Here is a 55,435-nt window from a genome sequence, read left to right as displayed (position 1 = left end):
TTCGGTCGCGGCATGCGCCAGCGCATCGATGAAACGAAACAGAAAGGCCGGGCCAGATCCCGACAAGGCCGTCGCGATATGCATCTGGCTTTCGTGCGCCAGCCATTCCGGCGGCCCAAGCGGGGCGAACAAACCATTCATGGCGCTGACCAGGTCCGGCTCGGCAGACTCTCCGATCAGGATCATCGGTGATTTCGCCACCGATACCGCCATATTGGGCATCAGCCTGACGATCGGACCCGCCCCGGGCAGGGCGCTTCGCAAGTCGGCCAATTCGGTTCCGGCGAGAACCGAGACCACAGTGCTGCGCCTATCGAGCAGCGGCGCCAGTTGCGTGGCAACGGCGGCCAGCTGATAGGGTTTCATCGCCAGCATCACCAGATCGGGCGCGGGCGCCACGGGATATTCGCTTTGCGACGGCAGACCGCCGGGCAATTCGGATCGATGGGGCTTGATGATCGTGATCTTGCTGGCGTCGATCCCCTGGTTGAGCCAACCCTGCAAGATCGCGCCGCCCATATTGCCACAACCGATCATCCAGATCGACGACAAGTGGGCCGCGATCATGCTTCCCCCTGGGTATCGATCATCGCATGTTCGATCGCATCCTTGGGGCTTTTGTCGCTCCACAGAACGAATTGGAAAACCGGATAGAAGCGCTCCCATTCGTCAATCGCCATATCGACAATCGCTTGCGCCTGGTCGAGGCCCAGCATCCCGCTACCCCCAAGCATGATCGCATGCCGGAACAACAGGATGTTATTATTCGACCAGAGATCGAAATGGCCGAGCCACAATTGCTCGTTGATCAGCCCCAGGGCTTCATAGATGGTGATTGTCTTGTCTTCAGGAACGCGAATATCCGGCAACAGCAGCAATTGCAGGACATGATCCTCGCTACGCCAGATCGCGCGCAACTGGTAGCTTGTCCAATTGCCCTTTATTTCAACCGAGATTTCTTCTTCGCTGACATGATCAACCGACCAGCCCCGCGCCTCGAAAAAAGCGGACAGCATGTCGACAGGCGGTGCCTCTTCCTGATCCAGATCAGACCATTGATCGTCAAGCATTGCGGTTCCAAATCCCTTGCATGACCCGTGTAGTGGCCCAGCCCATCGGGCAGAGCAAGGCGCGGGGATCACCGGGATCACATTGTTTGTGGGAAGACTGTGGATAATACAGCGGCCCAAACAGGCTGCGTTCCGCAAGGAAACACCGGCGGGATTTTACTCGGCCGGCTTGCTTGGTGGCGCTTTTTTGGCTGCGGGTTTGCGCGCGGCGGGTTTCCGTCTGGCGGCAGGCTTCTTTGCGGGTGCCGCTTTTTCCAGCGCGTCGAGACGCTTTTTCAGGTCATCGGCTTCGGCCCGCGCCGTGGCTGCCATTTCCTTGACCGCGTCAAATTCTTCACGCGAAACGAAATCCATTCCGGCAACCCATTCCTTGGCCCGCTCCCGCGCACCGGCTTCGGCTTCGCGGCCGACACCGGCAACCGTGCCGGCAATGCCGTTTAGCATTTTGGAAAGATCATCAAAAAATCGGTTTTGGCTCTGCATGTCATTCACTCCATCAGGGGATCAGGTCACCACTGACCTTTCACTATATCTGGGTGCTCGCTGCCGGAACGACAAGGGTTTCGGCACCCGGATTCAAATCATCAATCTGTTTGTTGAGAATGGCCGCGAAGCACAGCCAGGCGAGATAGGGCACCATCAACCAGGCAGCGGCCTTGCGAATACGGCCAAAGGCCAGGGTGGTCAAAAAGGCCGTGACGAGAATGATGATCAGCAACCAGAAAGCCGCCGAGATCTGATGCATGCCGAAAAACAGCGGTGACCAGAACAGGTTCAACGCAAATTGCAGCAGGAACAGTATAATCGCCACACCGCGCAAAGGCGCGCCGCGGGCGTGAAGAACCATCGACAGCGCAATCCCCATAAATGCATAAAGAATCGCCCATGCGACTGGAAATGCCCAGCCCGGTGGCTGCGCATCGGGCTTGGTCAAGGCCTGGAACCAGCGGTTTTCTTCTCCGGAACCGGCAATCTGACTGGCCAGGAAACCCAGCAGGATAATCGCCGGTACGACGAACAATATCCATCGCAGCAACGACATCCGCAACTGGCCCTTTGAAGCAATCTGATTCACAGCCCTGTTTCCCTTAGCCCGATAATCCCGTTCCGGCGCAGCGAATCATCTGTCGACCGCTGCGGTAATATTCTGGTTTATTAGGCAATATTGCAGCGCTTTGCGAGTCGCTTGGACGCCGCCGGGTGCCGGCCACTTATTCCGCTGTTTTGTGACCATAAAGCTTGGTCTTTGCGATTTCATCCCTATCTTGGTGCGGTGCCCTGTTTTCCTAATTCTTCCTGCTCCTCTGGCCCGATCACCAACATGATTGTGACCCACAGATCAGACTGCTAGAGGCTGTGTCATGACCGAACCGACGACCACTATACTGGCTGAAAAGAGTCAGCCCGAAGACGAGAAACTCTCCCGGCGCAGCATCGGCAATTTGCGCATGATCTGGAGCCGCGCGCTGCGCTATCCCAAACAGATTGCACTCGCGGGTATTTCCCTGTTTGTGGCGGCCATGGCGACGCTGGCGATACCGGCCGGATTCAAGACGATTATCGACAATGGCTTCGTCGCCGAGGGTGCCGACGTCGCGCCCTATTTCCAGGGTTTGCTGGGAATTGTCGCCGTGCTCGCCATCGCCACGGCGTTTCGATTCTATTTTGTAAGCTGGCTCGGTGAGCGGGTGGTTGCTGATATCCGGCTGGCGGTGCAGCGCAATCTGCTCGGCCTCGCGCCCGGTTTTTTTGAAGAGAACCGACCGTCCGAAATCGCCTCGCGAATGACATCCGACACCGCGATCATCGAACAGATTGTCGGGACCACAGTTTCCGTAGCGCTGCGCAATGTCGTGATTGGCATTGGCGGAATCATCTATCTGTTCACGCTCGCGCCGGTGCTGACCGGCGGCCTGCTGATCGGTATTCCGGTTGTCATCCTGCCGATCGTCTTCATCGGCCGCAAGCTGACCAATGTTTCGCGCTTCAGCCAGGACCGCGTGGCTGATGTCGGCGCCATGGTCTCCGAAACCCTGGGCGCGATGAAGATCGTCCAGGCCTTTGGACAGGAAGACCGCGAACATTCGCGCTTTTCCGGCGCGGTCGAATCAACCTTTGACACCGCCAAGCGGCGCATCCGTCTGCGCGCCGCCTTGACCGCCGTCGTGATCGCATTGGTGTTCACCGGCATCACCATGCTGATGTGGCGCGGCGCGATTGGCGTGTCGGAAGGAACCATATCACCCGGAGCCATCGCCGCCTTCGTGCTGACCGGTGGCCTTGTCGCTGGCGCCTTTGGCGCACTCACCGAGGTCTATGGCGACCTGCTGAGGGGCGCCGGTGCCGCTGGCCGCCTGGCCGAATTGCTCGCCGAAGTCCCTGAGATTTCGGCGCCGGCATCGCCGATCGCCCTGCCCCAGCCGCCGCGCGGTCAGATTTCCTTCGACAATGTTACCTTTGCCTATCCGACGCGACCGGAGACCAATGCGCTGACCAATTTCTCGCTCAAGGTTTCACCCGGCGAAACGGTGGCCGTGGTCGGACCTTCCGGGGCTGGCAAATCGACCCTGTTCCAGCTTGCTCAGCGGTTTTATGACCCTCAGGCCGGCAGCGTGCGCATCGACGGCGTGGCCCTGCCCTCTGCCGATCCAGCGGACATCCGCAACCGCATGGCATTGGTGCCACAGGATACCGTGCTGTTCGCGGCCTCTGCGCGCGACAACCTCCGCTATGGCCAATGGGAAGCCAGTGACGACGAAATCTGGGCCGCCGCGCGGGCTGCCAATGCCGAGAAATTTATCAGCGAGCTGCCCGACGGCCTCGACAGCTATATGGGGGAAGCCGGTGCCCGACTTTCCGGTGGCCAGCGGCAACGGGTCGCCATTGCTCGTGCCTTGCTCCGGCAGTCGCCAATCCTGCTGCTCGACGAAGCGACGTCGGCGCTGGATGCCGAGAGCGAGAAACTCGTTCAGGACGCGCTGGACCGGTTGATGGCAGATCGCACGACCATTGTCATCGCCCATCGCCTGGCAACAGTGCGCTCGGCGGATCGCATCATCGTCATGGATGACGGCAGGATTGTCGAACAGGGCGATCATGACAGCCTGATCGCTGCCGACGGGCTCTATGCCAAGCTGGCTGATCTGCAGTTTAATGACGGAGAACTGGCCAAGGCGCGCCTCGCCGTCGGCTAGGTCAGCAGCGCCGTCGGCGCACGGGAACCGAAGAATAATCTCACCGATGACCGCCTGCGCTGCTTAGCCGCGCCGCAGAGCTTTGCCCTGGTGCACTGGAGGCTCCCTCATGCGCCTGCTTGTGTCGGGCGGTTCGGCATAACGATCCTGACATATCGTCCGCCCCTCTTGGCCTGGCCTGGCTGCTCACAATAGCGACACCGGCCCGCCGCCAGCTTGCGAGCAAACCACCCGATATGCCCACCCAATCGCAGAGCACACACAAAAAAGGGCGATGGATCGCTCCACCGCCCTTTTGAAAATTACTGTGCCCCGATCAGTTGGGGTTGATGGCTGCTTTCCCGAAGGAACCATATTGCTCGTTACCAACAAATCCGAATTTGGTAACGCCGCTGTCCTTGATCACCGCCAGCGTCTGGTCAACGATCAGATAGCGACTGACCGGATCCGGCTGGAACTGAAGCTCAGGCTCCGGCACCATCGACTTGGTCTGGGCCAGATATTGCTTGACCTGGTTCAGTGTCACCGGCGTATCGTTCCACAAAATTTCGTTCAGCGCGGTGATGCCCAAACGGTTTTTGACCGGGTCAATTATCGGCTGATCAGGTGGATTTGGATCATCCACGGGAAGATCCAATTTCACCGCGTGGGTTTGCACTGGAATCGTAATGATGAACATGATGAGCAGAACGAGCAGGACGTCGATCAACGGCGTCGTGTTCATTTCCATCATCGGCGATCCATCATCTTTACCGCCGCTCATTGCCATTATAGCATCTCCTTAAAACTCAAAAACGTCTTGTCCGGGTGGAAAAAATCCCGCCCGACTATTCAACGGCAATCGGTGTCGACAAGAAACCGACTTTTGCAAAACCAGCACGTTGCATCGTGTAGATCGCGCCACCAATGCATCTGTACGGCGTGTTGATGTCACCGCGGATATGCACTTCAGGCATATCTTCCGGCGTCATATTTTCCACACCACCAAAGGATTCAATCTGATCCTCCAGCTGTTTCACAGCGCGTTGCACCAGTTCGGTCAGAATCGATCGGCGTCACATTCCAGTAGACCCGACAGTTTCCGCCCGGATTGGCGCCTGCATATTCCGGATCTCCAGGATCACGGCCAGCCGCGTCGGTCGTCGTTATGGCGAGCAAAACATTTTCCCGTTTGGTCGTCGTAACTTCAAATGGCAGAACCGGCAATTCCAGATCAACCGTCTGAATAACCACCGGAACGGCGATCAAAAAGATGATCAGCAGAACCAGCATCACATCCACCAAAGGCGTTGTATTGATGTCTGATAGCGGCGGCGTTTCTGCTCCGCCTTCTGCTCCAACACTCATTGCCATAGGATATTATCCTCTCAAAAACTAATATGCGAGATCGAACAAATGTTCGTCTCAGGCTGCGATGGCCGGACCTTTGGCATCACGAGGACGCAGCCGGTCCGGCCTTCAGCTTATTTCTTTGCGGCTGGCTTTGCAGCAGCGGCTGGTTTAGCCGGCGCAGCTTTTGCAGCGGAAGCAGCAGGCTTCACGCTGCCGTCCGATGCCATGTAGCCAAGCACGTCATTCGAAAATGCACTGAGGTCTTCAGCGATTTTCTTGTTGCGGCCCTGCAGCCAGTTATAGGCCAAAACAGCAGGAACAGCCACAGCCAGACCAAGTGCGGTCATGATCAGTGCTTCACCAACCGGACCAGCAACCGCGTCAATCGACGCTTGGCCGGCGATGCCGATTTTGATCAGCGCGCGATAGATGCCGACAACCGTACCGAACAGGCCGATAAATGGTGACGTTGCACCAACCGTTGCGAGCCATGGCAGGCCGCTAGCCAGTTTCGAGTTGATCTGGGCTTCGGACCGCGCCAGCGAACCGTGGAGCCAGTCATGCGCTTCAACCGGATCGGTCAATTTGGCATGGTCATCGTCAGCACGGATGCCGTCGTCAACAATCTGGCGATAAGCGCTGTTCTTGTCGAGCTTCGAAGCGCCTTCACGCAGGCTGCCGGCACGCCAGAATGTTGCGCGCATGGCCTGGCCCTGTTTCATCACCTTGTTCTGCTCGAACAATTTGGAGAACAGGATGTAGAAAGACGAGATCGACATTGCGACGAGGATGAAGAAGGTCGCGTACGCAATGGCGCCACCCTGCTCAAGCGCTTCGAGCAAACCGAACTGGTTTGCCGGTGGTGCTGCAGCAGCAAGAATTTCAATTAACATTTTAACATTCCCCTCAGGATAAGTTTAATCTAAAAATCTGTGATGCAGTGGGCCGACGGAATTGCCGCCCCACTGCGCTATTTCATTATTTCGGTATCTGCCAACGGACCCGGCTCGACCAGGAGGCCGCAACCGCTTGACCCGTACTATCCAGCGCCGGACGGAACCGTGCACGCCGTTGGATATTCTTGCAGGTCGCCGCATCGAGATCGGCATGGCCGCTTGATCCGGTGATCTGGCAATCAGATACTCGTCCATTCGCTCCAACGGTTACGCGGAAGCTGGTAGTGCCTTCGCGCTCTTCCCGCAACGCACGCGACGGATAATCGTTTGCGTTGGCCCAACGGCCTGGGTTGCCGCGCGGTTCCGGATTCGCCCTTTGTGGAGGCGGAGGCGGAGGTGGCGGTGGAGGCGGTGCAGCCACGACGGGCGGCGGTGGAGGCGACACGATCGGGGTCTGCTGAATCACCGGTCGCGGTGCCGATGGCGGCGTCACGATAGGTGGAGGCGTAACCACGGGTGGCGGCTCGATTGGTTGGTCTGGCGGCGGTGGAGGCGGTTCTTCCGGCTCTTCCGGCGGTTCTTCTTCTTGAATATCGATCATATCGAGCTCTGAAGCCACTTTCTTGACCGCATTATAGGCCAGTCCAGTTACCAGAGCATATCCAAGCAACACGTGAATCAGAACGACAAGGATGATGGATACGACCTTACTCGAACTCATCTGTTGGTCAGCATAAGCCATTCAGAAATGTAACTCCTTTTATTCCCCAGGGATCAAAACCCTCATGAAAGGTCCTTGCAAAGGACATCATGACCTTAGGCCATTTTAATCCCTAGATTCCCCACAACGGCTTTTCGTTTGGATGAAAGCCATCTTAAAAATGTTTTAACGCGGTCGATCCTGACAGGCAATCGCTTTGTTAGTTCAGCCCTGATTAAGCTGTCCAAAACGCAGAATAGCGGGTATAAAAATGTTCTCTTCAAGTGATTTTTACGGGAAAATAATGCTTCATATTCGCACTCTGCCCATATTCCTTATCTGCGCTTTATTGGGCAATTTCCCAGCTTTTTCACAATCCAACCCACCGATTGATCGATTGCAATATGCCGATATTGTCGACCTCAGCATCGCTGCGCCGATCATCGCGCAGGTAACCATAAAAAAAGCGATCAAGGTCGATGAAGAGAGGGTAACAAATGCCCCTCCGAACACCCGGCGCTACTATATTATCGCCACCACCAACGCTTTGATTCGCGGTCAGAGCGGGATTCCGGAGACGATTCGCTACGTCATCGACCTGCCGCTCGATGATCGTGGAAAAGCCCCGAAAATCAAGAAAAAATCGTTCATCGTCTTTGCCCGCAACATCGCCAGCACGAGCGGAGACATACAATTGACCGCACCCGACGCCCAAATCGCCTGGACCCCGGCACGGGTTGAACGGATTCGGGCTGTCGTGCGGGAAATTGTCGCCCGCGATGCGCCACCGAAAATTACCGGCATCGGTAGCGCTTTCCATGTCCCAGGAACGATTATCGGCGAAGGCGAGACCCAGATTTTCATGAACACCAATACCGGCGATCCGGTATCGATCACCGTCCTCAGTCGCGAAGGACAGAAGAAAATCTGGGCCGTTTCGTTGAGCGAAATTGTTGACGAGGCTGCCCGCGCGCCGGTGCGCAACAGCCTGCTCTGGTACCGACTTGCCTGTTTCCTGCCCAAGAGCCTGCCCGAAGAAGCACTGACGGGTGATTCCGCCGCCAACGCGAATCAGGCGCGTCGCGACTATCAGATGGTCATTCAGGATCTTGGAAATTGTCCGCGCGCACGGCCGGCGACATTGCGATCATCCTGATTTGGCTGGCCGACAGGTCTGAGACTCCACAAAGTCAGGCTGGCATTATTATATCGTCACGCTATGACGCCTTCGCGGGGCCGGCCGGCAACAGCGTCCGACATTTCTGACGGCGTTTGTTGACCGGAATCCATGTCCCCGAGAATTCCGGAATCCGTCGCACACAAGGTTTTATCATGACAAAAGCTCTCAACATCGCACTCGCTGGCCTCGGTACTGTAGGCAGCGGCGTCATCCGCTTGATCAATCAAAATGGTGCGATGATTGCCCAGCGCGCAGGCCGGCCGATAAATATTGTTGCCGTCTCCGCCCGGGATCGCAATCTGGATCGCGGTATTGACCTGTCTCCTTATGAATGGGTGGATGATCTGGACCAGCTGTCGAATCATCCGGATATCGACACGGTGGTCGAAATGATGGGTGGATCGGACGGCCCCGCGCTCAGTCTGACGCGCAAGAGCCTCGACAGCGGCAAGTCGGTGGTCACCGCAAACAAGGCGATGATCGCACATCATGGCATGGAACTCGCCGCTTTGGCCGAAACCAACCAGGCGGCGCTGAAATATGAAGCGGCAGTGGCGGGCGGGATCCCGGTGATCAAGGGCCTGCGCGATGGCGCTTCGGCCAATCAGATTGAACGCGTCTACGGAATCCTCAACGGCACATGCAACTACATCCTGACGACCATGGAGAAACATGGCAGCGACTTTGACAGCGTGCTGCAGGAAGCGCAGAATCTCGGCTATGCCGAAGCCGATCCGAGTTTTGATATTGATGGCGTCGATGCCGCACACAAGCTCGCCATATTGGCGGCCTTGTCCTTTGGCACGGCGGTTGATTTCATGGGTGTAGAGACGGCCGGCATCCGCGATATCATGGCCGCCGATATCGGACAGGCGAAGGCCCTTGGCTATCGCATCCGTTTGCTCGGCATGGCGCGGGTTGATGATGGCAAACTGTTTCAACGGGTGAACCCGTATCTGGTGCCGGAAAATCACCCGCTCGCCCATATTGACGGGTCAACCAACGCCGTCGTTGCGGAAGGCAATTTTTCCGGCCGGCTGATGTTCCAGGGTGCGGGTGCCGGCGACGGTCCGACCGCGTCAGCCGTGGTTGCCGATCTGATCGACATTGCCCGCGGCGACAATGGTACCGTATTCGCCATGCCGGCGGCCGAAATGGAGCCGGTTGCCCGAGCGGAAAGCGGCAATCGCAGCGGCAAGAGCTACATCCGCTTCGTGGTGGCGGACAAGCCCGGCGTGCTGGCTGAGATCACCGCAGCGATGCGCGATGCCAATGTATCGATTGAAAGCCTGATCCAGACTGAGAAAACCCCGGAAGGTTCGGTTCTCCTCTCGATGGTGACCCATCAGAGTCTGGAGCGGGACGTGCAAACCAGCCTTGATCAGCTGACTAGCTCCGATAGCCTGCAAGCCGCTCCGGTAGTCATGCATTTGCTCGGCGAAGCGGACTAGCTGAACCCCTCCGCCCTTGCCTAATTGTCGGGAACGGCCCGGATCTGCACCTGTTTGATATAGTCCTCGTCGGGAACCGGCGGCTCGACAATGTTCCAGAGCTGACGGGCAGGCCCTTTGACACCGCCGCCCGGACCACCAAAGGCGACCGAAAATATCGGAACGCCCTTGAAGCAATTGCGTTCATCCATTGTCACATAGCAACGCCCCTGCTGTACGATTTCGGGATTGCCATTGGGAATGGGCACCCGCGCCCGGGTCGTCCGTTCGGTCAGTCCGGGAAACGGCAGGCGATATTTGCGATTGGGGTCGAACCGGGCACAGACCACGATTTCGTCTGGATCCTCGTTCAGCAGGCATCCATCCGCATCAACAGCAACCAGCCGGTCCGCATTGGCGATCAACGCGGCCGTACGCGCATCGGGTATAGAGGATTGTGCCTGAATGGGACTGGCCGCAAAAAGTAATGCCAGCGGAACAAGGCTTCTCGACATTGTCATAGTGCTCCCCTATCGAGAGTTCAAAATCAGCCCGTTAGAGAAGGACTAGACATTCGGATGCCTAAATCAAGTGATATTCTGGAACGCGTATTGGTCATGGAAATGGTGCGCGTCACCGAAGCTGCTGCCATTTCTGCGGCCAACCTGATCGGACGAGGAGACGAGAAAGCGGCAGATGCTGCTGCGGTTGAAGCCATGCGCGCGGCGCTCAACAAGCTCGACATTTGCGGTACCGTGGTGATCGGCGAAGGCGAACGCGATGAAGCCCCAATGCTCTATATCGGCGAAAAAGTCGGCTGCGGGTGCGAAGGCGATTCTCCCGAAATCGACATTGCGCTGGATCCCCTGGAAGGCACGACCATTACCGCCAAGGCGGGCCCGAATGCCTTGGCTGTGCTGGCTATTGCGGAAAAAGGCAATCTGCTGAACGCACCGGATGTCTATATGGACAAAATGGCGGTCGGACCGGGCTATTCCGACAATATTATCGATCTCGACAAGTCGGTGGAAGACAATGTCACCGCGGTGGCCAAGGGAAAAGGCGTCAAGCCATCGGACATTATCGTCTGCGTTCTCGACCGGCCCCGGCATGAGAAGATTATCTCGGAACTGCGCGCGATCGGCTGTGGCATCATGCTGATTCCCGACGGCGATGTCGCCGGTGTGATCGCAACCACCGACGAAGACACCACCGTCGACATGTATATGGGCAGCGGCGGCGCGCCGGAAGGCGTCCTTGCGGCCGCTGCGTTGCGCTGTGTCGGTGGCCAGTTCAAGGGCCGGCTGACCTTCCGCAACGAAGACGAACGCAAACGCGCCTATAAATGGGGTATCGAAGATCTCGACAAAATCTATGACCTCAAGGAACTGGCCAAGGGTGACGTGATTTTCGCGGCCACCGGTGTCACTCATGGGTCCTTGCTCGAAGGCGTCAAGAAACTCCGCAGTGGTGTGATGACAACCGAAAGCGTTGTCATGCGGGCATCATCGGGGACGGTGCGCTGGGTCAAGAGCGAGCATCGCAACTGATCCATGGCTGAAGCAAGCCGGCTTTCTGATCCGCGCCGCGCCCTGACGGCCGCCCGCCAATGGCTGCGGCCCTTGCTTCTGGCGCTGCCACTCGCAGCGACGGCGTGTATTTCACCGGTCGACTATGGACCCATTCCGCACGCCGATTATGTCGCCGATCCACGCTGTGATCCGCCGGAATCTGATGGATCTGCTGCAGAAGGGCGGCCATTTTTTGTGGTCACCAGCCGCCTCGTCGACTGTCGTACGGCGGCTGTCGAACTGATCCAGCATCGCGGCGATAAACTGCGCTATGGCCGGTTTGCCGGCCCCCAGGACATTCTCAATGCCAAGGGCAAGGTCGAGGGTCAGCGCATTCCGCTCGCAATGGCGAACGAAACCCGCTGGTGGAATGATCTGGCACAGGTCATGGACAATCGCGAAGGGCGCGTGCTGCTTTATGTTCACGGCTTTCGCGAGACATTTTTCACCAGCGCTCGCGACACCGCGCAAATCGCCCGACTGACTGGCTTTACCGGCCCCATCATTCAATATAGCTGGCCATCGCAAGGGCAATTGCTCAAATATGCGGTCGACGAGACCAACATGTATTGGGACGAACGCAATTTTCGCAGATTTCTGACAAAACTCGCCCAGCAGGAATGGACCAAGGAAATCGTTCTGGTCTCGCACTCGCTCGGTGCCCGATTGGTTCTGCCGGCCGTGGAGTTTGTCGATCGCAACAGCCCGAATGGCGATTCCAGCAATATTTCCAATATCATCCTCGCGTCACCCGATATTGATCGCCAGGATTTTGAACGCGATATCACCGAAGAGATTCTCTCGGCCCGGCGTGTGAATAATGACCGCCGGATAACCGTCTATGCGTCCGCCGATGACCGGGCCCTGTCCCTGTCGGCGGACATTCATGGCTATCCACGGCTGGGATCACCGCGCTGTTTCGATCCTTTTCGCGCGGCCAAGCTGAAAGAACAGGGCTTGCCGGAACGGTGCTATGCCACCAAGACCCAATATGACACGCCGCCAGAGAAAAGCGGCCTGACCATCGTCGACACGACGGCCGTCAGTCAGGGGCGCAGCGGCCATAGCGACTATCTTCGCAGCGCCGCCGGTTGTCAGGATTTTGCCGCCGTGGTCAATGGCGAACGCAACCCCAAGCGCGGCCGCTTGCCGACCCATTTATCGTATGTTTTCGCGCTTGCTCCGTTCGAAAATGATGCGGAACCGGATCATGCCACGGTCTGCCGCCGCAAGCCCTTCTGATGCCACCAGACGCCCCCTCGCTCACCAACTTGTTGACCGATGTGCGTCGCTGCCAGATTTGCCGCGATCTGCCGCTGGGCCCCAAACCTCTGCTGCAAGCCGGCCATCAAGCGAAAATCCTGATTGCCGGTCAGGCACCGGGCAGCAAGACCCATGAAAAGGGCCGCCCGTTCGACGACCAGAGCGGGATCCGGCTGCGGCGCTGGCTCGGGGTGACCGAAGAGCAGTTTTACGATCCCGCTCTGTTTGCCATCATCCCAATGGGCTTCTGCTTTCCGGGTACCGGAAAAGGCGGCGATCTGCCGCCCCGCCCCGAATGCGCGCCGCAATGGCGCCGGGATCTGCTGGACCGGCTCCCGAACATTGCCACCACGCTGGTCCTCGGCCAGTTTGCGCTCGACTGGCATCTCGGCGCTCGGCGCGACAAAACGCTGACAGCAACGGTGTTGCGGTGGGAGGAATATTGGCCCGACATTCTCCCCCTGCCCCATCCCAGCCCGCGCAATATCCGCTGGTTCAAGAGCAATCCGTGGTTTGAAGGCGATGTCATTCCGGTGTTGCAGGACCGGGTCCGGGCGTTGCTCTAGAAAATACCCATGGCGACGCCAGCAGCCAGGGTCGCTCCCACTTCCCGGCACCGTGCGAGATCGGTTTCTGAAATTGTCTTGGTGGCGAGAATCTCGGCTTTGGTTTGGGCATGGGTACAGATAATCGGGCTATCGATGATCTTTTTCAGGCGCCAGCCAGTGGCAATGCGCTCGAGCTGGTGCCTGGCATTTTCGCCATCGGAGCCGGCACAGATCATCGCCGCATAGGGCCGGCCTTCAATGGCTCCCAGCAGCGGATAGTAGCAGCGGTCGAAAAAGGCCTTCATCACGCCGGCAATGGCGGCAAGATTTTCCGGTGTCGCAAAGAGATAGCCATCGGCTCCCAGCAGGTCTGCGGGCGCACAATCCTCGGCCCGTTTGACCCCCACTGCAATGCCGTCTTCGCCGCGCATGGCCGCAACAGCGGCATCGACCATCTGGGCGGTCCCGCCGGTATAGCTGTGAAAGACGACCAGCAGCTTTTTCACGGGTGACGCCCCCTCGATCATGTCAAATATGCCAGTCCGGCTGAAAATCCGCGATATGCGCGGCGAGTTCTTCGCTGGTCTGCGCAAATCCCGGAAAGGCATTGACCGGAATCCGGAGAAACACCGCACCCGATTTCTCCGCCGGCGGCAAGGTCCCGCCGCGGATATTCACCTGCAACGAAGGCAATATCAGTTTCGGCGCGGCCAGTGTGGCATCGCGTTCCCGGCGCATCGTGACAAATTGCGATTGCGCGATGCCGTGACCGACGTGGATGTTCGATTGCCTCTGCTCCGCAACGCTGCTCTCCCAGACATAGTCATCCCGGCCTTCCGGCAGATAATCGTGGCAGGTGAAGATCCGGGTCTCTTCCGGCAGCGCGAGGATTTTCTGAATCGACTCATAGAGAATGGCGGCATCGCCGCCCGGGAAGTCACAGCGCGCGGTGCCATAATCCGGCATGAACAGCGTATCACCGACAAAAGCGGCATCCCCGATCACATAGCTGACACAGGCCGGTGTATGCCCCGGCGTGTGGAGAACCCTGATCGTCTGATTGCCGAGCGGCAATTCTGCCCCATCCGCCAGCAGCATGTCGAACGCCGCGCCGTCATAAGACACGTCTTCGGCTTCGAATATCGGCGCAAAGACTCTCCTGAACAGCGGTGATCTTCTCGCCTATGCCGAGTTTTGCGCCGGTTTTGGCGCGCAGATAGTGGCCGGCGCTCAGATGATCGGCATGGGCATGGGATTCCAGCACATAGACAAGGTCCAGCCCGGCTTCTGCGAGTCGGTCCAGCAATTTGTCCGCGCTGGCGGTTCCCAGCCGACCACTATTATGATCAAAGTCCAGCACCGGATCGAGAATGGCCGCCGCGCGGCTTTGCCGATCGTGGATCAGATAGCTCACGGTATGGGAACTCGCATCGAAAAAGGCCTCGATCGCAAGGGCAGCGGGGTCATTGGTGACCATTTTTCGATCTCCTTCTCGCATGGCGGTTGAAGCCCGGATCGCTCTTGTTCGATGGTTCCCGAAAGATTGCCGCTTGTCAGAACGGATCAATACTATAAGTCCGGATCATGTCCGCAGTCCTAGATGTCACCCAATCCCTTTCCGGTCAAGAATGGCGCTGGCGCAGCACCAGTGCCGATGCCCGCGATCCCGGTTTCCAGCCCGACGACCTCGTCACCCAGCTGCTGCTGGCGCGGGGCGCGACACGCGAAACGCTCGCCATCAACCGCAACCCGACCATCCGGGGGTTCATGCCGGACCCTTCGGTCTTTCAGGACATGGAACTGGCGGCAGAGCGGCTCGCGTCAGCCGTACTGAACAACGAGAAGGTCACTGTCTTCGGCGACTATGATGTCGACGGCGCGACCAGCGCTGCGTTGCTGATCCGGCTGCTCCGGTCGCTGGGGCTGGATGCGGGCTATTATATCCCGGATCGCCTGATGGAAGGCTATGGTCCATCCGGCGAAGCGCTAGTCAAACTCGGCCAGCAAGGCTCCGATCTGGTGATCACGGTCGATTGCGGCGCGATGGCCTTTGATGCGCTCGAAATGGCCCAACAGGCCAATGTCGAAGTGGTGGTGGTCGATCATCACAAATGCGCACCGGAGCTGCCCAAGGCGCTCGCGCTGGTCAATCCCAACCGGCTTGATGAAAGCGACGAAGGCGCCGCCCATGGGCATTTGGCGGCGGTCGGCATGGCCTTTCTGCTCGGCGCGGCGCTGGTTCGAAATCTGCGGGACAAGGGGTTTTTCAAGGGCCGCCCCGAACCAAAACTGCTCGAACTGCTCGATATTGTCGCGCTCGGTACGGTTGCCGATGTCGCGCAGCTGCGCGGGCTCAACCGGGCGTTTGTCGCGCAGGGTTTGAAAGTCCTCGCCGGTCGGCAGAATATCGGCTTGTCGGCGCTGATTGACGCCAGCCGGCTGAAACGCGCGCCGATCTGCTCCGATCTCGGCTTTGCCCTGGGGCCGCGGATCAATGCCGGCGGCCGGGTCGGAAAATCCGATCTGGGCGTGCGCCTGCTGATCAGCGAAGACCCGGAAGAGGCGCGACAGATTGCCGCCGAACTCAACCAGTTTAACGAGGAACGGCGCGCGATCGAGGCGCATGTGCTCGAACAGGCCGAAGCGCTGTGCGCAACGCAACAGAATCAGGCGGTGGCGGTCCTGTCTGCACCGGGATGGCATCCCGGAGTGATTGGCATTGTCGCCGGACGGATCAAGGAAAAGCTCGGCAAACCGGCAATCATCATTGCCGAGGACGACGAGGGCATCGGCAAGGGCTCCGGCCGCTCCATTGCCGGTGTCGATCTCGGCGCAGCGATCCTCGCGGCCAAGGAGCACGACCTGCTGATCGCGGGCGGTGGCCACGCCATGGCCGCCGGAATCACCGTCGCGGCGGACAAGATTGCCGCGCTGGCAGAGTTTCTCAACGACCGGCTCGCACAAACCGTCAGCGCGGCCGCCGCCAGCAAGGCCTTGCTGGTCGACGCCCTGCTGTCGCCGCGCGGGGTGAATCCGATGTTCGTCGAGGCGATGGACGCAGCGGGTCCCTATGGCATGGGCTGGCCCGCCCCGCGCGTGGTGACCGGACCGGTGCGCATCGTCAAATGCGATATTGTCGGCAAGGACCATGTCCGGATGATCGTCGCCGGCGATGACGGCGCGTCGATCAAGACGATCGCCTTTCGCGCGGCAGAAAGCGATCTCGGGCAGACCTTGCTCAATGCCCCGAAGTCCCGGAAATTGTGGATTGTCGGCCGCGCCAAAATCGATGACTGGGGGTCCCGCCCGGCCGCCGAAATCCATCTCGAGGATGCCGCCTGGGCCGATTAGCGGCGATTTTGCCAATGCGGCGAAAAATTATCGCCCTGGCCAGCGCAAACCGCCATAAAAGGGTTGACCGGAGCGCCCGATATCCCTAATCGCCCAATCTCGCTGACCAAGCATTGGTACGGCCCCTTCGTCTAGCGGTTAGGACGCGGCCCTTTCACGGCTGAAACACGGGTTCGATTCCCGTAGGGGTCACCATTTTTCCGGTTCAAGATTGCATCCGGGGGATGCAATCCCGGAAAAATCCCGACCGCAAGGGAGGGTATAGCGCACCACCTGTATCATCGCCAAAAATCCGCAGCGTAAGCAAGGGTGTGACCCACCAATCCCGAAAAACCCCGACCGCCTTTTTATCGCGTGATGTGACCCCCTTTCGTTGCAATGGAATGCTTCGAAGACTGCCGGCTTTGGTTCACACCAAAGATATGCCTTCTTTTCCGTGAGTTTTGCCCGTATCCCGCAGAAAAGCGGGACGCTATACACATAATCCACCCGCCGAGTGTGACCTTCCGCAGCGCTCCTGTCCGCGCCGGCTTGCGCCGGTTGTGAGAGGAGATCAACACCCTGCCCGTGCCTCCGCGCTTGGGCGGTGCAGGAAGCGTTCTCACTTTTTGGGTTGGGGATGGGGTGGCTCATGGGGTGAGCATGGCATGGAGAGAGAGGTGTAGGAAAGGGTGGTATGGAGCGAGGTCAACAAAAGTCCGCTGCATCTCGAAGGCGGACATTAGCTTGAGTGGTTTTAAACGACAGCAATTGGGCCATTAGCGGACTGTCTGTTTCTGACGGCTCTGGGCACAATATCAGTCATTAGGATTACTGGGTTGACACTAGAATACTGGTACCGGCATCCCGTTGTAGAATGAATTTTGGGGCGGCAAGTGCACAGCTTCGACAACCGCCTTTGTTCGGTTGACCCACGCTTCTACTATCGGTTCTTTGTTGATTGCTTGCTTCAGGATTCCCCGCCCTCCTGTGCCCTTTCCATCGCCAAATTCCGCGCGGGTAAAAATTATCTTGAAACGATCCTTGTCCAGATTTCGGGGAATCATGTGACCTGTTCGTGCGCCATCGGGCAGATGCATGGGGACCTCCGAAATGAACATGTCCGTCGGAACAACATAGTTGATGAAGCGGGCATTTTTGTCTGCTGAGACCTTCGACAGCTCATAATGGATTTTTGGGTTATTCAAGGCAATTTCCCTGATTTCTACTATGTCGTCCTCCTCCAATTCCGAGATTGAGATTGTGACTGACCTGTCGTCTTCGAGAGCATAAAGACTGTTGATCGAAAAGCTCTGAATCGCCAAACCGCCCATATAGGAAAGACCCATCAATCCGGAAACAATGGCGGTAATAGCGACGATACCGAAGGGAGTCGATTGGGGGAGACGGACAGGCCATAACAGTTTTTCCCACGACCTCGGCAAAAAGGCTCCGGTCGTCTCGAGATATTCGGCATATCCTTCATACTGTTTCAAGCATCGGCGTTCCTCAATCCGGGCGAGCAGAATGTAGAGGAACATGACAACCACGAAGCCGATTAGAACCAGAAAGCGCGGCCATATAATCAGCATGCCAAAACTTGCGATCATCAGGGCCAGATATTGCGGATGACGGATATGCCGGTACAGGCCTCCGCGAACTTCCGGGCCTTTGGATAGCTTTCTCCAGTATATCTGCCCGGCGCCAAATGCGAACGCCAGCAGGCCAGAGACAAACAGAAACAGGCCAATCCATGTGTGGATATCTAACAGCCACGAGCGTGTTTCTGCCGCTATGTGCGGCATGAAGAAGGTGAGCAAATTGCTTGAAACCGAGCCGCTCGCCAGCCAGTCCAGCCCAGGCCCATATACACCGTAAAAATAGATGGCGAACGGGCTGGCCATGTAGAAAAACTCGAGAGCGATTAGGAGATAGAACAAAAGTCCAGTGAAAAAGACACCGCGCTGCCGCCAGTTTTGTTCGTCCGTCATAATTTTCCTTCCTGAAGCGTGACCAGCAAACCCTTGAGCAGATTGTCGAGCACAAGTGCGAGGCGGCGATCAGTACATTCCTCGCGTCGCCGAGCGATAACGTTGGGGTCGCGGAAGAGGAGCGTCGCGTCCTCGATTGTGGTCCTCGCCAATTCTGCTTGCCCGGAATCGATGTCATTTTCGGAAAGCCAGTCGGTGACGATCTCCAGCAGCGTAGCCGACATCCGGTTCACATGCTCCCAAACTGCGGTCATGTTGCCCTGCGCCAGTTCAAGATAGGCAATGAACAAGGCTGGATCATCGTCATAGCGATCACGTTTAAGTTGCAATTGGGTGAGTAGAAATTTCCTTAGGCGGAAATCCCCACTACCTTCGCCCTTGGCGATATCAGAGAGAGCTTCCTCAATCTCCAGAAACCAAAGATCGGCAACCGACGCCAGAAGCACCGCCTTTGTTGAGAAAAACCGGTAGGCGTTGGATTGGGACATGCCGCAGCGCGCCGCCACGTCGGTAACCGTGACCTTATCCGGTCCGTGCTGAATGAGAAGAGCCTCTGCTGCTTCTAACAGCCTGGTCTTGGTTGCTTCTATGTCGGGTTTGGGTCTCGCCATCGGTTAGAACCAGCGCCGAACTTGCGCGCAATATTCGTCATATTCCGCGCCGAATTTTTTTCTGGCCGCGGCCTCTTCGAAAGGGATATACCAAAAATGGCAGACAAGAAAAAATCCAAACGCGATGGCTACTGCCAGCCATTGATTGACCATGATCGCCACCCCTAACAGCGACAGACAGAATCCAAGATACATAGGATTGCGAGACCGAGAAAACAGGCCGGTAGTGACCAGCTTGTCGGGATCGTCGAATGTTCTGATATTCGTCTTTTCAATCTGAAAACGCCGGGACCCTGCAATGGTCACCAACAATCCGGCAAAAATCAGTGCCCCGAGCCAATTTAACGGCGACGGCAGAAGAGGTGCTGAAGGGAGGATTAGCAATCCGACCACCATCGCCAAAATGGAAAGAACCCATAGAATGGGAGGAAGCAGCCACTGCATTTCTATCTCCTTGAGAATGGGAATATTTTAAATAATAAATATTGTCAAATATTATTTATATTGTTGCGGCTAAGGATTGTTCAATTCTCACCTCTTCGTTCAGTGCAAGTCCACGTCCGCTTTCGGGGCTCAGTAAAAACCACTGGAATGCCCGAAACTGGAGCCCTTATCCGACGTACATCTTCCGCATTCCCAATATCCGCTTTCGCGCCCATAGCGGTCATTCACGCACTTCCTTGCAGGTTCCGTCTTGGTCCCTGGAATAGGCTCAGATTTCCCTGATCGGTTCGTCAGGGAATTTTGGGTTAAAGCCCGGAAAAATCCAGACCATAAGGGAGGGTGATCCACGCAAACTTGTGATACCCAATCCGAACCTGCATGGATGGTGCGATTGCCAATTGGACAGAGTATCGCCAGAAACATGTTTGAACCGGAATCCAGTCGCTGAGGCCCGTTTCACACCATTTTCGTGACCAGGAGAGGAGAAAGTCATGCTCAGAAAGCTCAAGCGCGATCTGATCTTTGCAGCAAATCTGTTCCGCGTGTTGCGTATGGTCAAGGATTTGCAGCCGGATTCCACGGTCACGATTGCGGATGACTTTGAAGCCAGCGTCGATCGGGATCCGGAGGCCATCGCCTTTGTCTTTGAAGACCAGTCGATACGGTATAAGGCGTTTGATCAGCGCGCGAACCAGGTGGCGCATTGGGCGCAGGACCAGGGGCTGGAGACGGGTGATGCCGTCGCGCTCATTCTGGAAAACTGTCCCGACTTTGTCGCCATTTGGTATGGCCTCGCCAAGGTCGGTATTATCGCCGCCTTGATCAACACGAACCTGGAAGGGTCCGGCCTCGCCCATTGTATTGATATTGTCGATAGCAAGGCGATTATCGCGGCCGGCGTTCAGGCCGAACGGGCCAGGGCGGTGCAGGCTGATCTGAAAAACAGGGTCACGATTTGGGACCTGGATGGCAATGCGGGACAGGATTTGTCGGCCGCGCTGTCTGCGCAGAGCAACACCCGGCCCGATCTCGCTGTCCGCGCGCAATTGAGCGGCGCCAGTACCGCCCTCTTCGTCTATACATCTGGCACAACAGGCCTGCCGAAAGCGGCAAAAATCTCGCAAATGCGGCTGCGCAGCACCGCGCGCTCGGCGCGGTTTCTGGGTGATGTCAACAAAGAGGATCGCGTTTATAACGTCCTGCCGCTCTACCATATGACCGGCGGTGCCATGGGAACCGCCGGGCCACTCACCTATGGTGCGACGATCATCCTGAGACGCAAATTGTCGGTCACCGGATTTTGGGACGATGTCGCCGATCATAACGCAACCAAATTTGTCTATATTGGGGAATTGTGCCGCTATCTGCTCAACAGCGCGCCCCATCCCAGGGAGACAAAGCACAAGCTGATTGCCGGTTTTGGCAATGGCCTGCGCGGCGAAGTCTGGCGTCCGTTCGTCGAACGCTTCAACGTCCCTTCGATGCGCGAATTTTACGGTTCCACCGAAGGCAATGTGTCCTTTTTCAACATTGACGGCACGATCGGGGCGATTGGTCAGATGCCGCGCTGGATCGAGGGCAAAATCGGCTGCACCATCGTCAAATTTGATGTTGTCGAGGAAAAACCGATCCGCAACGCCGATGGCTTTTGCATGAAGGCCGATGATGATGAACCCGGCGAAGCCATAGGCAAGATCGGCACCAGCGGCCGCGAAGCATTTGGCGGATATCATGACAAAAAGGCGACCGAGTCGAAGATACTCACCGACGTTTTCGAGCCTGGAGACCGCTGGTTTCGCACCGGCGACTTGCTCCGGCGCGATGCCGATGGCTATGTGTATTTTGTCGACCGGGTGGGCGATACCTTCCGCTGGAAAGGCGAAAATGTCGCAACCAACGAGGTTTGCGACGCGCTGTCCCGCTATCCTGGCATTGCGCTGGCAAATGTCTATGGTGTGGAAGTGCCCGGCACCGATGGCCGCGCGGGCATGGCCGCGATCACGATCACCCAGTCCTTTGAGATGGACGGATTGCAAGACCATCTGGCCTCCGTCCTGCCAGCCTATGCCATACCTCTATTCATCCGCATCCAGCCGGAGGCCGAGACCACCGGCACCTTCAAGTTTCGCAAGGTCGAACTGGTCAAGGAAGGTTTCGACATCGGCACCGTGGCGGATCCGATCTGGTTTCTGGATCCGGAACTACAGCAATTTGTGCGGTTGGAAACAGACCGGTGGGAGCGGATCAGGAATAGCGATTTTCGTTACTGAATCCGCAATTGATATTTGGCATTATTAATGTCATTAGATTCTGAAAAACACCAGCGCCGGGGAGATTTCATGGGCAAGAAAATCGCTATATCATTTGCAGTTCTGTTGGTGGCTGCCTTGGCGCTGATATTTGTTTTTCAAAAGCAGGTCGGGATGGCTCTATTTGATCGCGCCGTAAACGCGCGTGTTGGGGCGGACAATAGCGCATCATTGCCTGATGGCCTGCATGTCGGTCTCTGTGGCACCGGCTCGCCGCTGCCCAATCCCGATCGCGCCGGTCCTTGCAATGTCGTCATTGCTGGCGAGCAAATCTATGTGGTTGATATTGGCGAAGGCGGCGGGCGTAACCTCAATCTGATGGCGATCCCTGTTGCGGATGTAGCCGCGGTCCTGCTGACCCATTTTCATTCTGACCATATTGACGGGATGGGTCCGCTGATGCTGTTCCACTGGACCCAGGGCGCAGCCACAACACCTTTGCCCGTCTATGGCCCGACCGGCGTTGAAGCGGTCATCAATGGTTTCAACTCTGCTTACGCAACGGACGACCGCTATCGCATCGCCCACCATGGTGAGAATATTGTGCCGTCCACCGGCGGCGGCGCAGAAGCGCGGTCTTTTGAAATGGCCGGTGACACAGTCGTCGTGCTGGAAAAGGATGGCCTGAAAATCACTGCTTTCAAGGTCGACCATGATCCCGTCGATCCCGCCGTGGGCTACCGGTTTGACTATAAGGGTCGATCAGCGTGTATCAGCGGCGATACCGCCAAATCTGCGAATCTGGAGCGCGCGTGCAAAGGGGCCGATCTGCTGGTCCACGAAGCGCTTGCCTCAAACCTTGTCCAATCCATGACGGCAGCGCTGGAAAAGCGGAACATCAACAATACCGCGACGATTACCAGGGATATATTGGACTATCATGCGACGCCGACCGAAGCGGCGGAATCGGCGCAAGTGGCGGGGGTGAAGCAACTGGTGCTCAGTCATCTCGTCCCGCCGATTCCCAGCAGCTTTTTCTATCCGGCATTTCTGGCTGACGCGCCGGACAAGTTCGATGGACCAATCACGGTCGGTGAAGACGGCATGCTGTTCAGCCTTCCGGCCAATTCCAGCGCAATCGAGCACAAGAAACTGATGTAAGGAATTCGGGACGATGTATGTAATTCATGGCGCCCTGGGATCGCCCTATTCGATGAAAATGCGGGCCCTGCTCCGCTATCGCAGGATCACCCATATCTGGAATCACGGCGTCAGTGCGCAAGCGGCAACGGCGAAAGTCAAAGCACCGGTGATCCCGGTGATCGAATATCCCGATGGCAGTTTCCACAATGACAGCACGCCAGTGCTTTATGATCTGGAGCAGCGGCACAGCGACCGTAGCGTGCTCCCGCCGGATCCGGCCCAGGCTTTTGTCGCCCACCTGCTGGAGGATTTTGCCGATGAATGGCTGACCAAGGCGATGTTCGGCTATCGCTGGCTGGAAGAGGTCGACCAGATCCAGATGAGCCGCTGGCTCGCCTATGATGCGTTCAAGGGTGGCGGACTGGAGCAGATTGAGGCGTTTTCCGCACAGTTTCGCGAACGACAGGTCGGACGGATGGCATTGGTCGGCTGCACGCGCGAGAATTTCCCGCTGATCGAGACATCGGTCCGCGCCGTTCTGGATGCGCTGGAAGAGCATGTGGTCAACCAGCATTATCTGTTCGGATCACGGCCATCGCTGGCCGAATTGGGGATATTCGGACAGCTGTCGCAATTGGGCACAGATCCCACCGCCCAGACGATGATGCGGGCCGACTATCCCTATAGCTATCGCTGGCTCGCCCATATTGATGATATGTCCGGGATTGACGGACAATGGGATGCCGCTGATGCGCCCTTCAAGCCGGTCGTCGAAAAACTGCTGGAACAGGTTGGCGCGGTCTATGGGCCATTCCTGCTGGCCAATGCAACGGCGCTTGAGGCCGGTGAAAAAAGTTTCCGTTTTGAAGCGATGGGCAAACCCTATTCGCAAGGCACCTTCAAATATCAGGCCAAATGTCTGCTCGATCTGCGCAACCGCTATGCGGACTTGGACGCAGCCGCGAAACAAACCGTCGATCCGCTTCTCGAAAAATATCGATGCCTGGAATTTCTGCGATGATCGCGCGGCTTTTTCCCGAACAGTTTGACAATCATTTCCCGGGTCAGAAAATTGCGCTTTGGGCTTTCTATGCCCTCACCGCAATCACATTGTGGCGCAGCCAGCATCATATGTTCGCAGCTGATGGCGGCGCGCAATCCATCGCGACAATTCCTCTGGACAGCTATGTTCAGGGCGGTGCGGATACCGTGGTGAGCCTGTTTGCGCTCTGGGGCCTGGCGCAACTGGGCATGGCGTTTGTCATGCTGCTGGCATGTATTCGCTACAAGGCCATGATCCCGCTGCTCTGGTTGTTCATCATCTTTGAATATGGCGGACGCTTGCTGATCGGCATGTACAAGCCGATTGAAACCATAGAAACCGCACCGGGTCAGACCGGAAATGTCGTCATTCCGATCCTTGCCCTGGTGATGCTGATCCTATCGCTTATTCCGGGACAAAAAACTCCAGACAGCTAGAGTGAACCGGGCTTTGTCTTGATATTGAGCTGCCCGGCCAGACCAGCCATACGGTGCACCGCAATCTTTTGATATTCCGGTGACATTATCATCGTTCGCATCGCTGCCAGCGACGGATATTGGGCCAGCGCGACCATGTCCCAGTTTTCCTCTATATCGCCCAGCATCAGCCCGGTAACCGGGCCGGAGTAAAGCGGCTTTCCGCCCGCGTCGGCGAGGCATTTGACAACGCCGGCACCATATCGGCCATAGGCTGCCGCGCCGCTCAGATCGGCATCGGAGCCGTCCGGATATTCTGCCTTTTCCTTGAACTTGAGCAGATTGACCATGACAAATGGGCCGTCTTCCTCAGCGCCAAAAAAAGCCGCCATTTGCTCCGGATCCGGCACCACTTGATTGACAACCTTCATCATGACTTTCCCTTCAATTTATTGACAGTTATTATGCCAATAAAAGGCGTCGGTCAATCATCGGTGGCTTCTGGTGCTGGTCGATCATTGTCGACCAATCGAAACCCGATATGGTTGGTGCCAAGCCCGCGTTCCTGAAACTGCCGCGCCGCCGGACGATAGCGGGCGCAATAATTGGCGGCACAGAGATAGGATCCACCTTTGATCACCTTCACGCCCTCACTGGCGTCGGCGCGTGATCCATCATTGCTTGTCCATTCCCAGACATTGCCCAGCATATCGTAAAGCCCATAGCCATTGGGCTTGAAGCAGCCCACCGGAGCGCGGGTTTCGAATCCGTCTTCGCCCAGGTCCCGGGCCGGGAAAACGCCCTGATAATAATTTGCTTGCGGCTTGCCATCGGCATCTTTTGGCTCCGGCAAAACCGCCGCACCGCCGCGCGCCGCATATTCCCATTGTTCTTCGCTGGGCAGCTGCTTGCCTGCCCATTTCGCATAGGCAAGCGCGTCATCATAGGCGACCTGCACGGCAGGCACGCGGTCTTGGCCGGAAATATTCTCATCCGGCCCCGATGGATGGCGCCACTGTGCACCGGTTTCCCAGCGCCACCAGCGCGGATCATCCTCGCTTGGCACATTGAACACCGCAGAGCCCGGTACCAGCATTTCGGGCGGCGCGCCGTCCATCTTTGGCGGGTCGCGTTCAGCCATGGTCCTGTAGCCGGTTGCCTTCACAAATTCTGCAAATTCGGGGTTGGTCACTTCATGGCTATCCATCCAGAAGCCATCGACGTGGATCATAAGCGGTGGTCCTTCTTCGCGATAGCGGGGGTTTTCGCCCATGACGAAGCTGCCGTCCGGAATCCAGACCATCTCGTTGACAGCCCCCGCGGCTTCGCAAGAGGACGGCGTCATTTACGCGTCTGCGTCCGTGCAGGCTGATAGACACAGGATAGCGACCAGGCCCAGATTCCGCATCTCTCAGTCGTCAATCTGGTTCAAAATGACCTGCAAATGCTCGCGCATCACTTCGATGGTCTTGGCCTTGGACAGCTCCTCATCCTGCCGGAACAGGCGCCATGCATCAAAACTGGTGGCCAGCAGGATCGAACGGGCACAGTTTGAATCTTTCCGGACATGACCGGGCAAAATCTCATACAGTTTCTCCCGTTCTATCCGCACGAGCGCCTTGTAATTTTCTCTGAGCTGCCTTGAACCTTGGCGATTGACGATGGACGGAATACGATAGACCGCAGATTCCTCGTTAATCTTGGCTCGCCGTTCAACCAGCTCGAGCAACTGGTCTTTCCAGTTATCCGATTCATAGGGCGCGTTGATGTGCGGCAAATAGGCTTCCATGAGAATGGCGTTCATTTCTTTAAAAATGGAATCCTTGTCGTCAAAATGACGGAAGACCGAGCGCAAGCCTACCCCCGCCTTTTCAGCCACTCTCGCCGCACTCGGATCAGGATCACCATCGCCGACCAGATCGATCATCGCCTGGATAATTTTGCTGCGACTGGACCGGCTGCGCTCCTTGCGCCCGTCGGGATGAGGGCTATCCCCTTCCACAACCTTCTTGAGCGCTGCATTTTGTTTTGCCATTATTCGTTCAACCTTTGACAAATTATGGCATTGATCATGCCGAAAAGCCAGACTTTGCCGCGCGCCTTTTTATTTCTGCGGCAACCAGCCAGAGCCGGTCCTGGCCCCATATAGCAAGATCGGGCTCGCCATCAGGACCCGACAGGCGATAGCTGGGTACACCCCACAGGCCGAGCCCTTCGACCATCTCATTCTGGTGTTGCTCGACCATCGGCTTCCAATCTTCGCGGCCAAGATGCTGTTGCGCCTCATTCCAGTCGAGACCAGCGGCCTCTACGGCCGATTTCAGGCCCTTTTTAGAATGCAGCCCGATGCCCTTTGCAAAAGCATGATGAAGCAAGGAGGACAGCAATGCTTCATCTTTTCCTTGCCCCATCGCCCACGGTAGCAATGAGTAGGCCTGCCGCGTTGGATCGCCAATCGGGGTCATGACCGGACCAAAGGGCACACCAAGATGTTCCCCCTCACGCTTGGTGTCAAACATGATGTACATGCCCTTGGCAGGGGTTGCCGGGACACCGCGCATGATCATGGGAAGCACCGGCTTGTGGTTGAACTGGATCCCGCATTCCTCTTTCAACGCTATCGTGCGATCATAGATAATCGCGGTGTAAGGTGAATTGAGCGAGGGATAGAAATCAAGCGTCAGGTTGCTCGCATCGATCCCGCGAACGTCAATCTCCGGTCGCGGACAGATAAACGGTTCTTCGGGATATTTGCAGACCCCAAGATCACGCAGTCGCTGTTCGAGATAGAATAGCCGATCCACGCCCCAGTACCATTCGCCGGCATAATGGAATGTTGCACCAGAATAATGACCCAATTCGGCAAGGCGGTCGCTGCCCTCTTCAAGATGCTGATCAATGTCGGATGTCTCGGCCTGTTCCAGGGCATCGCTGGCCCACAACATCTTGCTCGTTTCGCCAATGGTCGTCACAAATATGTCTGCCGGCAGGTCATGCAAGGCGCTGCCGGCCGCATTTTGGCGGTCTGGCAATGGCTCAACCGGAGCATCTTCCGGAAACTGTAATCCGTAATGGGGGGCAATCATCTCGGCATCACGCCGGGCCCACCGAGCAAGCTTCTCCAGCTCCGGCTGGTTCTTGCCGCCGGTGGCCCTGATCAGATGCGGCTTGAGAATGATGTCATAGCGTTCGGCAAAACTTGCAAGCACTTGCGCCGTCAGATGCGAATAGGGATCATCAAGTTGATGGAAATATTCGACGACATGGGGGTCACCGCTGCTTTGTCTGCGCCGTTCCGCTTTCAGGCGTGATTTTTCGATCCGATCCGAATCGGTAACGCTTCTGAATTTCCATTTCAGCAGATGCCGGAGCCACGCCGGCGGGTCGACAATCAGCGACGGGTTCGGATTATTCTCAGGTTCCAGCATCGATCATCGGCCCTTGTTTGCGCGCGGAAAGCCAGCCGATAAGTTTCCAGCCGGTCACTCCAACTAGAAACACTATTAATCCGATAATCAACCGCATCTGCACGAAACTGATCGACGGCCGGACAATGAATATCTCGCTATGCTCCAGCGATGCCATCTTATACCGTTCTCCCACCACAAACCGGGGATCACGAACCATCTCAATCAGATCGCGCAAGGACCGATATCGCACGACCGCTGTGCGATCGATAGTCTTGCCATAATTGCCCATCTGCGATCCGGCAACGTTGCCGACAAAGACCGGATGGCCGCCGCGTTCAAACAATAATGGCAAAACAACACTAACATACTGGCGATCCGCTTCCCGAGCTGCGGTGGTGTCTTTCAGATTTTCCAGATTTACGGCGTAAAATTCCTTGCCGTCGTCTTTCGGGAGCATGGCGTACATGTTCAGCAGAAAATGCCCTTCGGGCAAGGCATCTTGCAGGTTCGTCCATTGGCGCGTTAGTGCTGGATTTCAGCTAATCTGCGTCAAACACGGTCTTGCCGCGCGAAATCGTCTCTATCACTTTCAGGCGCAGAAGATCCGCGGGTTGCATCTGCAAGGGGTTTTCCGACAAAATGACGAAATCCGCATGTTTGCCGACCGCGATCGAGCCTTTCATGTCTTCTTCGAAATTCTGGTAAGCCGCATTGACGGTCATTGATTTGAGCGCGTCATACACTGGCACACGCTGCTCGGCGCCAAGAATTTTTCCAGAGCGCGTTTCCCGGTGGCTTGTCGCCCATAACAGGCGGATCATGTCCGGCGGTACAATCGGCGCGTCATTATGAGTCGTGAACATGATATTCCGATCGAGCGCGGATTTCGCCGGGCTAATCCGTGCGCCGCGAACCGGGCCCAACACGCTGTCGCGATGATAATCGCCCCAGAAAAACACGTGGGTCGAGAAAAAGGACGGAATCATGCCGAGGTCGGCCATCCGGTCCAATTGGTCTTCCCGCACCGTCTGGGCATGGATCATGACCGAGCGGCCTTTGCCGGTGACGCCCTTGGCATGGGATGCATCCACGGCGTCGATCAATATCTCTCCCATCGCATCGCCATTGGCATGCGCGATCAACGGGACATTATGGGTCAGGACCTTGCTGACCATCGCGTTGACCTTGTCGGTTGGATAGTTTGGATAGCCCTGATAATCTTCCTTCTGCCCATCCGGGGGCACGTGAAAGGGCTGGGACAAAAAGGCCGTTTTTCCTTGTGGTGAACCATCCAGCACCAGCTTCACCCCGCCAAGTTTAAACCGCCCGTCATATTGCGCGAACGCGGCCGCAGGCGGCAATTGTTGTTCCGGATTTTGCAGATGAAAATAGCTCACGATATCAAGCGACAACAAGCCTTGGGCATTGGCCGCACGGACCAGATCTATCGTTGCCTGGGACGCTGCGCCATCCTGCACCGTGGTGATACCGTGACTGGCATAGAGCTTTTGGGCTGCTGCCAGACCGGCCAGGGCCTGTTGCGGGGTTCGGGTTGGAAACTTCTTTTGCACCGCATATTGCGCGCGTTCCTCGAGCACACCATCTGGCGTTTTTCCATCGGCCATGCGCCGGATGACGCCGCCTTCGGGATCAGGACTATCAGGCCCAATGCCGGCCGCCTTGAGGGCCAGCGAGTTGCCGCTGCCCAAATGCCCGGAAACATGGAGCAAATAGATCGGATGATCGGTTGAAACATCATCCAGATCAGTGCGGGTCGGATGCCGCCCTTCGGACATCAGAGACTCGTCATAGCCATAGCCAATAATCCACTGGCCTTCGGGAATGTTTTTGGTGGTAATATGGGTCTTGAGAATGGTCTTCAGATCGTCAATATTCGCAACTTCACCCACGGGCGGCGAGGATAAGTTCACCGCGGACAGCAACATCGCCTGAAAGGTGAAATGCCCATGCGCGTCAATAAAGCCGGGCAATAAAGCTTTGTTGCCCAATTCCATGATTTCGCTGGTCGCGCTTTGGTGGCGAAGGATCTCGGCTTGTGTTCCGACCGCGATGATCTTCCCGTTCGCGACGGCGACACCCTGCGCATCCCGGGTGTCGGAGTCCATTGTGACAATATTAGCACCCAGATAAATCGTATCTGCCATCTGCAAGGATGGCGCCGCATTGCGCGGTTCCGCGCGTTCATTGGCAACGCAACCAGCCAGACATAAAAAGGCCATGCCATGCAAGAGAACGGATATCGGTTTCGGAATTTGGATTGGCACAGTCTTCCCCTACGGCTTTTTTTGCAAAGGCTAAGCGCCAAGCTGCAATCGCGCAAGTCATTCAAATCGAAACCAATATACTGGTCATGAAAAACCATCGACGGCTGTTCAAGCAAAGCGGCGTGCATGTCGGTCCGGAACCCGGTGTCGAACGCCACTGCCCCAGTATCGTGTTGGCCCAGTATCGCGTTGGCCCAGTATCGCGTTGGCCCAGTATCGCGTTGGCCCGGTCGGTGGACCGGTGCAACAGTCCTGCTGGCCCCGTGCGCTTATGCGGTTTTGCGGTCGTCTTGCGCGGAGGTTCCCAGCCATGATGTCTCGAACGCGGCTGTTTCGAGCGGCTTGGAGATGTACCAGCCCTGCCCGACGTCGCAGCCCAGTGCTTTCAGTTTGCGCAAGCAGGGTTGATCCTCAATCCCTTCGGCAACAACCTTCAGTCCCAGTGCATGGGCCATCTCAATCGCCGATTGCACCAGCACGCGATTGGAATCCTCGGTCATCATGGTTTTGACGAAACTCTGGTCGATCTTGATTTCATCCGCGGGCAGACGCTGCAGGTAACTCATCGTCGATTGACCGGTGCCATAGTCATCAATCGAAACCTTGATCCCGGCATCGCGAATGCGTTTCAGCGCAAGAATGGCGAGATCGGGATCGGCCATTGTCGCGGTCTCGGTCACCTCGAAGGTTATCTGCCGATTATCAATCGCGGCAGCCTCTACCAGGGCGATGGCTTTCTCGACAAATTTGCTGTCGCCGAGAAGCTGGGCGGAAATATTGACCGAGCTGCTCAGCCCCGCCCTGAACCGCGCCCATCGCGACGAGATCCAGAAGCGTCTGTTCGAGGACATAGAGCGTGAGGTCATCAATCTGTCCGGCATTCTCGAGCAGCGGAATGAATATCTCGGGACTGATCATCCCGCGCTCCGGGTGACTCCAGCGCACCAGCGCTTCGGCGCCATCGAGCACGTTTTCGGGCAGGTTCCACTTTGGCTGATAGACAACCGAGAGCCCCCGGTTCTGAATCGCCTGATCGAGCTCGACCAGCAGATTCTGTTTCTGGTCAATGGCCTCATCCACCGCATCATCGTGCCACAACCATTTCTTGCCCGTATGCGCGGCATGTTCCGCTGCGGCTTTGGCCTTGTCGATGGTTTTATCGCTGACACCAAAATTCACCTTCACCTTGATTTTCGTGTCGCCCGCCATGAACGGCGCCTGGAACAGGGCGGCGGCCGTGCCGAAATGCTCTTCGATGCTCTCGCGCTGTTCGTCCTTGACGAACCATGCCAGCGTATCGGTGTCGAGATGGAAAACCCTTTCCTTGACAGCGAGATAGCGCAAGCGGGCGGCAATATTCTGGAACAGATTGGCACGCGATTCAGTCGTGGTTACCGCATGCAGTTCATGGATATCAGCCAGCAGCGCGGTGGCGATCAGCGGACGATCGACCTCATCACAAAATTGCTCCAGCGCCGCCTGGTTGGGCAATGCGCTGGCCTGATTGAAAAAGCGGCTGGTGTTCAGCGCCAGATTCGTCTGCAGGAATTTGCTGACGACCAGGAACACGCCGAGAAAGACCAGTGCCGGAACGTTCGAAAAGGTAAACCAGCCTTGCCACTCCGCCATCAGCAGGGCAGCAAACAGGGTAAGGCCAAGCAAGACCATGGCACGCAATGGCCTGGTCGGTGAAATCCGGTTGCCGCTGATCAGCAGAAACGTGATCACCGCTACAAAAGCCAGCGCCGGTAACGGCCCAAGGCTGGTCATGTTGGTGGATTGCAAAAGCGTTTCCGCCGCCATCGCCTGGATCACCACGCCCGGCACAACGCCAAAGCGACTGATCGGATAGCGATCGCCCAATTCGATCGCGGTGGCGCCGATCAGGATCTTCTTGTCGCCAACGACGCTGGCAAGGTCCTGCCGGGACAGGATATCGGCAAAACTGATCCGCGGGATGGTGGCAGGATCGATCGACTGATCAATCGCAAATGTCTCGTCAATATTGCCGGATGCACTGGCAAGCTGACTGGCCAGCGAGGGCCGCACCAATCCGCCAGTGACCGTACCATAGCTGTAACTGTTCAATTGCCCGCGCGCGTCGGGATGGACGTTGACGGATGCCAGAAAGGCATTGTCCCGAAAAATCGGAATGGGCAGGCTTTCGACAAAACGATCATCACCGGCGCCGGCGGTCTGACGAAATGTCGCCAAAACGATGGCGGCGTCGGAAGCCGCTATGGCCGATGCGAATTGCTGGTCTTCGTCCGCAGTGGAATGAGACGAAAAATCGATGTCAAAGCTGATCTGTGTCGCACCCGCAGCAGACAGTTTTTCGATCGCTTCGGCATAATAGCTGCGCGGCCAGGGCCAGCTGTCCAGGGCCTGCAACGACCTGGCATCAATCTCCGCGATGACAATCTCGCCGGTGGCCGGCTTTTCCAGCAGCTTGGATCGCTGATTCTGGAGCTGGATCTCGACATCGCTGCCAATCCCGAGGAAGATAAACAAGATGCTGCTGACCAACGCAACCAGCCACGCCAGCAAAATCCGGCGCGACAGGTTCAGGTTGAAGGGCGAAAACAGAAAATCCAAGAACAGCTCCGAGAATACACCAAAGTGCACCCTAGACGGGAACGTTCTATTTTAGGTTAACGGCTGATCGTCGCCACCATTCAGCGGCTGACGATCATTTTTTGCTATTGCCGTTCCCATTGTTGCTGCCGCCATTGCCGTTACCGTTGCCGTTATTGCTCTGACCATTGCCGCCTGCGTTTCCTGTGCCGCTGGTATCGGCACTGCCGCCGCCCAAGACAATATTGCCGACATTCAGATTGCCCGAAGCGCCCAGGCCACCATTGCCCGCTCCGCCGGCATTGGCATTCGCATTCGCATTGCCGTTACCGCCCGCGCCGTTGCCGCCGCCATTCGCGTTTGCATTGGCCGAACCAGCAGCACCGCCAGCGCTATTGCCCGCATTGGCGTTCGCATTGGCGTTACCGCTCGCGCCGTTGCCACCGCCACTCGCGTTTGCATTGGCTGAACCAGCGGCGCCGCCAGCATTGTTGCCCGCGTTGGCGTTCGCATTGCCGTTACCGCCCGCGCCGTTGCCGCCGCTATTCGCGTTTGCATTGGCTGAACCAGCGTTACCGCCAGCACTATTGCCCGCATTGGCGTTCGTATTGCCGTTACCGCCCGCGCTGTTGCCGCCGCCATTCGCGTTTGCATTGGCCGAACCATTAGTGCCGCCAGCATTACCGCCAGCGTTATTACCATTGGCATTGGACGCGGCGATGCCAGCTGCGTTACTGCCGGATTGGCCGGCACCCGGTCCGGCACCGAGACCGCTATTCTCGATTACCGGCGGCGTAGTGCTGGAAGCCAGATCCTGCCCGCTCAGAGGATTGCCATTACCCAGTGCGCCTGGATTGCCATTCGATGCATTTACCCCATTTTCCAGAAGATTGGGCATGGTCGCATTATTGTTTGCCAATTGCGCGCTAACGCCGGGACTCGGATTGCTGACCAGACCACCGGTCAGATCGCTCAGCGCCACCGGTGTTTCCGCAACCGGAGCACTGATCACGCCTTCGAAGTCACTGTCCGCAATGGCAACCACAACCGGTTCTTCCACCGCTGGTGCAGCCGGCGCATTGGGGGAATCGATGACCTGGGTTTCCGCCCCGGTGATCCGCAGGCGATATTGCTGATCGCCATTGACCATGCCGATCATGCCCGGCGAGAGCAATCGCGAAGCACCGCCGTCCAGCGTCGAGACCTGCACGGCGCCCTCGGTCACTTGTACCGACGTCCCGGATTCCGACACTGTCACGCTGAAGGTCGTGCCTTTGACCACAGCCGCGAGATACGGGGTTTTCACACCAAAATGCGGCGTCGCCTTTTTGTCGATGCGGAACAGCACATTGCCGAGCTCTTCGAAAAACTGGAATACGCCGCCTTCTTTTTTCGGCGCGCTGATGCGGAGGCGGCTATTCGGAGAGACCACCACATATTCCTGCCCGCGGATAAGAACGGCGCGGCTTTTCTTGCCGGTCGCAATAACATCGCCCGCTTTCAAATTGCTGCCGCTCAGGGCAATTTTGGACACGCCGGAGCGCAAGACGTTAACGGTTCCGCTGCTCTCGGAAATTTTCCATTCCGGAGTCGCAGCCATCGCGACTCCACTGGATGCAAGCGCCGCAAGGGCGAGGAAACTGGTTGTTTTACGCATTGGTCTACTATCCTTAAATGTGGAAAATCCCCACGATTGCTGTGACCATTACCGACGCAACCTCTCCACAATGTTGAAAACCGTGCTAAATTTAATGTTAAGATCGGTTCACGCTAAGCATTTCATAACAATTTACGACTAGGACATCGCTAAAGTTGCGTGGTCCGGAGTTGTGTTTTGTTGCGTCTCGGTTATCTTTTTACATCAGTGGTTTGCGGCTGTTTCAGTGCGGCTGCGTTGGCCCAGACGACGACCAATCCGTTTGAAAGCGTGAGTGGTGGCGACGAATGGGTTGTCGGTGATCCGACCGCAGATGCCGTGGTTGCGCCTCTGATTGCACCCCTAGAACAGACACCAACGGCCGACAGTTCCGCGATCACCATCGGCGCGGTCAATGTGACCAGTGACCTTGCACTGCCTCCCGCCCTGCTCGCCAGTGGCTATGAACAATATATCGGCGAGGAAGCATCGCAGGATGTGCTGCGCCAGCTGGCCGGATCCGTTTCAGAAGTCGCGCGCCGGCAAGGTTATGTCTTCGCCAGTGCCATTATCCCGCCCCAAGCCGTCAGAATGGGCGTTGTCGCTGTCCGGCTGGATCCGGGCGCCATTGACGAAGTCCGGATATTGGGCTCGGAAAACAAGCGTCTGCGACGGATATTGGACAAGCTGACAACCGCAGCCGCGCGCGCGGAAGATGTCGAACGCCAATTGTTGCTGGCCGGTGACCTGCCGGATATTGCGCTGCTCAATTCCAACTATGTGCGGGAACATGGCAGGGGTGTTCTGGTGGTTACGGTTCGCGACATTGCGACCCGTGGTTATGCGGCGCTGGACAATCATGGTCCCGACGCGCTCGGACCGGTCCGGGCCCGGCTCAATCTGGATATTGCCGGATTGCTGGCCGATGGCGACGTCTTTTCCACCAGCGTGATCAATTCGGTCCTGCAACCGCGCGAACTGACCTATATCAATGCCCGCTATGCCATGACTCTTGGCGATGGCGGCACGGTGGTCGGTCTGTCCGGTGCCGCAGGACGCACCCGCTCCGGCGGAACCTTGCGCAACTTCGATTTTGAAGGTCGCAATCGCTACGCGGCGGTATTCGCCAGCCAGGCGCTCAAGCGCAGCAATGATTTCAATCTCTGGCTCAATGCCGAGCTGGCCTATCTCGAGGTCGAGCAAAGCCAGAACGGGCGGATATTCCAGGATGACGATATCGTCACCGCCTCGCTCAACTTTTCAGGAAATTACAATGTCGGGATCGGCCGGATCTATGGCGGCATCGGGGTCACCCGGGGACTTGGCATTTTCGGGGCCAGCCAGCTGGGCGATCCGTTAAACTCGCGGCCCAATGGCAGCGGTTCGTTCACCAAGGCCAATTTCTGGGTCAATTCCATCTTGAACTTCGGGCATGGATTTGGCGTCCGGCTGGCGGGCAATGCCCAGATTGCCTCGCGGCCACTGCTCTCCCCCCATGAACTGGCGATTGGCGGGCCGTTTTATGGCCGCGGCTTTGATTTCAGCGAACGCTTTGGTGACGAGGGGATATTGGGCCTCGCGGAACTGCGCAAGGAATTCAAGAATGTGAACGGCTGGCTGGACTGGTTCCAGCTCTACGGTTTTGTCGATGGCGGCTATGTGTCGAATATCGGCACTGGTTTTGGGGGCGGCACGCTGGCTTCTGCGGGTGGCGGACTGCGCGCCCAGATTGGTGCCGTGGACTTCGGCCTCGAAACCGCGGCCCCGTTGAACGAGGACCGGTTTGAAAGCGGCGACCGCTCGCCCAAGGTCAATGTCCAGCTGGGCGTGCGCTTCTAGGAACGATCGGTCCGGTCGGACAGAAACTCGCGTACGTGGGCAACGAACAGTTCGGAACTATGCTCCCGCCCCAGCAACAGATGATTGTCGGTGGGCAGCGTGACAAATTCTGCCCCGGCAATCTCGCTGGCCAGCTCCGCGCCCTTGGCCACCGGAACCCTTTGATCACCCCGCGCGTGCATCACCAGTGTCGGACACTGGACCGCCGGGAGCCGATCACGGACATCGATATCCGCAAAAATCTCCAGAAAGCGCGCGGCGTTATCCGGCGATACGGTTTTCCGTTGAAAGTCATCAAAAGCCACGCGTTCCGCCTCGGTAGCACCAGGGATCAGAGCCCGGGAAAACAGGTTGCGGTAACTGGAATCATCGCGTCCCCACCCCTTTGCGACCAATGTAATCAATGCCTCTCGCTCCGACCGCGATTCAGCGCTGTCGTCATCGACACGCCAACCCGCCGCATAGCCACCCCACAATACCAGATGGCTGACCCGGTCCGGATTCAGCGCGGCATATTCAATCGCCACCGCTGCGCCTTGCGATATGCCGAGCAACGGAAACCGCTCTGCTCCACTCTGCGCAACCACGGTCTCGAGATCGGTCACAAAGGCATCAAAGCCGAGATTTTCCACTTCCCAGTCGGACATCCCGTTGCCGCGCTCATCATAGCGGATCAGACAATGGTCCCGCGCCAGCTCCTGAAACAAGGGTGACCAGACTTCGCTGTCCCAATCCAGTTCGAGATGGTTCAGCCAGTTGGCCGCTTTCAGCAGCGGTGGCCCCGATCCGATCCGCGCCCAGGCGATGCGCGTACCGTCGGCGGCATTGGCAAAGCCGATCTGTTGCCGCGCCAGATGAAGCTGCCCCGGCTGATCCAACGGCGATCCGGTGCGCGCGCCAAGATCGGGCAGCAAGCGCGCCCGCAGGTCTTCGGCTTCGGCCCGCATCGCGGTCAGCCAGGCCTGATATTGCGCGTGATCAGGCAAATCGAGACCCGCCAGCAAAGGCTGGTCCAGCGCGGCGCGGGATTGCGCAAATTCCTGACCGCTCAACGGTTCATCGCGCTGTGCCTGTGCAACCAGGGTGCGATAATCGACGGTGACCGCAACCGGATCGAACCGCACCCATTCGCGGTCCGCAACAATCCGTTCCGCATCCGGAGTGTTGAGCAGACGCCGGAGGCGCCAGATGGCGGAGCGGAGCGCGCCTCTTGGATCATCCGGTCCTTCCCAGAACAAATCGCAAAGCCGTTCGCGATGCTGGGCTTTGCCGGTCAGCAGCAAAAAGGCAAGCATCGCCCGCGCCTTGCGCGAGTTTGGCAGTTTGACAGGTTGACCTTCGCTGCGCACGGACAATCCGCCGAACACATCGATTTCAAGGTCTTTCATAGCTGCTCCGCTTACTCGCCCCCGAGATTCACGTGACCGTCGCTGCGCTGGCCGGACGCCCTGTTTCATCCGATCGCACGGCTTATCTAGCGCCACCAACAGATAAAACAACGGAAATGACATGCTGGTGAACATGCTGCCTGACACGCAGCGCTATCAGAGCAGTGCGACGGAGTGAAAGCGGTTTCGCCGCTCCGACGTATAGAAGGAATCGATAATGTCCCCCCGACCGGATCAGACCGGAGCAAATTTTGTAGACGACCCCGACGTCCTCACTCGGGCGGAAATAGCAACGCTATTTTCCCTACATCTGGGGTCGCATGATGGTGCGGCCCCCTTTTCTCCGTTTTTCCTAAAGCCCCAGCTCTATCCCAACCCCATGGGCAGAGCCCGTAACAAGGAGATTTGATAATGTTGCCCTCATTCACTTTGATAGATGACCCGGTGCTGACCGGCCGGGAGATCGAAATCCTGGAATATGTAACCCTTGGACTGTCCGCCAAGGAGGTTGCGCGGGAAACGAACCTGTCGCCCCGTACGGTGGATCGGCATGTTGAAAATCTCCGGCTGAAACTGCGCGCCCGGAATCGCACCCATATGGTTCTATGCGCCGTGAAAGCCGGATTTCTCAAGGTGAACCGTGGCGAGGCCCGCGCGATGGTCTCATCGCATTCCGGGGGCCAACTCGGATATCAATCCTAGGCCAGCCGTCTTAAATATAGGACTCTTCCGGATCCGGTGATATGCACCGGGCATGCTCACGCGTTTTGTTTCGATGATCCTTGTCTTCCTGCTGGCCTTGGCGACGCCCGCCTATGGGCAGCTCAGCATTGAGTACCCCGATTATCCGGTCAAGGACGGTCAGACTCTTCTGGAATGGGCCAATCCGTCGATTCTGACCTATGATATTGCTGCGGAAAATCGCGACGATGTTACGACATGCAGCATCGCCAGTGAAACGCGGCTCGATGCGGTTGCCACAACCTGCTGGCCGGTATTGCAAGCGGCAAAGCTATATACCCGACTGGAATTTGCCAGCGGCGAACCCAGCGGAGACCGAGCCGCGCACAGACAGCGCGCACTGGCTTATGGCGATCAGATTATAGCGCTGATCGGCGAACCCGAATGGCCGCTCGAACGCTATTATCTGATGAAAACCTACGAGCAAATGTCCTTTGTTTACCGCGATTTGAAGCAATTTGACAAAGCGCTAGCGGCGACGGAAAATCAGATAAAATATATCACTGGCACGCCGGGCTATGATCTCGAATTCCGGCTTGCTTTTGCGCAATATAAACGGGGTCAGCACCTGCTCAAACTGGAGCGTCAGGCAGAGGCGCGCGACGGGCTGGAGCGAAATTATGTGCTGCTGCGTGGCAGAACCGGCTATAAAAACGCTTTGCCGATCGCCGATCACAATATCGACATCGCAACCGATGCCATCCGATCCGGAGATTTCATCTATGCCGAACAGATTATAGATCGCTATCTCACCGATGCCACAGAGATGGTCGAAGGCTATCAGTTCGGCATTTTGAAGCATATCGATCTCAAGATTTATATGTTGGTCCGACAACGGGATGTCGATGGCATATTGGCCTGGATGGACAAGCGCATCGCCGAAAGTCCGTCCTATTCTCCATGCCCGGCAGGGGATCTCTTTTTTCCAGCGGTATTGGCATCGCTGCATGACAATTCGAGAATCGCAACCAAGCTCGCCAGCATGCAATGCAGGGCCAGAGATCTTGCCGAGATCGAAACCGCGCTCAACAAGGGCATAAAGGGCTATCGCGATGAATTGTTGCTCCCGCCGCCACAATCTTGACAGACAACCGCGCAATCACGGCTGATGATAATCTTCGGCTCAGATCGCACCATCGGATTAGCGATAGAACTTGTCTATCGGCGCGCTAAGTTCTTGACGATTATCGCTGAAACATGGCTTAAAATAGCGTTTTGCGATTTGCGGGGAAACCAGAGCTATGACGAGCACCAGCGTGGGCCACCAGAATAGCGGGATTTTCGGCTGGATCGAACGCACCGGAAACCGGCTGCCGGATCCTGTTTTCCTGTTCTTCTACCTCATCCTGTTTGTCGTAGCCCTGTCGGTGGTTGCACAATTGCTGGGTTGGTCGGCGGTCCACCCAATCGAGATCGATCCCGCCACCGGCACCAACACAGTGATTGCAGCGACCAGCCTGCTCAGTCCGGAAAATATCCAGCGGCTGTGGGTCGACATGCCGAAAACCTTCACCGGTTTCCATCCGCTCGGCTATGTGCTGGTCGTCATGCTCGGCGCCGGTGTCGCGGAACGATCGGGCCTGTTTGCCACCGCGATGCGGGCCGGCGTCCGCAACGCGCCAACCTCCCTGCTCACGCCGGTGGTGGCGCTGGTCGCGATGCTCGGCAATCTTGCAGCCGATGCGGCCTATGTCGTGCTGATCCCGCTGGCCGGGATCATGTTTGCCGCGGCTGGCCGGCATCCGATCGCTGGAATCGCCGCGGCCTTCGCCGGGGTTTCCGGTGGCTTTTCCGCCAATCTTTTCCCCGGACAGCTGGATGCACTGCTGTTCGGCATTACCCAGGCCGCAGCGGAAACCGTATTCACGGGCTGGGAAGCCAATATTGCCGGCAACTGGTATTTCATCCTGGTCATGACATTCCTCTTCCTGCCGGTCATCTGGTATGTCACCGACAAGATTATCGAACCGCGCCTGGGCACCTATAGCGGATCGCTCAATCCCAGTGCCGATGCGAAAGAGACCGATGCAGCAGACGATGATGTCCAGGATCGCGCGCTGAGCGACGGGGAACGGCGCGGCCTGCGCTATGCCGGGTTCGCGACCTTGGCGGTCATTGCGCTGTGGCTGCTGATGACCTGGGGACCCGGCACGCCGCTGATCAACGAAGACGCCAATCCCGAAGCGCAGCTGACACCATTTTATCAATCGCTCGTGGCGGGATTCTTCCTGCTGTTCCTGCTGGCTGGTTGGGCTTATGGAAAAGGCGTCGGGACCGTCAGCAATCATCGTGATCTGGTCAAGATGATGAGCGACAGCATGGCCGATATGGCCTATTTCCTGGTGCTGGCCTTCATGGTCGCCCATTTTGTTGCTCTGTTCAGCTGGTCGAATCTCGGGCTGATCACAGCCGTCCACGGCGCAGAAGGCCTGCAGAGCCTGGACATGCCGGCGCCCATCCTGCTGGCCCTGGTGGTGTTCTTTGTTGCTGGCATGAACCTGTTTGTCGGATCAGCCAGCGCAAAATGGGCGCTGCTCGCCCCGATATTGGTGCCCATGCTCATGCTTATCGGCGTCAGCGCGGAAACCACGACTGCGGCCTATCGCGTCGGTGACAGCGCCACCAATATCATTACGCCGCTGATGACCTATTTCCCGCTCATCCTGATTTTCTGCCAGCGCTGGAACAAGGATTTCGGTATCGGCAATCTGATCGCGATGATGTTGCCCTATTCGCTGTGGTTGCTCGGAGCCGGTCTCGCACTGATCATGCTGTGGGTTGGCATTGAATTTCCGCTGGGTCCCAGTGCGCCGGTATTCATCCCGGTCGCTGGCGGCTAACGCGCGGCGAGCACGTCGTCCGCAACAAACGCGTTTGTCTTGCGCTCATAGCCAAATTGGCTGGTCGGACCGTGGCCGGGAATGAACGTCACATCATCGCCGAGCGGCCAGAGTTTCTGAGTGATCGCATCAATCAGATCCTGATGATTGCCGCGCGGGAAATCCGTGCGTCCGATCGACCCCTGGAAAATCACATCGCCCACCACGGCCAGCTTGGAAGGCTGATGGTAAAAGATGACATGGCCAGGCGTATGGCCCGGGCAGTGAACGACATCGAGCACCAGATTGCCGACGGTCACCTGATCACCATCGACCAGCCAGCGGTCCGGTTCAAAGCTCTTGGCTTCCATGCCGTAACGCGCGCCGTCGCCGTCGAGCTGATCAATCCAGAACCGGTCATCCTCATGCGGTCCCTCGATCGGCAGGCCCAATTCCTCGGCCAGCATCCCAGCCTGGCCGCAATGGTCAAGGTGCCCGTGGGTGATGATGATCTTTTCCAGATCGACACCATGTTCCGCCACCGCAGCCTTGAGCCGCGAGAGATCGCCACCAGGGTCGCTGAGCGCCGCCTTGTTGGTTTCGGTGCACCAGAGGAGCGTGCAATTTTGCTGGAGCGGGGTCACCGGAATGATCACGGCTTTCAAGGGAGCTTCTGTCATGGAGGCTATTTGGCGGCGGGAGCGTGAAGTTGCAAGTGTCTATCCTGACAGGCGGATCACAACCGCCGGCCGGTCCAGATCACCCTGCCGATGATATTGACCTCGGCGGCATCGATATTCTCCCAATCCGGATAGTGCGGATTGTCACTGCGGATCGACAATTTACCGCCCGGTCGCAGGGCCAGCCGCTTGACCAGCAGAACGTCGTCCATGCGCAATACGTAGATGCCGTCGCGCAGCGCGCGTTCCACCGCGCCGTGGTCGACCATGATGTCATCGCCATCACACAGGGTCGGATCCATGGAATCGCCATCGACGGAAATCACCGACAATTTTTCCGGATCAACCGACAGTCGTTTCATCCATTTGGGGCCGAATGCCATGGATCCGAGAATCTCTTCGGCATCCGGCGTGGTACCAGGACCGGCCGAGGCTCCGACCTGCAATTGCCGGACGCGAAAAAGATCGTCCTGACGTGCCGGTGCCGAAACGCTGCGCGGCACGGCCTGCGGGGCTCCAAGTTGTTGCTCATCCACCCCCAGAAATTCAGCCAGGGTCCGGCGATCAGTCTCATCCAGTTTCTTCGGTGTGCCGCGCTTGATATATTGCTGAATATAGGCGGGGTTCTTGCCTAGCATGCGCGACAGGGACGCATAGTCCACGCCGCTCTGATGGATCAGGCGATCAAGATTGGCGCGCGGGTCAACATTGTCCATGCGCATCCCATAGCATAGGTTTTTTCCTAGACAAGTAGGAAATTGCATTTCAGATAGGATTTTCCCTATCCAATCCGATTCGAGCAGCGCTCGTTCGCAAGCCCAAGGAGAGCAGCCATGTATCTACTCAGCAAGATCGAAAAATTCCGCCGCGAAACCAATATGTCCCGGACCCGCTTTGGCCGCCTTTCGGTTCGTGACCCCCGCTTCGTGCAGGATCTCCGCAACGGGAGAGAACCCGGCGAAAAGGTTTGCAAAAAAGTAGAACATTTCATGAACATTTGGCATGAAGACCATGGCTGACCATGACAAGTCAATCGCTTCGGCGTTGCGATCACAGCGGAACGATGTTGGATCAGCCCTGATCGAAAAAATCCGTGCGCTTTTAGGACCGGGTTACCGCATTGCGATGATACGGGAACGCCCCTGGGCGAGCATCAACTTTTCCGGCACGCGATATCGCCTGGCGGTCCACCCTGATAAATGGGCCAAAACCATTGCAATCGATGTATTGGCGGAACGCCTGGACGCGCTGGATTTCGATCTGACCGGCCATTTTGTCGCGGACACGCTCGTCGACGGCCGCAGCGCGACAACCAGGCCGGTGCCCCCATCAGAATCGGCGATCATGGTGGAGATACTGGTGATTATCGATCCGCTTCAGCGGGCCGCTGATCCTGGATCCCGAAACTAGCGTTGCGCGGTCATTTTTTCCAAAGTGCCCAGCGCTGCTTTCAAGGCAGCATCCATATCGGCTTGCTGCTTCGCCTGCGCATCTTGCGGTGAAACTTCAACCGACTTGAGCTGCGGAGGCGAATGAACGGGCGCTTCGGGAGCGACAGCATTCGGGGCGCTTGGCGCGGCGTCAACGGCGGTCGCGGCAGCAAAACTCGCAGCTTCGAGCTCTTTCAGCCGTGACAGGCCGGCTTCCAGACGATCGGTCAGTTGCGCAATATTCAAACCCGAGAGATCTTCCTTCGGTGCTTCTGGCTTCGCAACGACAGCAGGGGCTGGAGCTTCCTCGGCCGGTGTTGGGACGGAAACTGGGGCAACCGCAGCCGCAGGCGCTTCCGCTTCCACGGCGATGGATGGCTCTGCAACAGCCGGTTTGGCGACCGGTGGATCGCCATCGACGGCGTTGGCCGCAACGGGTTCCGCTGGCGGCTCTCGGAATGCCTTCGCGTCAAAAGGCGGGATCGCGTCCTGCAACGGCGCGCCCAGATCGGAATCGGCAAATAGCGGGCGCCGGGCCGGCGCATCGGGATGGCGATCCGCGTCGCGCAGTTGCGGCAGATCAGCCAGGTCCATGACCCGTCCCGATGATTTCTTTGGTTTCTTGAGAAAGCTGGTCAGGCTTTTCTTGTTGAGATTGAGTTTCGGCAAAGCAAAACGGCGCTTGCTGGATTTGGCTTCAATCTCTGGTTCCAGTTCAATCGGACTGGCGGCATTAATCTGTTCTCTAAGTGCAACACCCATATCGGCATCCCCTTTGCGGTTTAGAAAGAAATAAACGGCCGATGCGGACACCAGTCCGGCAGCGGCGGCAATCAGCATGCGTGCTGTGTTGCCAAGCGGCGGTGCGGCGGCCGGAACAAATTCCGCGACGCCGGTGGCCCCAATGATCGATTCCAGATAAACATGCGGCAAGGTTGCCACAACAACTGCGGCACCAGCCCCGGCGACGAGCGCCATCATGGGATCCCGGAACCGGGTCATGCTTTGCTGTAAATCTTGCACGTCATTCTCCGCCATCAGGCTGCCTGGTCCCATTTTCGCTTGGTCATCAAATCTTGGTAAACAGGATTGTAACGCAAAATGTTTGACGACCAGTTACGATCCGCCTCAACAAATTTTCTAGCGTTTTCAGTAATTTGAGACCATTCATCGGAATTTTTGAGCGTTTCGGCCAATTTTTCGGCGATTTTTTCCGGCGATCCGGCGGGGAACAAGGCCCCGGTTTGACCATCCGCAATCAACTCGCGATGACCTCCAATATCCGACGCGGCGACGAACCGTCCCTGGGCCATCGCTTCAAGCGGTTTCAATGGTGTGACAAGCTCGGTCAGGCGCATCGACTTGCGCGGATAGACCATCAAATCCATCAGGCCATAATAGCGCTCGACTTCTTCGTGCGGAACGCGACCGGTAAAGGTGACAAGATCTTCCACGCCGAGAGCCGAGACCTGTTTCTGCAGATCCTTTTCCATCGGGCCGCCCCCAACCAGCAAGAGATGCACCGCCGGACAGGCTTTGCGCAGCGTTGGAAGCGCCGCAATCAAATCATCGAGCCCCTCATAATCATAAAAACTGCCAATGAATCCCAATATCGTTTTTCCGCCCAGATTCAGCGCTTGCCGCAGCGATTCATCTGCTGCCGGGGCCGCACCGAACAGCTCCAGGTCCACGCCGTTGGGCGAGATGGTGATTTTCTCCGGCGCAACGCCGCGGGATACGAGGTCGCCTTTGAGGCCTTCACAGATGACCGCAACCGCGTCAGCGCCACCAATCACGTGATTTTCAAGCTGGCGGGTCAGCCAGTAACGGGGACTGCCTTCCCGTCCGGTGCCATTGCCGACCGCCGCATCTTCCCAGAAGGCGCGAATTTCATAGAGCAAGGGCAGGCCCGCTTTCTGGGCTGCGCGCAACGCGGCCAGGCCATTAAGGGCGGGGCTGTGGGCGTGCAGCACATCGGGCTGCCATTCGTTGATCACTGCGCCAATCCGGTCCGCAAGAACCGCGATTTCTTTCCATTCGCGCAAGGGCGATGGTCCCTGAACCTCTGCAAGCGTCCGGAAAAAATCAAGGCCGTCGGCATGTTCCAGTGGGCGCTCGGCGACATAGCCATGCTGATTCTGCCGGACACCGGTCACACCAGCGACCGTCAATCCACTGGCCATCTGGGCCTTCATGATCGCCCGGGTCCGAAAACAATATCCGCTGTGCAAAGGCAGGCTGTGATCCAGAATATGTAGAATGCGTGTCATGGCGCAAATCCTTGCCCTAAAAGGATTAACGTCCCGTCAACCCAATGGCTGTATCGCGTGTGACTGCGAATAGATAATGCCTAAACCGGGAATGACGTGCTTCTATGGTCGACAATTTTTCAATCGCTCTGACACATGGGCTGCTGCTGCTGGCGGCCTGGCGGTTGATTCATCGGCCGGACCTCGATCAGGAGGAACCACCGGAACCGGACAAGGAACCCGCGGGCTTCGGCGCTCGCAAAGCAGACGGCACATGGTCAGACGGAGATCGCGATGCGTGATCTTGTTTTCGTCGGCTATCTGGTGGCGTTGCTGTTCATCGCCTTCAAGCGCCCCTTTCTGTTCACCTTGGTTTACGCCTATATCGATATTATCGCGCCCCAGCGGCTGAGCTATTTCATGCTCAACTCGGTGCCGGTTTCGCTGATCGTTTTCGCGATGGCGTTTCTGGGATATCTGTTTTCCGACGACAAACGAGACAGCCGGTTTTCGGTTCGCCAGGGCCTGATGGTCCTGTTGCTCGCCTATTGCGGCTATACCACCCTGCAGGCGGCGGTGCCCGAGGCTGCGCTCGAGAAATGGGACTGGGTGTGGAAGGCGATGGTCTTTGCGATCTTCCTGCCCCTCACCCTGCGCACGAAATTGCGGCTCGAGGCGCTCGCCCTGTTCATGGTGCTTTGCGCTGCGACGCTGATCATCACCGGCGGGATCAAGACCCTTGCCTCGGGCGGCGGCTATGGCGTTCTGGTGCTGCTGGTGGACGACAATAGCGGCCTTTACGAAGGCAGCACGATGTCGATGGTGGCCATCGCGATCATTCCGCTGATCCTCTGGCTGGCCAAATTCGGAACCATTTTTCCGCCGGACTGGCGCGTGAAGCTCTTTTCCACCGCCCTGATATTCGCAGCCTTGCTGATCCCGGTCGGGACCCAGGCGCGCACCGGTCTGGTCTGCATCGTCGTCCTGGCGATCCTGACATTGCGCTTCAACAAGCACCGCTTTCTCTATGCGGGACTGGCAGTGACTCTCGGTCTGATGTCGATTCCGTTCCTGCCGCAAAGCTTCACCGAACGGATGGAAACGCTGCAGAATGTCAAGGCTGACGAGTCGGCTTCGACGCGGATCGCGGTGTGGCAGTGGACCTGGGAATATGTCAAAAACAACCCGTTTGGCGGCGGCTTCAACGTCTATCTGATCAACAAGCTGACTTATGATCTGGCCGAAGACAAGAACAAGCCGGAAGAGGAGGTCGACTATGAGATCGAGGATACCGGCCCGATTGAGGTTGTCGACGAAGGTCGGGCATTTCACAGTTCCTATTTCGAAATGCTCGGGGAACAGGGCTTCCCCGGCCTGGTCATCTGGATGCTGATCCATGGCGGCGGCATCTGGCGCATGGAAGTCTTGCGCCGGCGCTATAAAAATACCCAGAAGCAGGGCGAATTATGGGTGTCACCGCTCGCGCTCGCGCTGCAACATGGCCATATCATCTATCTGGTTGGGGCGCTGTTCGTCGGGGTTGCCTATCAACCGTTCATCTACATGCTGGTGGCAATGCAGATCGGGCTCGACACCTATATGACCCGCCGGTCTGCGGAAGCCAAATGGAAGCCGATCGTCAAGAACACGGCATTGGCCCGCAAGCCTTTGGCGGACCCGGGCAAGCGCGCATGGTAGGTGCGGCAAAAACACCCGCCAAACCCGATTTGCGCGCCTTGACCGGCTTGCGGGGGATCGCGGCCTGGCTGGTGGTTTTTTATCATATCCGGTCCGGGATTGGCACCTATCTGCCCGACACCGTCATGGCGTTTCTGGCCAAGGGCTATCTGGCGGTCGATTTTTTCTTTCTGCTGTCCGGATTTGTGATCTGGCTTAGCTATGCCGACAAATTTGCGGATCGCGGGATTGGTTTCTCGGCCGCTTTCCTGTGGCGGCGGGTGGCGCGCATCTGGCCGTTGCACCTGTTCATCCTGCTGGCCACCATTGCTTTTGTCGGCGTTCTCATTGCCACGGGCCGCGACTATGAGACCGGCTATCCGTTGCACGAATTGCCGCTGCACATCGTGCTGCTGCAAAATTGGGGCTTCACATCGGCGCTGAGCTGGAATCATCCGGCCTGGTCGATCAGCACGGAAATGGCGGCCTATGTCCTGTTTCCGTTGCTGGCCATCGGTGCGCCCTGGCAGCGTTGCTCGACCACCGCGTTGATCGGGATCGCGGGGCTGCTGATCATCAGCCTGCACCTTTATTTTTCGCTGCAATCCTATGCCACCTTGGGCGATGATATTCCGCGCACGGGTCTGGTCCGTTGTCTGATCCAATTTACCTTGGGGACCGTGTTATGTGTCTTGTGGACGCGCTGGCGAAAAGACTGGCAGATGGCCCATGTGACAAGCCTGTCCGGCCTGGTCCTGTTTCTGGTCTTTGCCTTTTTCGGGATCATGGAAACGCTGCTGGTGCCCGCCGCTTTCGCGCTGTTCTTGATCGGCATGGCGATTTTTGCCGAAAGGGCGAGCAACCCGCTCAACCACCGTGTATTGCACTATTTCGGCGAAATCAGCTACGCGACCTATCTCGTTCATTTCATGCTTTTCGTGGCGTTCAAAATTCTGTTCGTGGCTGACCCGCTCTATGTCGCACCACATCTCGTGGCGCTGTTCGTGGCGCTGACTTTCGGGATATCCGCACTGCTTTACCATGTCGTCGAAAAGCGGGGTCAGAAGCTGCTGCTGCGATGGTCCCCCGCAACAACCGCGAGCCTTGCCACAAAATAACTGGCTCCTCCCGCTTGCCCTGCTAGGGATGGTCCCATGTCTATGTCCATCTCCGCCAAGGTTGAACGCTGGCCCGTCGACGGGGCGTTCATTATCAGCCGCGGCGCCAAGACATTTGTCGACGTCATCGTCTGCACGATTTCCGACAGCGTGTTCACCGGCCAGGGCGAAGCAACCGCAATATACTATCAAGGCGAAACCGCCGAGGATTGTGCCGCAGCGATCAACCGGCTGGGCCAGAAGCGCGACACCATTGATCGTGCAGAGTTGCAAGCCGTCATGCCGGCCGGTGCCGCCCGCAATGCGGTCGATTGCGCGCTGTGGGATCTGGAATGCCAAAAAACCGGAACATCGTTGTGGCAACGTGCCAGCCTCCCCGAGCCGAAGCCGCTGGTCACTGCTTTTACGATTTCTCTCAATCATCCCGACCGGATGGAAGCCGATGCGAGAGCTGCCGCCAAATCCCACGCTTTGCTCAAGATCAAGCTGTCCGGCGACCATGATCGCGCCCGCGTGGCCGCCGTGCATCGCGGGGCGCCGAAAGCGCGGCTGATTGTCGATGCCAATGAAAGTTGGGATGCGATCGATATCGGTCAGGAAGCCAGCGTGCTGGCCGACTTGGGGGTGGAGCTGATCGAACAGCCGGTTTCCGCTGGCCGCGATGAGCTGCTGGCCGGTGTCCGGTCACCGATCCCGCTCTGTGCTGACGAGAGCTGCCATGATAGTCAGGACATCCCGCGGCTCGCGCGGTTTTATGACGCCGTCAACGTCAAGCTCGACAAAACCGGTGGGCTGACCGAAGCGATCGCCTTATGTGACGCCGCTGACAATGCGGGTTTGCATGTCCTGGTCGGCTGCATGTTGTCGACTTCTCTCGCCATCCGGCCGGCCTTTGCGCTGGCCCAGCGCGCGCAATGGGTGGATCTCGATGGGCCGCTCCTGTTGGAACAAGACCGGCCCGGCGGCATGGATTTTACCGATGGTCTGATTTCGGAAGTCCGAGATACCGGGGCTTCCCGCTAAAACCCCTTGCCGGTGAATTTGGCGAGATTTTCCAGCGTCAGCGGCTCGGCCAGCATGATACCGTAGAGGCTATTGCCACCCCAGCGGATATACCCATTGAGTGGCGGCAGGGTTCCGCAGCGGATATAGAGTTTTTCCTTGGTGGGCAGCGGTTCGTCACAGGAAATGCAGATGCCATTTTGCGAAATATTGAGCAAGCTGCCGGAGCGCGCCGATCCTGCGTGGCCAATACGAATGTCTCGCCCGATATTCAATCGCAAGCCGCGCTTGGGATATTCATTGAACGGCAGCTTGATGATTTCTTCCAGATCGACCGGGTTGAGAAATGAAAAACCCGCATGATCGGATTTCTCCCATACTTTGCGGATCGGGAACCGGGCGGCATTGGCAAATTCGATATGACATTCCGAAATTGCCGGAATCGGCTGAAACAGCTTCGCTTTCAAACCGCTCGCAGACACATCGCGCACAACGCAGACACATTCGGTTCTGTCCGTAACCAGCTTCGCCGCACGCAATACCAGTTGCTGGCGTGGCGCAATCCGCTCTTCCGCGATCGGAACCTCCACGGCCGGACTGGCCTGAGCGGCCGGCCGGGAATTGGCAAATTGAGCGTGATTGTTGATCTGCATAACTAAGCTCTCTTTGGTCCGGTGTTCTTAGTTACAGAATATGCCTGGCCAGGAAAATATTGTGTTAAGCTGGCCGAATTTGTCAATTTCTTGAAATTCTGAATTAGATCGCACCCCATGATAGGTTTATAAACGGTCGGAAAACCAAGAAATTTAGGTTCAACTGCAAGTTTTTCTGGCGGCAGCCCTGACGGTTGTCCAAATCGTGGATCCCAAATCCAACCGCATTGCGTTTATGACTTTTTCCGGCGATAGCTTTGGATGCAAAAAAGTGAAGCGATCAATCGTCCCCCATAGATCCGACACGTCAGGAACAGGGAAACATTATCATGCATCTCACGCAAGTTCTCCACAGCGCGGCCGATACCCGGCCAGACCATCTCGCCACGATCGACGGTGACCGTCGCCAAAGCTGGCAGGAATTGCGCATCCGCGTTTCCCGCCTGGCTGCGGCGCTCAAGAAAATCGGCATGAAAGACGGCGACCGCGTGGCGATACTGGCGCTGAATTCCGATCGCTATACCGAATATATGTTCGCGGTCTGGTGGGCCGGTGGCGCGGTCGTTCCGATGAATACGCGCTGGTCCGCTGCAGAAAATGCCTATTCGCTGAACGATTCTGGCGCAGAAATACTGTTTGTCGACGAAACTTTCGCGCCGATGATCCCTGCAATGGGTGATGAGGCCAAAACCATCCGCACCCTCGTCTATCTGGACGACGGACAGGTTCCAGAGGGGATGCTGTCCTATGAACAACTGATAGCGGATCATGAGCCATGCGCCGATGCCGAACGCAGCGATGAGGATCTGGCAGGCTTGTTTTATACCGGCGGAACAACCGGATTTCCCAAAGGCGTGATGGTGCCGCAACGGGCGCTTTGGTATAATTACCTGATCTGCGCGATGCATCTCAATTTCGATTCCGATGCCATCTATCTCCATACCGCACCGATGTTCCATATGGCCGATCTGGCCGGTGGCGGCGCGGTGGCAATGGTTGGCGGCACCAATGTCTATGTCCCGTCCTTTGAACCGGAATCGACCCTGAACGCGATTGCCGAACACAAGGTTACCAATCTGCTTCTGGTGCCGACCATGCTTGGCATGATCCTGGATCATCCCTCTTTCAAGGCCGAAAAACTGCAATCGGTCAAACAATATGTCTACGGCGCCTCTCCGATGCCAGAGGGACTGCTGCGCAAGGCCATGGCGGAAATGAAGCATATCGATTTTGCCCAGGTCTATGGTCAAACAGAGATGGCACCGCTGGTGACGGTTCTCGACAACAAGGACCATATCATGGAAGGCCCCCAGGCCGGTCGCATCCGCTCGGCAGGCCGTCCGGCGCTGGGATGCGAGGTCAAGATTATCGACGAATCGGGACAGCGGTTGCCGACCGGCACGGTGGGAGAAATCGCGGCACGGAGTCCCGGCACCATGCTGGGATATTGGCAAAAGCCCGAGCAGACCGCCGCCGCCCTGGTGGACGGCTGGGTCCGCACCGGTGACGGCGCCTATCAGGACGAAGAAGGCTTCGTCTATATTGTCGACCGGATGAAGGACATGATTGTTTCGGGCGCCGAAAACGTCTTTTCGGCCGAAGTTGAAAGCGCCATTTCAACCCATCCCGGCGTCGCCGGCGTTGCGGTGGTTGGCATTCCCAGCGAACAATGGGGCGAAGCCGTCCACGCGATTATCATTCCAGCGGCTGGAAACCAGCCGACGGAAGAGGAAATTATCGCCCACTGCAAAAGCCAAATCGCAGGCTATAAATGCCCGCGCTCCGTCACCTTCCGAACCGAGCCGTTCCCCCTTTCAGGCGCGGGCAAGGTGTTGAAACGGGATTTACGGGCGCCCTATTGGGAAGGGCAAGACCGCAGCGTCAGTTAGACGCCAGACATCATATGCCGTCGAGATGCTCGATCACTGGCGCTGCCGCCATGCAAGGGGCGAGACTGGCACCGCTCGCTTTGAAATGGGCGGACTGGCCGTGCGCCTCCAGAGCGGCCTGGTCCACATAGCGCTCGAGGACCTTATATTGCTGCGGGTTGTCCTTGCACTGAAACACAGAATAGAATTCATTGCCCGGTTCATTCGCTCGGACCGCTGCCGCCAATTCGGTGAAGGCCGCTTCAAATTCCGCGTTTTTGCCTTCTGCGACGGTCAATGTCGCGACGATGCCTATTGCTGCCATGATTGCTGTTCCTCATTCTGTGATAGGATGGTCAAACCGGGACTGTTCACTAGCCTGCGGTTGGGCGCAACCCCATTTTGCAGGGAGTTGCTGCACCTTACCAGAAACGGCTTCCAGGCACGCCCTTGAACGGGCCGGCGACATGCGAGGTGATCCAGCCACCATAGAAACCGCCTGGCTGCGGAATCACCACTTCGCCATCGACCAGGCACTGATCAAACGGATCGGGATAAAAGGCGACACAGTCCTTGATCATGGCAAAGGACTCAGTGGGCTGGGGATAGCTCCAGGCAACCGATGGCATGACATCACCGGCGATTACAGCGTCCCAATAATGGGCCTGCCCTTTCCATTCACAAAGCGACCGATGACCATTGCTGGCCAGAATATCCCAGTTCACGGCATCCTGGGGGAAATAATAGGTCGGGGGATGACTGGTTTCCAGGGTCCGGAACCCGGCCCGGGTGTCTGCGACAACCGCACCGTGATGGATGATCCGAAGATGCTTGTCATTGGCCTCGGCAATGGCGGGGCGCGGATAATCCCAGACGCTTTCCTGGCCCGGAAGGACCGGATCTCGGGTAATAGTCATAGCAATTTTCTCTGCTTCATAACGGACTGTAATCTTGGCCGGACCACCAGAAACCGGCGATAAAGCCATTCGAGGCCCGATAGTAGGAACCGGTTTCTGGCCAACAGTCCCAATGGCCTGAGCACCGGAATGGCCCGCCACATGGCTGCAAAGGCGGCAGCGCCCGAAACGATCCGGCCCCCTTCCGAAGCATGGAATCGCGCAAGCAGACGGTCGCGATCCAGCGGACATTCGGATCGCTGGTCCGAGACGTCCACAAAGGTGATCGCATCGCGGGTGTCGAGCCGCCGCATCAGCGCGATTTCCCGCAAACATAAGGGGCATCCGCCATCAAACCAGACTGTAACTTGGGCCATGAAGACGGGTTATTGCAATTATCTGCTTGAGTCTGTCTGTCCTTTAGGGGGTATGCCCCAAGCAAAACGCCCTCGCTCCCGAGGGAGAAAGGGCGCCCTGTTCCTGTCGCTTGGATCTTTCGCAGTTTTTACAGAATTTCGAACAGACCAGCCGCGCCTTGCCCACCACCGATACACATGGTGACCACGGCATATTTTGCACCGCGGCGTTTGCCTTCAATCAGGGCATGGCCGGTACAGCGCGCACCCGTCATGCCATAAGGATGGCCGATTGAGATCGAACCGCCATTGACGTTCAGCAGCTCATCGGGAATGCCGAGCTTCTGTTGGCAATAAAGCACCTGCACAGCAAAAGCTTCGTTGAGTTCCCACAGACCGATATCGTCCATTTTCAGGTCAAATTTCTCGAGCAATTTGGGAATGGCGAAAACCGGACCAATGCCCATTTCATCGGGCTTGGTGCCCGCCACCGCCATGCCAACATAGCGGCCGAGTGGACTGAGTCCTGCCTTTTCGGCCGCACTGGCTTCCATCACGACGCTCGCCGAACTGCCATCGGACAGCTGCGATGCGTTACCAGCGGTGATGATCTTGTCTTCTCCCAGCACCGGCTTCAGCGACTGCAGACCTTCGAGCGTGGTCGACGGCCGGTTGCCTTCATCCTTGCTGAGGGTGATTTCATGCATGGAAATCTCTTTGGTTTCCTTGTCCTGCACGCCCATGGTGGCGGTGACTTCGACAATCTCGTCGTCAAACTTGCCGGCTTCCTGTGCCGCTGCGGTGCGCTGTTGCGACTTCAGCGCATATTCGTCACACGCCTCGCGCGAAATGCCATAGCGTTCACCGACCACTTCAGCGGTCTGCAGCATCGGCATGTAGATATCGTCATGCATCGCCACCAGCGCCTTGTCCGGGGCGATCCGCATTTCCGGGGTCTGCACGGTGGAAATGGAATCCTGTCCACCGCCAACAACGACATCCATGCGGTCAATTGTCACCTGCTTGGAGGCCGTCGCAATCGCCATCAGGCCGGACGAGCACTGGCGATCCAGCGTCATGCCAGGCACTTCGATCGGGAAGCCCGAACGCAAAGCAACATTGCGGCCGAGATTTCCGCCTTGCGATCCCTGCTGCAGCGCGCTGCCCCAGACGACGTCTTCAACTGTGGCCGGATCAATGCCGGCGCGCTCGACGGCGGCCTTGGCCGCATAGCTGCCGAGGGTTGGACCAGCGGTCGCATTGAAGGCACCCTTATAGGCCCGTCCAATCGGGGTCCGAGCGGTAGAAATGATGACTGCGTCACGCATGATATGATCCTTTATTGTGAGATATTAGAGTCGAAATTTGCGCGCATTGTCCTTGCTCATTGGCGAATAGACAAGGTTTTTCTTTGCTACTGGTCCTGACGCTACGGCAAGCTAACCCTCTTGCAGATGCACTGGGAAGCCACCCTCGGGATAAGGCATGATCATCTTGCCATCGGGCGCAGAGGTGAAGGTCGTCTGGGTCGGATAGGCAAATTCAAGGCCTTCCTCGTTGAACCGCTGCAAGATCGCCAGGCCAATGGCATGGCGCCCCTGAAAGACCGGCTCATATTCGCTGCTCAAAATATCAAAATCGAGTTCGAAATTGATCGAACTATCGCCGAAACCGACAAAACCGGCACGCACAAATTCCGCGTCATGCTGTTCGACAATCTCTTGCAGCAAAGCCGGTATCCGCCGCGCATCGTCAGGCTCGGTCTGATAGATCACGCCAATGCCAAAACGGGTTCGGCGGCGCGCCAGCCGGGTGAGATTGATGATCTCCTTGTCGAGCAAGTTGGTGTTGGAAATGATCACCTCTTCCCCGGTTATGGCTCTGAGCCGGGTGCTCTTCAGTCCGATCTTCTCGATCTTGCCGGTGGTTGTATCATAAGTGATCACCTCGCCGCGCCGGAAGGGCTTGTCGAAGATAATCGAAAGCGCAGCGAAAAGATCGGAAAAAATGCCCTGGGCGGCAAGGCCAATGGCGATCCCGCCAACTCCGAGACCGGCGATCAGGCCGGTGACATCGACACCCAGATTGTCGAGGATCATGATCGTGGCGATCGCGAACAGCACGAATGTCACCAGCAGGCGGATCAGGGTCATGGCATTGGCCAGCGTCTCATGCTCGTCCGGATCCGTGTCGAGTTTTCGGGTAAAAATGCCGAGAATGATCTCGCGCAACCAGATCGCGACCTGCACGACCACCGCAATCGTGAACAACACGCCGACAAAATTGACAATCTTGGCCGGCGCATTGGACGACACCACGACAATTTCTGCCGAGACCATCAACATGAACAATTTCGTGGTCTTGGCAATCGCCTTGGTCAAGATCGCCCGGTATCCCGTCAGGC

The 55,435-nt window shown here is 57.4% G+C and carries 55 protein-coding genes, 1 tRNA gene and 1 pseudogene (2 of these 57 cut by a window edge); 22 read left to right on the top strand and 35 right to left on the bottom strand.

What is annotated here, in order from left to right; translation table 11 throughout:
- The 4 genes from proC to ACZ1GS_RS02385 form a co-directional block, all read right to left on the bottom strand.
- Window positions 1–567, bottom strand: the 5' portion of a protein-coding gene (gene proC, locus ACZ1GS_RS02400) for a pyrroline-5-carboxylate reductase (protein ID WP_472696900.1). 249 nt of this gene lie to the left of the window's left edge; only the first 567 of its 816 coding nucleotides appear in the window; the start codon lies at window positions 565–567; its stop codon lies off the left edge, out of view.
- Window positions 564–1,070 (bottom strand): type III secretion system chaperone family protein, encoded by a 507-nt coding sequence (locus ACZ1GS_RS02395; RefSeq protein WP_472696899.1) that lies wholly within the window; start codon window positions 1,068–1,070, stop codon window positions 564–566. The genes proC and ACZ1GS_RS02395 overlap by 4 nt, the downstream gene beginning before the upstream one ends.
- A gap of 156 nt (window positions 1,071–1,226) precedes the next feature.
- Window positions 1,227–1,553, bottom strand: a complete 327-nt coding sequence (locus tag ACZ1GS_RS02390) for an accessory factor UbiK family protein (protein WP_472696898.1) — start codon at window positions 1,551–1,553, stop codon at window positions 1,227–1,229.
- A gap of 43 nt (window positions 1,554–1,596) precedes the next feature.
- Window positions 1,597–2,145, bottom strand: coding sequence for a TspO/MBR family protein (locus ACZ1GS_RS02385; protein WP_472696897.1), 549 nt, complete (start codon window positions 2,143–2,145; stop codon window positions 1,597–1,599).
- Window positions 2,146–2,431: 286 nt separating this feature from the next.
- Here ACZ1GS_RS02385 and ACZ1GS_RS02380 point away from each other — a divergent pair, with 286 nt between their 5' ends.
- Window positions 2,432–4,264, top strand: a complete 1,833-nt coding sequence (locus ACZ1GS_RS02380; RefSeq protein WP_472696895.1) for an ABC transporter transmembrane domain-containing protein — start codon at window positions 2,432–2,434, stop codon at window positions 4,262–4,264.
- A 316-nt stretch (window positions 4,265–4,580) separates the two neighbouring features.
- On the opposite strand, the gene ACZ1GS_RS02375 is transcribed toward ACZ1GS_RS02380, so the two are convergent.
- The 4 genes and pseudogenes from ACZ1GS_RS02375 to ACZ1GS_RS02360 form a co-directional block, all read right to left on the bottom strand.
- A complete protein-coding gene (locus ACZ1GS_RS02375) occupies window positions 4,581–5,033 on the bottom strand; it encodes an ExbD/TolR family protein (RefSeq protein ID WP_472696894.1) in 453 nt (150 codons plus the stop codon).
- Window positions 5,034–5,091: 58 nt separating this feature from the next.
- Window positions 5,092–5,617 (bottom strand): annotated as a pseudogene (locus ACZ1GS_RS02370) (ExbD/TolR family protein).
- A 110-nt stretch (window positions 5,618–5,727) separates the two neighbouring features.
- The gene (locus ACZ1GS_RS02365) at window positions 5,728–6,489 is read right to left on the bottom strand and encodes a MotA/TolQ/ExbB proton channel family protein (RefSeq protein WP_472696893.1); all 762 of its coding nucleotides are present in this window, start codon (window positions 6,487–6,489) and stop codon (window positions 5,728–5,730) included.
- An 85-nt stretch (window positions 6,490–6,574) separates the two neighbouring features.
- Window positions 6,575–7,234, bottom strand: a complete 660-nt coding sequence (locus ACZ1GS_RS02360; RefSeq protein WP_472696892.1) for an energy transducer TonB — start codon at window positions 7,232–7,234, stop codon at window positions 6,575–6,577.
- Between the two features lie 262 nt (window positions 7,235–7,496).
- On the opposite strand from ACZ1GS_RS02360, the gene ACZ1GS_RS02355 reads away from it, so the two are divergent.
- Both ACZ1GS_RS02355 and ACZ1GS_RS02350 read left to right on the top strand, forming a co-directional pair.
- Window positions 7,497–8,348: a hypothetical protein gene (locus tag ACZ1GS_RS02355; RefSeq protein ID WP_472696891.1), complete on the top strand. Its 852-nt coding sequence runs from the start codon at window positions 7,497–7,499 to the stop codon at window positions 8,346–8,348.
- Between the two features lie 176 nt (window positions 8,349–8,524).
- Complete coding sequence (locus tag ACZ1GS_RS02350) at window positions 8,525–9,823, top strand: homoserine dehydrogenase (protein WP_472696890.1); 1,299 nt, start codon at window positions 8,525–8,527, stop codon at window positions 9,821–9,823.
- Between the two features lie 20 nt (window positions 9,824–9,843).
- Here the strand turns inward: ACZ1GS_RS02350 and ACZ1GS_RS02345 are convergent, their stop codons facing one another.
- Complete coding sequence (locus ACZ1GS_RS02345) at window positions 9,844–10,323, bottom strand: hypothetical protein (RefSeq protein ID WP_472696889.1); 480 nt, start codon at window positions 10,321–10,323, stop codon at window positions 9,844–9,846.
- A gap of 57 nt (window positions 10,324–10,380) precedes the next feature.
- Here ACZ1GS_RS02345 and glpX point away from each other — a divergent pair, with 57 nt between their 5' ends.
- Genes glpX through ACZ1GS_RS02330 form a run of 3 tightly spaced genes read left to right on the top strand, consistent with a single transcriptional unit; the run spans window position 10,381 to window position 13,202 of the window.
- On the top strand, window positions 10,381–11,352 hold the full coding sequence (gene glpX, locus ACZ1GS_RS02340; protein ID WP_472696888.1) for a class II fructose-bisphosphatase: 972 nt from the start codon (window positions 10,381–10,383) through the stop codon (window positions 11,350–11,352).
- Between the two features lie 3 nt (window positions 11,353–11,355).
- Window positions 11,356–12,615, top strand: a complete 1,260-nt coding sequence (locus ACZ1GS_RS02335) for an alpha/beta hydrolase (RefSeq protein WP_472696887.1) — start codon at window positions 11,356–11,358, stop codon at window positions 12,613–12,615.
- The gene (locus ACZ1GS_RS02330) at window positions 12,615–13,202 is read left to right on the top strand and encodes a uracil-DNA glycosylase family protein (RefSeq protein WP_472696886.1); all 588 of its coding nucleotides are present in this window, start codon (window positions 12,615–12,617) and stop codon (window positions 13,200–13,202) included. Before ACZ1GS_RS02335 ends, ACZ1GS_RS02330 begins: the two co-directional genes overlap by 1 nt.
- On the opposite strand, the gene ACZ1GS_RS02325 is transcribed toward ACZ1GS_RS02330, so the two are convergent.
- Genes ACZ1GS_RS02325 through ACZ1GS_RS02315 form a run of 3 tightly spaced genes read right to left on the bottom strand, consistent with a single transcriptional unit; the run spans window position 13,199 to window position 14,661 of the window.
- Entirely contained in the window at window positions 13,199–13,690 is a 492-nt protein-coding gene (locus ACZ1GS_RS02325) for a flavodoxin family protein (protein ID WP_472696885.1), read from the bottom strand. The two genes, ACZ1GS_RS02330 and ACZ1GS_RS02325, sit on opposite strands and share 4 nt — an antisense overlap.
- Window positions 13,691–13,712: 22 nt before the next feature.
- Window positions 13,713–14,309: an MBL fold metallo-hydrolase gene (locus tag ACZ1GS_RS02320; RefSeq protein ID WP_472696884.1), complete on the bottom strand. Its 597-nt coding sequence runs from the start codon at window positions 14,307–14,309 to the stop codon at window positions 13,713–13,715.
- A complete protein-coding gene (locus ACZ1GS_RS02315) occupies window positions 14,299–14,661 on the bottom strand; it encodes an MBL fold metallo-hydrolase (protein ID WP_472696883.1) in 363 nt (120 codons plus the stop codon). Before ACZ1GS_RS02315 ends, ACZ1GS_RS02320 begins: the two co-directional genes overlap by 11 nt.
- A gap of 107 nt (window positions 14,662–14,768) precedes the next feature.
- Here ACZ1GS_RS02315 and recJ point away from each other — a divergent pair, with 107 nt between their 5' ends.
- Entirely contained in the window at window positions 14,769–16,535 is a 1,767-nt protein-coding gene (gene recJ / locus ACZ1GS_RS02310; RefSeq protein WP_472696882.1) for a single-stranded-DNA-specific exonuclease RecJ, read from the top strand.
- A gap of 120 nt (window positions 16,536–16,655) precedes the next feature.
- A tRNA-Glu gene (locus ACZ1GS_RS02305) sits at window positions 16,656–16,730 on the top strand.
- Window positions 16,731–17,359: 629 nt separating this feature from the next.
- On the opposite strand, the gene ACZ1GS_RS02300 is transcribed toward ACZ1GS_RS02305, so the two are convergent.
- From ACZ1GS_RS02300 to ACZ1GS_RS02290, 3 genes are read right to left on the bottom strand one after another with little or no spacing between them, the layout of a single operon-like run.
- Window positions 17,360–18,505: a methyltransferase family protein gene (locus ACZ1GS_RS02300; RefSeq protein ID WP_472696881.1), complete on the bottom strand. Its 1,146-nt coding sequence runs from the start codon at window positions 18,503–18,505 to the stop codon at window positions 17,360–17,362.
- Entirely contained in the window at window positions 18,502–19,116 is a 615-nt protein-coding gene (locus tag ACZ1GS_RS02295) for a TetR/AcrR family transcriptional regulator (protein ID WP_472696880.1), read from the bottom strand. Before ACZ1GS_RS02295 ends, ACZ1GS_RS02300 begins: the two co-directional genes overlap by 4 nt.
- A 3-nt stretch (window positions 19,117–19,119) precedes the next feature.
- Window positions 19,120–19,560, bottom strand: a complete 441-nt coding sequence (locus tag ACZ1GS_RS02290; RefSeq protein WP_472696879.1) for a methyltransferase family protein — start codon at window positions 19,558–19,560, stop codon at window positions 19,120–19,122.
- 491 nt (window positions 19,561–20,051) lie between these two features.
- Here ACZ1GS_RS02290 and ACZ1GS_RS02285 point away from each other — a divergent pair, with 491 nt between their 5' ends.
- The 4 genes from ACZ1GS_RS02285 (at window position 20,052) to ACZ1GS_RS02270 (ending at window position 24,431) form a co-directional block, all read left to right on the top strand.
- Window positions 20,052–21,830, top strand: coding sequence for a long-chain-acyl-CoA synthetase (locus tag ACZ1GS_RS02285; protein ID WP_472696878.1), 1,779 nt, complete (start codon window positions 20,052–20,054; stop codon window positions 21,828–21,830).
- A 153-nt stretch (window positions 21,831–21,983) separates the two neighbouring features.
- Window positions 21,984–22,970 carry an MBL fold metallo-hydrolase gene (locus tag ACZ1GS_RS02280; RefSeq protein WP_472696877.1) on the top strand — a complete coding sequence of 329 codons (987 nt, stop codon included), beginning with the start codon at window positions 21,984–21,986 and terminating at the stop codon, window positions 22,968–22,970.
- Between the two features lie 13 nt (window positions 22,971–22,983).
- Window positions 22,984–23,973: a glutathione S-transferase N-terminal domain-containing protein gene (locus ACZ1GS_RS02275; RefSeq protein WP_472696876.1), complete on the top strand. Its 990-nt coding sequence runs from the start codon at window positions 22,984–22,986 to the stop codon at window positions 23,971–23,973.
- The gene (locus tag ACZ1GS_RS02270; RefSeq protein ID WP_472696875.1) at window positions 23,970–24,431 is read left to right on the top strand and encodes a hypothetical protein; all 462 of its coding nucleotides are present in this window, start codon (window positions 23,970–23,972) and stop codon (window positions 24,429–24,431) included. Before ACZ1GS_RS02275 ends, ACZ1GS_RS02270 begins: the two co-directional genes overlap by 4 nt.
- Here ACZ1GS_RS02270 and ACZ1GS_RS02265 read toward each other — a convergent pair.
- The 9 genes from ACZ1GS_RS02265 to ACZ1GS_RS02225 all read right to left on the bottom strand — a co-directional run bounded on the left by ACZ1GS_RS02265 (window position 24,428) and on the right by ACZ1GS_RS02225 (window position 34,336).
- The gene (locus ACZ1GS_RS02265; RefSeq protein ID WP_472696874.1) at window positions 24,428–24,844 is read right to left on the bottom strand and encodes a DUF1330 domain-containing protein; all 417 of its coding nucleotides are present in this window, start codon (window positions 24,842–24,844) and stop codon (window positions 24,428–24,430) included. The genes ACZ1GS_RS02270 and ACZ1GS_RS02265 overlap by 4 nt on opposite strands.
- Window positions 24,845–24,894: 50 nt before the next feature.
- Window positions 24,895–25,755 (bottom strand): formylglycine-generating enzyme family protein, encoded by an 861-nt coding sequence (locus ACZ1GS_RS02260; protein WP_472696873.1) that lies wholly within the window; start codon window positions 25,753–25,755, stop codon window positions 24,895–24,897.
- A gap of 66 nt (window positions 25,756–25,821) precedes the next feature.
- Complete coding sequence (locus ACZ1GS_RS02255) at window positions 25,822–26,445, bottom strand: TetR/AcrR family transcriptional regulator (protein WP_472696872.1); 624 nt, start codon at window positions 26,443–26,445, stop codon at window positions 25,822–25,824.
- Between the two features lie 34 nt (window positions 26,446–26,479).
- Window positions 26,480–27,838: a DsbA family protein gene (locus ACZ1GS_RS02250; protein WP_472696871.1), complete on the bottom strand. Its 1,359-nt coding sequence runs from the start codon at window positions 27,836–27,838 to the stop codon at window positions 26,480–26,482.
- Window positions 27,825–28,286, bottom strand: a complete 462-nt coding sequence (locus ACZ1GS_RS02245) for a hypothetical protein (protein WP_472696870.1) — start codon at window positions 28,284–28,286, stop codon at window positions 27,825–27,827. The genes ACZ1GS_RS02250 and ACZ1GS_RS02245 overlap by 14 nt, the downstream gene beginning before the upstream one ends.
- A 73-nt stretch (window positions 28,287–28,359) precedes the next feature.
- The gene (locus tag ACZ1GS_RS02240; protein ID WP_472696869.1) at window positions 28,360–30,105 is read right to left on the bottom strand and encodes an amidohydrolase; all 1,746 of its coding nucleotides are present in this window, start codon (window positions 30,103–30,105) and stop codon (window positions 28,360–28,362) included.
- 269 nt (window positions 30,106–30,374) lie between these two features.
- Window positions 30,375–30,881, bottom strand: coding sequence for an EAL domain-containing protein (locus tag ACZ1GS_RS02235; RefSeq protein ID WP_472698053.1), 507 nt, complete (start codon window positions 30,879–30,881; stop codon window positions 30,375–30,377).
- Window positions 30,808–32,700, bottom strand: coding sequence for a CHASE2 domain-containing protein (locus ACZ1GS_RS02230; RefSeq protein WP_472696868.1), 1,893 nt, complete (start codon window positions 32,698–32,700; stop codon window positions 30,808–30,810). Before ACZ1GS_RS02230 ends, ACZ1GS_RS02235 begins: the two co-directional genes overlap by 74 nt.
- 94 nt (window positions 32,701–32,794) lie before the next feature.
- Window positions 32,795–34,336, bottom strand: a complete 1,542-nt coding sequence (locus ACZ1GS_RS02225; protein WP_472696867.1) for a FecR domain-containing protein — start codon at window positions 34,334–34,336, stop codon at window positions 32,795–32,797.
- Between the two features lie 237 nt (window positions 34,337–34,573).
- Here ACZ1GS_RS02225 and ACZ1GS_RS02220 point away from each other — a divergent pair, with 237 nt between their 5' ends.
- Complete coding sequence (locus tag ACZ1GS_RS02220; RefSeq protein ID WP_472696866.1) at window positions 34,574–36,154, top strand: ShlB/FhaC/HecB family hemolysin secretion/activation protein; 1,581 nt, start codon at window positions 34,574–34,576, stop codon at window positions 36,152–36,154.
- On the opposite strand, the gene ACZ1GS_RS02215 is transcribed toward ACZ1GS_RS02220, so the two are convergent.
- Window positions 36,151–37,542: a bifunctional AfsR/SARP family transcriptional regulator/alpha/beta hydrolase gene (locus tag ACZ1GS_RS02215; protein ID WP_472696865.1), complete on the bottom strand. Its 1,392-nt coding sequence runs from the start codon at window positions 37,540–37,542 to the stop codon at window positions 36,151–36,153. The genes ACZ1GS_RS02220 and ACZ1GS_RS02215 overlap by 4 nt on opposite strands.
- Window positions 37,543–37,953: 411 nt before the next feature.
- On the opposite strand from ACZ1GS_RS02215, the gene ACZ1GS_RS02210 reads away from it, so the two are divergent.
- The 3 genes from ACZ1GS_RS02210 to ACZ1GS_RS02200 all read left to right on the top strand — a co-directional run bounded on the left by ACZ1GS_RS02210 (window position 37,954) and on the right by ACZ1GS_RS02200 (window position 41,123).
- A complete protein-coding gene (locus ACZ1GS_RS02210) occupies window positions 37,954–38,244 on the top strand; it encodes a response regulator transcription factor (protein ID WP_472696864.1) in 291 nt (96 codons plus the stop codon).
- A 52-nt stretch (window positions 38,245–38,296) separates the two neighbouring features.
- Window positions 38,297–39,367 carry a hypothetical protein gene (locus ACZ1GS_RS02205; protein WP_472696863.1) on the top strand — a complete coding sequence of 357 codons (1,071 nt, stop codon included), beginning with the start codon at window positions 38,297–38,299 and terminating at the stop codon, window positions 39,365–39,367.
- 157 nt (window positions 39,368–39,524) lie between these two features.
- Window positions 39,525–41,123 carry an AbgT family transporter gene (locus ACZ1GS_RS02200; RefSeq protein ID WP_472696862.1) on the top strand — a complete coding sequence of 533 codons (1,599 nt, stop codon included), beginning with the start codon at window positions 39,525–39,527 and terminating at the stop codon, window positions 41,121–41,123.
- Here the strand turns inward: ACZ1GS_RS02200 and ACZ1GS_RS02195 are convergent.
- Together ACZ1GS_RS02195 and ACZ1GS_RS02190 are read right to left on the bottom strand one after the other, a co-directional pair.
- Window positions 41,120–41,782, bottom strand: a complete 663-nt coding sequence (locus ACZ1GS_RS02195) for an MBL fold metallo-hydrolase (RefSeq protein WP_472696861.1) — start codon at window positions 41,780–41,782, stop codon at window positions 41,120–41,122. The two genes, ACZ1GS_RS02200 and ACZ1GS_RS02195, sit on opposite strands and share 4 nt — an antisense overlap.
- Before the next feature lie 56 nt (window positions 41,783–41,838).
- Window positions 41,839–42,498: a S24 family peptidase gene (locus ACZ1GS_RS02190; protein ID WP_472696860.1), complete on the bottom strand. Its 660-nt coding sequence runs from the start codon at window positions 42,496–42,498 to the stop codon at window positions 41,839–41,841.
- A gap of 286 nt (window positions 42,499–42,784) precedes the next feature.
- Between ACZ1GS_RS02190 and ACZ1GS_RS02185 the strand changes: the two genes are divergently transcribed.
- Window positions 42,785–43,192, top strand: coding sequence for a hypothetical protein (locus ACZ1GS_RS02185; protein ID WP_472696859.1), 408 nt, complete (start codon window positions 42,785–42,787; stop codon window positions 43,190–43,192).
- On the opposite strand, the gene ACZ1GS_RS02180 is transcribed toward ACZ1GS_RS02185, so the two are convergent.
- Entirely contained in the window at window positions 43,189–44,235 is a 1,047-nt protein-coding gene (locus tag ACZ1GS_RS02180; protein ID WP_472696858.1) for a hypothetical protein, read from the bottom strand. The genes ACZ1GS_RS02185 and ACZ1GS_RS02180 overlap by 4 nt on opposite strands.
- 14 nt (window positions 44,236–44,249) lie before the next feature.
- A complete protein-coding gene (locus ACZ1GS_RS02175) occupies window positions 44,250–45,482 on the bottom strand; it encodes a TIGR04063 family PEP-CTERM/XrtA system glycosyltransferase (protein WP_472696857.1) in 1,233 nt (410 codons plus the stop codon).
- 104 nt (window positions 45,483–45,586) lie between these two features.
- Between ACZ1GS_RS02175 and ACZ1GS_RS02170 the strand changes: the two genes are divergently transcribed.
- Genes ACZ1GS_RS02170 through dgcA form a run of 4 tightly spaced genes read left to right on the top strand, consistent with a single transcriptional unit; the run spans window position 45,587 to window position 49,279 of the window.
- A complete protein-coding gene (locus ACZ1GS_RS02170; protein ID WP_472696856.1) occupies window positions 45,587–45,763 on the top strand; it encodes a hypothetical protein in 177 nt (58 codons plus the stop codon).
- Window positions 45,756–47,159, top strand: coding sequence for a putative O-glycosylation ligase, exosortase A system-associated (locus tag ACZ1GS_RS02165; RefSeq protein ID WP_472696855.1), 1,404 nt, complete (start codon window positions 45,756–45,758; stop codon window positions 47,157–47,159). The genes ACZ1GS_RS02170 and ACZ1GS_RS02165 overlap by 8 nt, the downstream gene beginning before the upstream one ends.
- Window positions 47,153–48,256, top strand: coding sequence for an acyltransferase family protein (locus ACZ1GS_RS02160; protein ID WP_472696854.1), 1,104 nt, complete (start codon window positions 47,153–47,155; stop codon window positions 48,254–48,256). The genes ACZ1GS_RS02165 and ACZ1GS_RS02160 overlap by 7 nt, the downstream gene beginning before the upstream one ends.
- A 36-nt stretch (window positions 48,257–48,292) precedes the next feature.
- Window positions 48,293–49,279, top strand: coding sequence for an N-acetyl-D-Glu racemase DgcA (dgcA, locus tag ACZ1GS_RS02155; protein ID WP_472696853.1), 987 nt, complete (start codon window positions 48,293–48,295; stop codon window positions 49,277–49,279).
- Here dgcA and ACZ1GS_RS02150 read toward each other — a convergent pair.
- Window positions 49,276–49,911: a hypothetical protein gene (locus ACZ1GS_RS02150; protein ID WP_472696852.1), complete on the bottom strand. Its 636-nt coding sequence runs from the start codon at window positions 49,909–49,911 to the stop codon at window positions 49,276–49,278. The genes dgcA and ACZ1GS_RS02150 overlap by 4 nt on opposite strands.
- Before the next feature lie 329 nt (window positions 49,912–50,240).
- On the opposite strand from ACZ1GS_RS02150, the gene ACZ1GS_RS02145 reads away from it, so the two are divergent.
- Window positions 50,241–51,800 (top strand): acyl-CoA synthetase, encoded by a 1,560-nt coding sequence (locus ACZ1GS_RS02145; RefSeq protein WP_472696851.1) that lies wholly within the window; start codon window positions 50,241–50,243, stop codon window positions 51,798–51,800.
- A gap of 10 nt (window positions 51,801–51,810) precedes the next feature.
- Here ACZ1GS_RS02145 and ACZ1GS_RS02140 read toward each other — a convergent pair whose 3' ends face one another.
- The 5 genes from ACZ1GS_RS02140 to ACZ1GS_RS02120 form a co-directional block, all read right to left on the bottom strand.
- Window positions 51,811–52,104: a putative quinol monooxygenase gene (locus ACZ1GS_RS02140; RefSeq protein ID WP_472696850.1), complete on the bottom strand. Its 294-nt coding sequence runs from the start codon at window positions 52,102–52,104 to the stop codon at window positions 51,811–51,813.
- A gap of 97 nt (window positions 52,105–52,201) precedes the next feature.
- Window positions 52,202–52,696: a DUF427 domain-containing protein gene (locus ACZ1GS_RS02135; protein WP_472696849.1), complete on the bottom strand. Its 495-nt coding sequence runs from the start codon at window positions 52,694–52,696 to the stop codon at window positions 52,202–52,204.
- Window positions 52,693–53,052, bottom strand: coding sequence for a thiol-disulfide oxidoreductase DCC family protein (locus ACZ1GS_RS02130; RefSeq protein WP_472696848.1), 360 nt, complete (start codon window positions 53,050–53,052; stop codon window positions 52,693–52,695). The genes ACZ1GS_RS02135 and ACZ1GS_RS02130 overlap by 4 nt, the downstream gene beginning before the upstream one ends.
- Before the next feature lie 128 nt (window positions 53,053–53,180).
- The gene (locus tag ACZ1GS_RS02125) at window positions 53,181–54,359 is read right to left on the bottom strand and encodes an acetyl-CoA C-acyltransferase (protein ID WP_472696847.1); all 1,179 of its coding nucleotides are present in this window, start codon (window positions 54,357–54,359) and stop codon (window positions 53,181–53,183) included.
- Window positions 54,360–54,470: 111 nt separating this feature from the next.
- A protein-coding gene (locus tag ACZ1GS_RS02120; protein ID WP_472696846.1) for a mechanosensitive ion channel family protein crosses the window boundary here: on the bottom strand, window positions 54,471–55,435 show its 3' portion. It continues 202 nt past the right edge of the window; 965 of the gene's 1,167 nt are visible here — the last part of the coding sequence; the start codon falls outside the window, past its right edge; the stop codon is at window positions 54,471–54,473.

This window comes from Parasphingorhabdus sp. W113 (genome assembly GCF_055693205.1).
This window is presented reverse-complemented; position numbering and strand designations above follow the sequence as displayed.

What these genes read in the sequence shown, in the direction of transcription:
- ACZ1GS_RS02210 (WP_472696864.1), top strand. Translation starts at nt 37,954, where the DNA reads ATGTTGCCCTCATTCACTTTGATAGATGACCCGGTGCTGACCGGCCGG.
- dgcA (WP_472696853.1), top strand. Translation starts at nt 48,293, where the DNA reads ATGTCTATGTCCATCTCCGCCAAGGTTGAACGCTGGCCCGTCGACGGG.
- ACZ1GS_RS02175 (WP_472696857.1), bottom strand. Translation starts at nt 45,482, where the DNA reads ATGACACGCATTCTACATATTCTGGATCACAGCCTGCCTTTGCACAGC.
- ACZ1GS_RS02365 (WP_472696893.1), bottom strand. Translation starts at nt 6,489, where the DNA reads ATGTTAATTGAAATTCTTGCTGCTGCAGCACCACCGGCAAACCAGTTC.
- ACZ1GS_RS02130 (WP_472696848.1), bottom strand. Translation starts at nt 53,052, where the DNA reads ATGGCCCAAGTTACAGTCTGGTTTGATGGCGGATGCCCCTTATGTTTG.
- ACZ1GS_RS02205 (WP_472696863.1), top strand. Translation starts at nt 38,297, where the DNA reads ATGCTCACGCGTTTTGTTTCGATGATCCTTGTCTTCCTGCTGGCCTTG.
- ACZ1GS_RS02350 (WP_472696890.1), top strand. Translation starts at nt 8,525, where the DNA reads ATGACAAAAGCTCTCAACATCGCACTCGCTGGCCTCGGTACTGTAGGC.
- ACZ1GS_RS02395 (WP_472696899.1), bottom strand. Translation starts at nt 1,070, where the DNA reads ATGCTTGACGATCAATGGTCTGATCTGGATCAGGAAGAGGCACCGCCT.
- ACZ1GS_RS02215 (WP_472696865.1), bottom strand. Translation starts at nt 37,542, where the DNA reads ATGAAAGACCTTGAAATCGATGTGTTCGGCGGATTGTCCGTGCGCAGC.
- ACZ1GS_RS02360 (WP_472696892.1), bottom strand. Translation starts at nt 7,234, where the DNA reads ATGGCTTATGCTGACCAACAGATGAGTTCGAGTAAGGTCGTATCCATC.
- ACZ1GS_RS02200 (WP_472696862.1), top strand. Translation starts at nt 39,525, where the DNA reads ATGACGAGCACCAGCGTGGGCCACCAGAATAGCGGGATTTTCGGCTGG.
- ACZ1GS_RS02375 (WP_472696894.1), bottom strand. Translation starts at nt 5,033, where the DNA reads ATGGCAATGAGCGGCGGTAAAGATGATGGATCGCCGATGATGGAAATG.
- ACZ1GS_RS02165 (WP_472696855.1), top strand. Translation starts at nt 45,756, where the DNA reads ATGCGTGATCTTGTTTTCGTCGGCTATCTGGTGGCGTTGCTGTTCATC.
- ACZ1GS_RS02290 (WP_472696879.1), bottom strand. Translation starts at nt 19,560, where the DNA reads ATGCAGTGGCTGCTTCCTCCCATTCTATGGGTTCTTTCCATTTTGGCG.
- ACZ1GS_RS02140 (WP_472696850.1), bottom strand. Translation starts at nt 52,104, where the DNA reads ATGGCAGCAATAGGCATCGTCGCGACATTGACCGTCGCAGAAGGCAAA.
- ACZ1GS_RS02250 (WP_472696871.1), bottom strand. Translation starts at nt 27,838, where the DNA reads ATGCTGGAACCTGAGAATAATCCGAACCCGTCGCTGATTGTCGACCCG.
- ACZ1GS_RS02355 (WP_472696891.1), top strand. Translation starts at nt 7,497, where the DNA reads ATGCTTCATATTCGCACTCTGCCCATATTCCTTATCTGCGCTTTATTG.
- ACZ1GS_RS02300 (WP_472696881.1), bottom strand. Translation starts at nt 18,505, where the DNA reads ATGACGGACGAACAAAACTGGCGGCAGCGCGGTGTCTTTTTCACTGGA.
- ACZ1GS_RS02335 (WP_472696887.1), top strand. Translation starts at nt 11,356, where the DNA reads ATGGCTGAAGCAAGCCGGCTTTCTGATCCGCGCCGCGCCCTGACGGCC.
- ACZ1GS_RS02315 (WP_472696883.1), bottom strand. Translation starts at nt 14,661, where the DNA reads ATGGTCACCAATGACCCCGCTGCCCTTGCGATCGAGGCCTTTTTCGAT.
- ACZ1GS_RS02195 (WP_472696861.1), bottom strand. Translation starts at nt 41,782, where the DNA reads ATGACAGAAGCTCCCTTGAAAGCCGTGATCATTCCGGTGACCCCGCTC.
- ACZ1GS_RS02170 (WP_472696856.1), top strand. Translation starts at nt 45,587, where the DNA reads ATGGTCGACAATTTTTCAATCGCTCTGACACATGGGCTGCTGCTGCTG.
- ACZ1GS_RS02125 (WP_472696847.1), bottom strand. Translation starts at nt 54,359, where the DNA reads ATGCGTGACGCAGTCATCATTTCTACCGCTCGGACCCCGATTGGACGG.
- ACZ1GS_RS02225 (WP_472696867.1), bottom strand. Translation starts at nt 34,336, where the DNA reads ATGCGTAAAACAACCAGTTTCCTCGCCCTTGCGGCGCTTGCATCCAGT.
- ACZ1GS_RS02185 (WP_472696859.1), top strand. Translation starts at nt 42,785, where the DNA reads ATGAAGACCATGGCTGACCATGACAAGTCAATCGCTTCGGCGTTGCGA.
- ACZ1GS_RS02390 (WP_472696898.1), bottom strand. Translation starts at nt 1,553, where the DNA reads ATGCAGAGCCAAAACCGATTTTTTGATGATCTTTCCAAAATGCTAAAC.
- ACZ1GS_RS02260 (WP_472696873.1), bottom strand. Translation starts at nt 25,755, where the DNA reads ATGACGCCGTCCTCTTGCGAAGCCGCGGGGGCTGTCAACGAGATGGTC.
- glpX (WP_472696888.1), top strand. Translation starts at nt 10,381, where the DNA reads ATGCCTAAATCAAGTGATATTCTGGAACGCGTATTGGTCATGGAAATG.
- ACZ1GS_RS02330 (WP_472696886.1), top strand. Translation starts at nt 12,615, where the DNA reads ATGCCACCAGACGCCCCCTCGCTCACCAACTTGTTGACCGATGTGCGT.
- ACZ1GS_RS02135 (WP_472696849.1), bottom strand. Translation starts at nt 52,696, where the DNA reads ATGACTATTACCCGAGATCCGGTCCTTCCGGGCCAGGAAAGCGTCTGG.
- ACZ1GS_RS02190 (WP_472696860.1), bottom strand. Translation starts at nt 42,498, where the DNA reads ATGGACAATGTTGACCCGCGCGCCAATCTTGATCGCCTGATCCATCAG.
- ACZ1GS_RS02280 (WP_472696877.1), top strand. Translation starts at nt 21,984, where the DNA reads ATGGCTCTATTTGATCGCGCCGTAAACGCGCGTGTTGGGGCGGACAAT.
- ACZ1GS_RS02265 (WP_472696874.1), bottom strand. Translation starts at nt 24,844, where the DNA reads ATGATGAAGGTTGTCAATCAAGTGGTGCCGGATCCGGAGCAAATGGCG.
- ACZ1GS_RS02295 (WP_472696880.1), bottom strand. Translation starts at nt 19,116, where the DNA reads ATGGCGAGACCCAAACCCGACATAGAAGCAACCAAGACCAGGCTGTTA.
- ACZ1GS_RS02285 (WP_472696878.1), top strand. Translation starts at nt 20,052, where the DNA reads ATGCTCAGAAAGCTCAAGCGCGATCTGATCTTTGCAGCAAATCTGTTC.
- ACZ1GS_RS02275 (WP_472696876.1), top strand. Translation starts at nt 22,984, where the DNA reads ATGTATGTAATTCATGGCGCCCTGGGATCGCCCTATTCGATGAAAATG.
- ACZ1GS_RS02150 (WP_472696852.1), bottom strand. Translation starts at nt 49,911, where the DNA reads ATGCAGATCAACAATCACGCTCAATTTGCCAATTCCCGGCCGGCCGCT.
- ACZ1GS_RS02255 (WP_472696872.1), bottom strand. Translation starts at nt 26,445, where the DNA reads ATGGCAAAACAAAATGCAGCGCTCAAGAAGGTTGTGGAAGGGGATAGC.
- ACZ1GS_RS02345 (WP_472696889.1), bottom strand. Translation starts at nt 10,323, where the DNA reads ATGACAATGTCGAGAAGCCTTGTTCCGCTGGCATTACTTTTTGCGGCC.
- ACZ1GS_RS02380 (WP_472696895.1), top strand. Translation starts at nt 2,432, where the DNA reads ATGACCGAACCGACGACCACTATACTGGCTGAAAAGAGTCAGCCCGAA.
- ACZ1GS_RS02245 (WP_472696870.1), bottom strand. Translation starts at nt 28,286, where the DNA reads ATGTACGCCATGCTCCCGAAAGACGACGGCAAGGAATTTTACGCCGTA.
- recJ (WP_472696882.1), top strand. Translation starts at nt 14,769, where the DNA reads ATGTCCGCAGTCCTAGATGTCACCCAATCCCTTTCCGGTCAAGAATGG.
- ACZ1GS_RS02160 (WP_472696854.1), top strand. Translation starts at nt 47,153, where the DNA reads ATGGTAGGTGCGGCAAAAACACCCGCCAAACCCGATTTGCGCGCCTTG.
- ACZ1GS_RS02145 (WP_472696851.1), top strand. Translation starts at nt 50,241, where the DNA reads ATGCATCTCACGCAAGTTCTCCACAGCGCGGCCGATACCCGGCCAGAC.
- ACZ1GS_RS02270 (WP_472696875.1), top strand. Translation starts at nt 23,970, where the DNA reads ATGATCGCGCGGCTTTTTCCCGAACAGTTTGACAATCATTTCCCGGGT.